This window comes from Streptomyces pyxinae (assembly GCF_024756275.1).
Classification (GTDB): domain Bacteria; phylum Actinomycetota; class Actinomycetes; order Streptomycetales; family Streptomycetaceae; genus Streptomyces; species Streptomyces pyxinae.
This window is the reverse complement of record NZ_JANUGQ010000012.1, coordinates 57,672-115,342: the sequence shown is the minus strand read 5'-3', so window position 1 is coordinate 115,342 and position 57,671 is coordinate 57,672. Positions and strand designations below refer to the sequence as shown.

Below are 57,671 nucleotides of genomic sequence, written 5' to 3'. Positions count from 1 at the left end.
ATCCGGAGCCGCCGCCGTCTCCCCGGCCGGCAGTACCGCGGCCGACGCCGGTACCGGCGCCACGGGCGGCAACGCGGGCCGGACCGACGGCGAGCAGGGCACCGAGCAGAAGCCGGGCGAGGGCCGGAGCCAGGGCGGGGAGAAGGGCCAGGACCGGCCGGGGAACACCCCCGCCGCCCAGCCGTCAGGACCGTCCGGCGGCGCATTGCCCGCCGGGTACACCTCGGTCCAGAACCCCCGCTTCCACTTCTCCATGGCCATGCCCGCCGGCTTCCGGATGACCGGGGTGGCCGGGCAGAACTCCGGCGGGATATTCAGCGCCGACGGCGGATTCCCGCGCGTCCAGGTGGACTTCACCGACGGCCCCAAGGACGACGCCGCCGCGGCCTGGAGCGCGGCGGTCGCCGCCGTCTCGGCCACCAGCAAGGGCTACCGCCACCACGGCATCTCGGCGGTCGACTACAAGGGGTATCCGACCGCCGCCGACTGGCAGTTCGAGCGCGACCAGAGCGGTCAGCGGGTACGGGTGCTCAACCGGGGCTTCAAGGTCGACGCCGGACACGGCTACTCGATCATGGTCTCCTGCCCGGCCGCCGAGTGGGAGGCCGCCGCCTGCAAGACCCTGCGGGAGACGGCGTTCGCGACGTTCAAGCCCCTGGGCTGACCGGCTGCACGTATCGTGAGACCCTGCGGACCGTACGCAGCCGGAAAATGCTCGCGAGGGTATGTGAACCGGCCGCGTACGACCGTACTTTGACGGTTTGACGTCTTGATTCCTTGACGTCTTGATGGCTTGACGGTCTGGCGTTTTGGCGGTTTGGCCGTTTCCGATGATTCCGCCGTGCTGACGCTTCCGACGGCCCGGCGGATCTGAGGAGTTATCCGGGTTCGTGCGACCTGCGGGCCCCTGGGGACAGCGCGCTCGTGGGGAGGCGTCGTGGACGACTACGCGGGAAGGGTGCTCGCCGACCGCTACCGCCTGCCGCTGCCGCCCGCCGACGAGTACGAACTGGTCGAGGCGCGGGCCTTCGACACCTATAGCGGCCAGGAAGTCGTGGTCCGGCAGTTGCCGTTGCCGGAAGTGGTGGACGCCGAGATGGTGGAGCCCGGCGACGCCGCCGGGGCACCCGACCCGTCCCCGTACGGCCGCCCGTCCCCCTACGGTCATCAGTCGCCGTACGGCCGCCCGGTCCCGGGCCGTCCCTCCCGGGGCTTGACCGACCCGGCGGTGCGGCGGGCCGTGGAGGCGGCCCAGGCGGCGGCCCGGATCCCCGACCATCCGCGGCTGGACCAGGTCTTCGACGTCTTCACCGAGGACGGCTCGCTGTGGATAGTGAGCGAACTGGTCGACGCCCGGCCGCTCGCCGCCCTGCTCGTGGAGCGGCCGCTCGACCCCTACCGGGCCGCCGAGATCGGCTCCGACGTGCTCACCGCGCTGCGCGCCCTGCACGTCCACGGCTGGACCCATCGCAACATCACCGCCCGCACGGTGCTGGTCTGCGACGACGGCCGGGTGGTGCTCACCGGTCTCGCGGCGGGCGCCGCCGAGGAGGCCCTCTGCGGCTACGCCCCCGTCCCCGAACCGGACCCGGACTCCGATCCGGACGGCTCGTACGGCCCGGAGGACCCGTATGGCCCCGGCGGGGCCGGTCATACGGGTGACAGCGGTGATGCCGGCGAGGCCGACCACCCGGGTGCCGCCGACGCGTACGACGCCGGTGCGTACGGCCGCCAGGACGGCCATGACGGCCACGACGGCCAGGAGAACGAGTACGGCACCGGCCACCGGGGCGCCCCCGGCACCGGTCTCGGCCCGGTCGCCCGCGCCGGGTACCCCGCCGGGTACGAGCTCGCCGCCGCCCCGGAGCAGCCGCCCGAGCCGCCCGGCGGCCCGGCGGGACCCGTCCGTGCCGCCCCGGCCGGCTACGGCCCGGGCCCGGGCGGATCGGTCGCGCCGTACGGTACGCCCCCGGAGCCGCCGTACGGTACGGCTCCCGGCGCCGGGGCGGTGGCCCCGTACGGCACCCCCGGCTCCCCCGAGACGGGCCATCGCCGGCCGGGCAGCGCCATCGCCGCCTACCGGGCCGGGGCCAGGGCCGCCGCCCGGGCGGACGAGGCGGAGGCGGCCCGGGAGGCCCTGGACGCCGCACGCGGCCGCGCGGACTCGGGCCGGCCTCCGTCGGCCGAACCGCCCTGGTGGGCCGGGACGGTGGAGGACGACTCCACCGCCCCCGACGAGGACGGGCCCCACGAGAACGGGCCCTACGAGAACGGTCCTTACGAGGACGGTCCGTATGAGGACGGGCCGTACACGGACAGGACCTACGCGGACGCGCGGTACGAGGACGGCCCGCACGAGGACAGGCCCTATGCCGACCCGGTGGACCCGGAAGGGCCGTACGGCTCCGGCGGCCCGGGCCGCCCGGGGGGCCGGCCGCACCGGGCCCATCTCGCCGGCAGCTGGCACGACGGCCCGTCCGCCGGAGCGGGCCGGGAGGACGACCGCCCGGTCCCGGCGGGCGGCGGCCCCGTCGTCCCGTACGGCCGCCGCTCCGCCCCGGCGTACGACGACCGCACCCCGGTCCCCGGCCACCCCGCGGCGGACCACCGGGAGCCGGCCGGATACCGGGGCCCGGCCACCCCGCTGGCCGCCGAGCGCGCCCGCCAGGCCCGGATCGCCATGGTCGGCGCCGTCACCGAGCGCTGGGCACCCGAGCAGGCGGGCCCGGTCCACGACACCTGGCAGCTCGCCCCGCCCATCGGGCCCGCCACCGACCTCTGGGCCCTCGGTGCCCTGCTCTACCGCGCCGTACAGGGCCACGCCCCGTACCCGGAGGAGAACTCCGCCGAGCTGGTCCAGCTGGTCTGCGCCGAGCCGCCCGCCTTCGCCGAGGAGTGCGGCCCGCTCCGGCCCGTCGTGGAGTCGCTGCTCCGTCAGGATCCCACCGAGCGCCCGGATGTGGAGGAGCTGCGCGGCTGGCTGCGCTCGCTCGTCCGGTCGGCGCCCGAGCCGGACGCGGGCGTCGCCGTCGTCCCCATGCCGCCCGCCGACGCCGCCCGGCTGCCGGTGGTACGGCGCCGCGGCGAGCTGGTGCGCAGGCGCCGGGCGGCCGCCGCCCCGGACGCGGCCCACGGCCGGCACCGGCAGTCGAGGGCCCGGTCCGCGCGTCCCCCGGAGCGCGACCGGAGCCCCCGCGCCCTCGGCCGCACCCTGCTGGTGGTGATCCTGCTGGTGCTGGCCGCGGCGGTGGCGTACGCGATGCTCTTCCTGCCCGAGTCCGGTCCGGACGCCGGTCCGGACACCGGGCGGCCGGGCGGTGCCGTGCCGTCCCAGGGGCAGCCCGCGCCGACCCCCGGGGACACCACCAGGCCCTCCGGCACCGGGCCGTCCCCCGACTCCCCGGCGCCCTCCGGCCAGACCGGTACCGCCTCCGCCCCGGCCCTCGCCCCCGGTTACGCGCTCCGCGAGGACCCCGAGGGCTTCCGGCTCGGCGTCCCGGAGGACTGGCGGCGCAGCCCGATCAACGACGCGGGCCAGGTCCGGTACACCGGCGGCGACTTCACGCTGATCGTGGTGCCCGGCCGGGACACCGTGGCGGACAACGGCGCCGACCCCATGGAGTACCAGCGGAACAAGGAGCGGGAGCTGACGCCCTGGCGGGACTCCTCCTGGTCCTCCGTCACCGGGCTGCGCCGGACGGACGTCGGCCGGCAGGCCATGGCCGAGGGCCAGTTCACCTGGCAGGACAGCACCGGCCGTGAGGTGTACGTGCGGAATCTGGCGCTGGTCGTCGGCGGTGCGTACCACGTGATCCAGGTGATCGGCCCGGAGGGCGCGCGCGACAAGGTGACCGAGGTCTACGGCCAGGCCATCACCTCCTACCGTCCGACCCGATAACCACCCATCGTCCGATACGACCTGGGCGCTGCCCCGGTCCGGTCGCGGTCCCGCCCGGGGTCTGGTCGTCGTCCCGCCCGGGGCCGGGCGGGGCCCCGCACGGCTCCCGTGCGCCGGTCGGACGGCCGTGTGCGCCGTCTTCCGCGCCCCCGGGTCCGCAACGCGCCGGGGACCGGGCGGTTTCGGCCTACTTCCCGCCGGAAGCCCCGCGCGCCTCCGCTCGTTGTGCAGAAAGGGGCTGAAGAAGCGCCGGTCGCGGTATGAACCGGGGGCAGCCGCTCACGCACACATGCCGTCACACGCCGTGACGCCCGGCCGGCCGTGCCGGGCGGACCAGCACCCGGAAGCCGCCCGGCGCCGGGCCGCGCGACCGCGACCGGCCGGGGAGCCACCCCGGCGCGAGCAGAGGGGATGAGCCGTGGCCGGAGGACCGCAGGAACCTGAGGAGCAACGGCGGATCGCCGGCCGCTACCGGCTCGGCCCCCGGCTCGGGCGCGGCGGCATGGGCACCGTCTGGCGGGCGTACGACGAACTGCTCGGCCGCCCGGTCGCCGTCAAGGAACTGCACGTGGACGCCGGGACCAACACCCATCCGACGCTCCGGGAGGCGCGGGCGGTCGCCCGGGTCCACCATCCGCACGTCGTCTGCGTCCATGACGTGGTGGAGGAGGACGGCGTCCCGTACATCGTGATGGAGCTGGTGGAGGGCGGCTCGCTCGCCGCCCTGGTCGCCGCGCACGGTCCGGTGGACACGCGCCGGGCGGCGGCCGTGGGCCTGGCGCTGCTGGGCGCGCTGCGCGCCGCGCACGCCATCGGGGTGCTGCACCGCGACCTCAAGCCGGCCAATGTGCTCCTCGAAGCGGCCACCGGGCGGGTGGTGCTCACCGACTTCGGGGTGGCGCAGCTCGCCGGGGCCACCACCATCACCGAGGCCGGGACGTTCGTCGGCTCGCCCGAGTACACCGCGCCGGAGCGGATGCGGGGCGCTCAGGCCGGGCCCGAGACCGACCTCTGGTCGCTGGGGGTGCTGCTCTGCGCGCTGCTGACCGGGGAGTCGCCGTTCCACCGGGACTCGCTGGGCGGGGTGTTGCACGCCGTGGTGGAGGGCGAGTTCCGGCCGCCGCCCGAGGCCGGGCCGCTGCTGCCGGTCGTCCGGGGGCTGCTGGAGCGGGACCCCGCCCGCCGGATGGGCGCGGTGGAGGCGGAACGGCTGCTCGCCGCCTATCTGGCCACCGGGATCGCCCCGGCCGATCCGTCACCCGCCCGGCCCAAGGGCCGCCGTACGCCGCTGATGGCCGCCGCGCTGCTCGCCGCCGCGCTCGCCGGGGCCGGGGCGGCGGGTGTGGTGCTGCTGATGCGCGGGAGCGGCGACGGGGACGGCGACCGGCGGGTGCCGCCCTCGGTGACCGCCTCCCCGTCGGTGCCCGCCTCGTCCTCCGCGACGGGCTCCCCCGGGGCGGGACCCGACGGGCCCGGGAGGTCCGGGGCCCCGGGCTCGGGGGCGTCGTCGGGTCCGGCGCGGAACCGGCCCTCGCCGACGGCCGGCCCCGGTTCGGGCCGGGCGCCCCGGCCGCCCTCGGAGCCGGGCGGGGGCTCGGCTCCGGACCCGTACCGGCCGCCCGCTCCCGGCGGTGCCCCGCCGGCCGGCGAGCGGCCCGGTGTGCCGCCGCTGCCGGTGGACCCCGGCGCGCCGCTGCCGGCGGTGCCCGGCGTGACGGCCCTGCCGGGGTGGCCCGGAGTCCCGGTGGGCGGCGCCCCCGGCTTCCCGATCGGCTGACCGGGCGGGGGCCGGGGCTCCCGGGGGCGGACCGCCCGGGGACCGTGGCCCTCGGCCCGGGGCGAACCGCGCGGCGCTGGGCCCGCGCGCCGACGGCCGCGCCGACGCGTGTCGGGATGCGCCCGGGACCCGCGCCCGTCCGGAAGCGGCTCGGCCGCAACCCGCGCTCGTCCGGGGCCCGGCGCAGGGCGAACCGCCCCTCGGGGCCTGGGGCCCGGCTCCGGAGGCCGTCCGGGTCCCGGGCCTGGTCGTGAGCCCGGGCTCGTCCGGGGGCTCGCGCCGACGCGTGTCGGGATGCGCCCGGAGCCCGTGCGCTGACGGGCTGCGGCCCCCGGGCGGCCCGGGGCGTACCGCCCGGGACCCGTGGACCGACGGGCCGCCGCTCGTTGGGGGTCCGCCCGGGGTGCCACCGGGGACCCGGGCGCGTCTCCGGAGGCCGTCCGGGGCGCGCCCGTGCCTTGTCCGGGCCCGTCTCCCCAGCCCATCTGGGACCCGTGGACCGACGGGCCGCCGCTCGTCGGGGGTCCGCCCGGGGCGCCGCCGGGGACCCGGGGCGCGTCTCCGGAGGCCGTCCGGGGCCCGTGCCCATCCCGGGCCCGTGCCTCGGGCCCGTACCCGTCCGGAAGCGGGCTCGTCCGGGGCCCGGGCCCGACCGGGAGCCTTCCGGGCGCCAGTCCTGTCGTGAGCCCGGGCTCGTCCGGGGGCTCGCGCCTGCCCAGGGCCCGAGCCCGTCCGGAAGCGGCTCGGCCGCAACCCGCGCTCGTCCGGGGCCCGGCGCAGGGCGAACCGCCCCTCGGGGCCTGGGGCCGACCGGAAGCCTCCTGGCGCCAGTCCTGTCGTGAGCCCGGGCTCGTCCGGAAGCGGGGGCTCGTCCGGGGCTCGCGTCCGCCTGGAATCAGGGCTTGTCCAGGGCCCGCGCCCCGACGGGCGTCGGAACCCGTGCCCCGACGGGCCGCGGCTCGTCCGGAACCCGCGCCCCGATGCGCGCCGGGATACGCGCCGACGCGTGTCGGGATACGCACCGGGGGCGCGCCCCCGAAACGCTTCCGGTGGGCTTTTCACCCTCCTGAGCCGCTGATCAGGGGTTATGTGCCAGTGAACACTGGCGCGATGCGCGAGGCCGGGGAAAAGCTGTTACCGGCGGGTACCGGACGGCTCCCTTTGGGCTTACTCTCGCCGTCATGACGGACTCGCAGCCCACCGCCGCCCCGGCCGGCCCGCCCGGCCCGCCCCCCGGCACCAACCCCGTCGCCGCCTTCCCGGCCGGTGCGCGTACCGCCGCCGACGTGGTGACCCCCGAGGTGGTCGCACGGCTGGTCCGGGGGGTCGTCGGCTCCGGGCGGACCGCCAACCACACGCCGTTCACCGGCGAGGTGCTGGCCGAGCTGCCCGAGTCCACCCCGGAGGACGTGGCCGCCGCCTTCGACCGGGCCCGTGCCGCCCAGCGGATCTGGGCCGCCGTCCCGGTCCGCGAGCGGGCGGCGGTGCTGCTGCGCTTCCACGATCTGCTGCTGGACCGGCAGGCCGAGATCCTGGACCTGATCCAGCTGGAGACCGGCAAGGCCCGGCTGCACGCGCACGAGGAGGTGCAGGCCGTCGCCCTGGCCGCCCGGCACTACGGCCGCCGGGCCGCCGCCTACCTCGGGCCGAAGCGCCACACCGGGGTGATACCGGTGCTCACCAAGGTCACCGAACTCCGCCAGCCCCGTGGGGTGGTGGGACAGATAGCCCCGTGGAACTACCCGCTGGAGCTCTCGGTGGGCGACGCCCTGCCCGCCCTGGCCGCCGGCAACGCGGTGGTGATGAAACCCGACACCGAGACCGCGCTGACCGCGCTCTGGGCCCGCGACCTGCTGGTGGAGGCCGGCCTGCCGGAGGACGTGCTGCCCATGGTGCTGGGCGACGGGCCGGTGGTCGGGCCCGAGGTGGTCCGGGGCGCCGACTACGTCTCCTTCACCGGCTCCACCCGCACCGGCCGGGAGGTCGCCCGGGGCGCCGCCGACCGGCTGATCGGCGTCTCGCTGGAGCTGGGCGGCAAGAACGCCATGCTGGTGCTGCGGGACGCGGACGTGGAGAAGGCCGCCGCCGGAGCCGTACGCGCCTGCTTCTCCTCCGCCGGGCAGCTCTGCATCTCGGTCGAGCGGCTGTACGTCCACGAGTCGGTGGCCGCCGCGTTCCTGGAGCGGTTCGTCGCCCGCACCCGGGGGATGCGGCTCGGCGGCGCCCTGGCGTACGGCGCCGACATGGGCTCGCTCGCGGGCGAACGGCAGCTCGCGACCGTCGTCCGGCATGTCGACGAGGCCGTCGCCAAGGGCGCCACGGTGCTGGCGGGCGGGGTGGCCCGGCCGGACATCGGCCCGCTGTTCTACGAGCCGACCGTCCTGGAGGGGGTGGAGGCGCCCATGGCGGTCTGCGCCGAGGAGACCTTCGGCCCGGTGGTCTCGGTCTACCGCTTCACCGACGAGGACGAGGTCATCGGGCTCGCCAACGCCACCCCGTACGGGCTCAACGCCAGCGTCTGGACCCGGGACGGCCGCCGGGGCCACGCCGTCGCCGCCCGGCTCCGCACCGGCACCGTCAACATCAACGAGGGCTTCGCCCCCGCCTACGGCAGCGTCCAGGCGCCGATGGGCGGCATGAAGGACTCCGGGCTCGGCCGCCGGCACGGCTCCGAGGGCATCCTCAAGTTCACCGAGGCGCAGACGGTCGCCCACCAGCGGCTGCTGGCGCTCGGCCCGTCCCTCGGCATGGACGACGCCAGATACGCGGCCCTGATGACGACGGGTCTGAAGGCCATGAAGGTCCTGCGCCTGCGCTGACCCCGCCGACCGCCCACCGCGCGGGCCTCCGGGCGCCCGCCGGGCGCGCCTCTTCGCCCCCCGACTCGCCTTCCGGTACGAGGAGATGCCATGCCTCAGCTTCCCCCTGCTCAGGATCCGGGCCCCGAGCCGGCCGTCCCCGGCCCGGCCTCCACCGTCCCCCCCACTGTCCCGGCCCCCGCCCGCCGGGACGACCGCCCCCAGGAGTCCGCCCCGCATGAAAGCGACCGCGAGAAGGACCACGACCGCGAGAACGCCCGCGCCCGCGAGTACGACTACGACGTGATCGTCGTCGGTTCCGGGTTCGGTGGCTCGGTCGCGGCGCTGCGGCTGACCGAGAAGGGCTACCGGGTCGGTGTCCTGGAGGCCGGGCGCCGGTTCACCCCGGCCACCCTGCCGCGCAACTCCTGGGACCTCCGCAACTACCTCTGGGCACCCGCCCTCGGGTGCTACGGGCTCCAGCGCGTGCATCTGCTCGGCAAGGTGATGGTGCTCGCGGGCGCCGGGGTGGGCGGCGGCTCCCTCAACTACGCCAACACGCTCTACGTACCGCCCGCCGCGTTCTTCGAGGACCGGCAGTGGGCCGCCATCACCGACTGGCAGCAGGAGTTGGCGCCCTACTACGACCAGGCCAAGCGGATGCTGGGCGTCCGGCTCAATCCCACGACCACCCCCGCCGACCGGCACCTCAAGGCGACCGCCGAGGCGATGGGCGTCGGCGACACCTTCCATCTGGCACCGGTCGGCGTCTTCTTCGGGGACGGCCGGGACGCCGGGGGCACCGGCCGGGTGCGGCCGGGCGAGGAGGTGCCCGACCCCTACTTCGGCGGTGCGGGACCCGCCCGGCGCGCCTGCAACGAGTGCGGCGAGTGCATGACCGGCTGCCGCCACGGCGCCAAGAACAACCTCACCCAGAACTACCTCCACCTGGCCGAACGGGCCGGGGCGGTGGTCCATCCGATGACCACCGTCACCACGGTCACCGAGGATCCGGCGGGCCCCGGGCACCTGGTCACCACCGTGCCCACCCGGCGGCGCAGGCGGGCCGCCCCGCGCACCCTGCGGGCCCGGTACGTCATCGTCGCCGCCGGCACCTACGGCACCCAGACGCTGCTGCACACCATGAAGGACCGGGGGTTGCTGCCCCGCCTCTCCGACCGGCTCGGGGAGCTGACCCGCAGCAACTCCGAGGCCCTGGTGGGCGCCCAGACCAGCGACCGGCGCTACCGGGCGCGCCACGGCGAACCGCGCGCGGACTTCACCCGGGGCGTGGCCATCACCTCGTCCATCCACCCGGACGCGCACACCCACATCGAACCAGTGCGCTACGGCAAGGGCTCCAACGCCATGGGCTTCCTCACCACCCTCCAGGTGCCGTACGGCACCCGGCGGGTGAGGGGCTGGCTCGGCAATGTGGCCCGGCATCCCCTGATCACGCTGCGCTCGCTCTCCAACCGCCGCTGGTCGGAACGGAGCATCATCGGACTGGTCATGCAGTCGGTGGACAACTCCCTGACCACCTACCGCAAGCGCGGCGGTCCGGGGAAGGGGCTGCTCACCGCCCGCCAGGGCCACGGCGCGCCCAACCCCACCCAGATCGAGGCGGGCACCCGGGCGGCGAGCCTGCTGGCCGAGGAGATCAACGGGTTCGCCGGGTCCAACATCGGTGAGCTGATGGGCACTCCGCTCACCGCGCACTTCCTGGGCGGCTGTGTGATCGGGGCGACGGCGGCGGAGGGGGTCATCGACCCGTACCACCGGGTCCACGGCCATCCGGGCGTCTCGGTGGTGGACGGCGCGGCCGTCTCGGCCAACCTCGGCGTCAACCCGTCGCTGACCATCACCGCCCAGGCGGAACGGGCCATGTCCTTCTGGCCCAACAAGGGTGACCCGGACCCCCGTCCGGCGCAGGGCGCCCGGTATGAACGCCTCGCCCCGGTGGAGCCCAAGGCACCGGCCGTCCCGGCCGACGCGTTCGGCGCGCTGCGGCTGCCGTTCCTGGGTATCCCCGCCGTCCCGCCCAGGGACTGAACGGGGTCCGGGAATTCCGGCGGCGCCGCCAAGGGGCCGTACGCCGACAGCAGGAGCGCTGCGCCCCCCTCCGTGCGCAGCGCCCCTCCCGTCCGGGCACGGGTCCCCGGGCCGACGGGACGGTGGGTGAGGCCGTGGGCCGTGACCACCGCCGTGACCGGGGATCCGCATGTTTGACCCGTGACCGGCGGGAGGGGTTGTACGCGGTGAAGTGAAATTTCATGTGGCCTGGAGCACCCCGCCGTGCCGCCGTCCGTCGCCCCGTCGTCCGGTGTGCTCGGACAGTGCGAGGGCCCGCGACGGCGATGCTGTCGCGGGCCCTCGGTCTCCGGCGCCGGGCGTCAGGGCGGCGCCGGTGCCGGGTGCGGCGCCCTGGGGGGAGGGGAGGCGCCGGGATCGGGAGCTCGGAAGGGGGAGGAGGGAGGAAGGGAGCCGGGAAGGGAATCCCGACGGGACCGAGACCGGGTGAGAGCGGAGAGCGGGCGGAGCTGCGGTGCGGAGTGGTGGGGAGCGGTGCGCCGGGGCCGGTCGGGACGGATCGGACCTGGTGCGGTCGGTCCCGGGCGTCCCCGGAACCGACCGCTTCGGGTGACCGGGCTGCTGTCCCCTGCCGTCCGGTCACGCACGCTGGAGCGAGGTCCCACGACATGCCTGCTCGGCACGCCACACGCTCCAGCGGAGCCACGCGTGGTTTTTCTCGGCCCGCCCCTGGCTGACACGGACACCGGGACAACGAAGCCCGGCCGGATCCGGTCACGCGCCGTACGGGTGAGAGCGCGCCCGAACTCAGATGCGGCCCCGGCCCAGCTCCAGCAGGGCCATCGCCAGCGTGGTGCCCGGCTTGCCCAGCGCGTCCCGGTAGTGGCCGAGCACCTCCATCTCGCGCGCCAGGTTCACCCGCCGGCCGCCCGAGGTGATCCGGGCCTCCTGGATGACGGCGGAGACGGCCGTCCGTTCCTGGATCAGTCCGATGATCCGGTCGTCCAGCGTGTCGATCCGCTCACGGGCGCCGGTGATGACCCGGGCCGCGTCCCCGGTCCGGGCGCCGGTCCATTCGGCGGTCCGGTCCGCGGTCCGGTCCGCGGCGGAGCCCACCGGAGCGCCGGAGGTGGTGGTGACATGGGCGGTGGCGGTGGCGGGCTCGGTCTCGAGTGCGGTCATGGCGGGGGCTCCTTCGATGAGGGGGCCCCGGACGTCTCCGGCGAGTCCCCGGGAACGACCAGACGCCCCGGGCCTTGCCGGGCCCGGGGCGTCTGGGGAAGTCGTTCGTCAGGTGCTCAAGCGGAGCAGCCTTCGGACCCACAGCAGCCGGCCGGGCCGGTGCCATAGGTAAACACGAAGGTCGAGAGCTCACGCACGGAGCCAGTATGGCCCATCCGCCGGCCGCCGCCGCACCGGGCCCGGATGGTGAGACACCGCCCGCGCCCGGCGGAGCCCGTACGGCGGAGGGAGCCCGCCCGGCGGAGCCCGTACGACCGAGAGGCGGGGCCTGGAGCCGTACGCCCGGAGCCCGTACGACCGAGAGGGGCCCCGGAGCCGTACGCCCGGTCGGCGACCACCCGCCCCCGGCCCCGGACCGGCGCCCCCGGGCCCGTCCCGTGCCCCGGCATCCCCGACCCCCGGCGCCCCCGGGACGTGGCCCCCGCGCCTCCGGCCCACCGGCCCGGCGCCCCCCGGGCCCGGGGGGCGCCCCGGCACCCGGCCCCCGGCCCCTGGCCCGGCATCCCCAGCCCCCCGGCGCCCCCGGGCCCGGCCCCCAACCCCGGCCCCCCGCCCCCTGGCCCGGCCCCCGCCTCGGCAGCCCCGGCCCGCCTGACCACCGGCCCTGACCCGGCACCCCAGCCCCCCGGCACTCGGCGCTCCGGCCTGCCCCCGGCACCCCAGCCCCCAGCCCCCGACGCTCCGGCCTGCCCCCGGCACCCCGGGCCCCCGCCCCAGCAGCCCCGGCCCACCTGGCCATCGGCCCCCGGCCACCGGCTGCTGGTCCGGCCTCCCGGCTCGGCATCCCCGGCCCCCCGGGTCTCCGCCCCCCCCGGGGCCCCGGCGCCTCGGGACCGCACCTGATCCCCCGGGCGCATCCGGGATCAGCCGCGATCGACCGGATCACCCGGATCATCCGGTGAGGGCGACCGGGCGGCTTCGGAGGGTGACACAAAGAAGGGCCCTCGGTGCGGCCGGTAGAATCGCCCTACAGACCCCCTCATCCCCGCCGGAAGGCCGCCGTAGTGTCATCAGCGAATCCCGCTGCCGCGCCCGACGCCGTGCTCGTCGTCGATTTCGGCGCGCAGTACGCCCAGCTCATCGCCCGCCGCGTCCGTGAGGCCCGGGTCTACAGCGAGATCGTCCCGTCCACCATGCCGGTGGCCGAGATGCTGGCGAAGAACCCGAAGGCGATCATCCTCTCCGGCGGCCCGTCGTCCGTGTACGAGGAGGGCGCCCCGCGGCTCGACCGCGCGCTCTTCGAGGCCGGTGTCCCCGTCTTCGGCATGTGCTACGGCTTCCAGCTGATGGCCACCGCCCTCGGCGGCACGGTCGACAACACCGGCGCCCGGGAGTACGGCCGCACCCCGCTGCACGTCTCCAAGCCGGGTTCCACCCTCTTCGAGGGCACCCCCACCGAGCAGCCGGTCTGGATGTCGCACGGCGACGCCTGCTCGGCCGCGCCCGAGGGCTTCGCCGTCACCGCGTCCACCGACGTCGTCCCGGTCGCCGCCTTCGAGAACGACGAGAAGAAGCTCTACGGCGTGCAGTACCACCCCGAGGTGATGCACTCCACGCACGGCCAGCAGATCCTGGAGCACTTCCTCTACCGGGGCGCCGGCATCGAGCCCGACTGGACCACGGGCAATGTCATCGAGGAGCAGATCGAGGCGATCCGCGCCCAGGTCGGGGACCGCAGGGCGATCTGCGGCCTCTCCGGCGGAGTGGACTCGGCGGTGGCCGCCGCGCTGGTGCAGAAGGCCATCGGCTCCCAGCTGACCTGCGTCTATGTCGACCACGGCCTGATGCGCAAGGGCGAGACCGAGCAGGTCGAGAAGGACTTCGTCGCCGCCACCGGGGTGCAGCTCAAGGTGGTCGACGCGCAGGACCGCTTCCTCGCCGCGCTCGCCGGGGTCTCCGACCCCGAGGAGAAGCGGAAGATCATCGGCCGGGAGTTCATCCGGGTCTTCGAGCAGGCCCAGGCGGAGATCATCGCCGAGGCGCCGAACGACCAGCCGGTGGAGTTCCTGGTGCAGGGCACCCTCTACCCGGACGTGGTGGAGTCCGGTGGCGGCGCCGGCACCGCCAACATCAAGTCCCACCACAATGTGGGCGGCCTCCCCGAGGACCTCGAGTTCCAGCTGATCGAGCCGCTGCGGAAGCTGTTCAAGGACGAGGTCCGGATGGTCGGCCAGGAGCTGGGCCTGCCGGACGAGATCGTCCAGCGCCAGCCGTTCCCCGGCCCGGGCCTCGGCATCCGGATCGTCGGTGAGGTGACCAAGGAGCGGCTGGACCTGCTCCGGGACGCCGACGCCATCGCCCGCGAGGAACTGACCGCCGCCGGACTCGACCGGGACATCTGGCAGTGCCCGGTGGTCCTGCTGGCCGACGTCCGCTCGGTCGGCGTACAGGGCGACGGCCGTACCTACGGTCACCCGATCGTGCTGCGCCCGGTCTCCTCCGAGGACGCCATGACCGCCGACTGGACCCGGATGCCGTACGACGTGCTGGCCCGGATCTCGACCCGGATCACCAATGAGGTGCGGGACGTCAACCGGGTGGTGCTGGACGTGACCTCCAAGCCCCCGGGCACCATCGAGTGGGAGTGACCCCACCTGTCCGTACACGGCCGGAGCCGCCGCCCACCCGAGGTGGGCGGCGGCTCCGGCCGTTTTCTCTCCGTACGCGTGTCAGCTCCCGCTCTCCAGCAGGGTGAAGTCCTCGTAGGCGAAGCCGGGCGCCACCACGCAGGAGACCAGCACCGGTTCGTCGCCCGCCGGCTCGGCGGACTGCCAGTGGGCGGCCGGGACCAGCAGCTGCGGGCGCTCACCGGTCTCCACCGACGGCCCCAGCATCAGCCGGTCCGGCGCCGGGGAGGGCGTCTCCTCCGTGCCGCCCAGCGAGAGCCGGAGCGGCCCGCCCCGGTGCCAGAGCCACAGCTCGTCGGAGCGCACCCGGTGCCAGGCCGAGGACTCGCCGGGGTGCAGCAGGAAGTGGATGGCGGTGGCGTACGCGCGGGGCCCGGGATAGCCGTCGGGCGTCACCGAGGCGTCGGTGCGCCAGGTCTCCCGGTACCAGCCGCCCTCCACATGGGGCTGGAGGCCCAGGAGTTCGACGAGCGGGGAGCGCGCGGGGCGGGCGGAGGGCGCGGAGCCGGCCAGATCATCGGTCATGCCCCGCATTCTGAACCCGGCCGGGCTCCGGCGCGTACCCCTGGGGAACGGTCTCGCGGACCATCGGCGCGGGACCCGGCACGGAGAGGCGGTACGGCGATGAGACACGGTCACCGGGCGGCGGACGGGCCGGCCTCCGCCGGGGCCCGGTACGCCCTGCTGCCGCTGAGGACCTTCCTCGGAGTCACCTTCTCTACGCGTGCCTGGACAAGCTGACCGACGGCCGCTTCCTCGCCGCCTCGGGGGCCGGTTCGGTCGGCGACACCGTGCGGGTGGTCCGGGACGCCTCGGCCGTGCCCTGGCTGGTCGACGTGGCGCTGCGGGACCCGGGGGCGTTCGGCGCGGCCCTCGCCCGGGGCGGGCCGGCGGTGGGCGCCGGGACCCCGCTGGGGCTGGTCGCCCGGGTCGCCGCGCTCGGCGGGGCGCTGATCTCGCTGAGCCTCTGGCTGACCGTGAGCTGGGCGACCCGGCCGTACTACTACGGCAACGACCTGGTCTATCTGGTGGCCTGGCTGCCGCTGGTGCTCGCCGGGGCGCCGTCGTTCTCCGCCGACGCGCTGCTCGGCGCCCGGCGCCGATGGCGCCGCACCAGATAGCCGGCCACTCCGGCGACGGCGGCCAGGAACAGCCCGAGGAACAGCAGCGGCAGCCCGGCGTACCAGGGGGTGTACCAGGCCCCGGCGGCGTCGCCCAGATACGCCACCGCGACCGCGAGGCCGGTGACCCCGGTGATCAGCCGGCCGGGCCGGAACGGATGCGGGGTCACCGGACACCTCCTGCGAGTTCTGTGAGTTCTGCGCGTTCCGCGATGTCGGTGCGGCCTGCGCCTCCCGCGCCTCCCGCGCGTCCTGCCCGCCCGGCGCGGATACGGATGCGGATACTGCGGACGGAACCGACGGGTGGTTCAGCGGGCCGCACGGACGACCTCCACCTGGCCGATCGCGGCGTTGAGCCGCAGCTCCAGGGTGCCCGCCGGGGCGGCGCCCTTCGGGGGCCGGACGGTCCGGCTGGTGTCCCGGTCGGGGGCCACCTCCACGTCGTCCGCCGGGTCCGAGGGCAGTTGTACGTCTCCGAGCCCGACCTGCGCGCGTACGGTCACGGTCACGTCCTCCGGCACGATCACCCGCAGTTGTCCGGCGCCCACCTCGGCCGCCACCCGGACGGTGCTCCCGGGGGCCACCGCCACCGACGACAGGTCCAGGGTGCCGACCCCGGCGCCCAGCGCGTACCGGGGGCGCAGCTCGGAGACGGCGGCCGGCCGCCATTCCGTACGGGTCCAGTCGGTGCCGATCCGGTGCGGCAGGGCCGAGGCGCCGGCCAGCAGCAGCGCGGTGAGCACGGTCATCACGATGGTGCCAGGCCCGGTCCGGCCGGCGAAGGCGCTGACCAGCAGGGCCAGCGCGAAGACGGCCAGCGCCGAGGCCAGCCCGAACTGGAGGCAGACGCCGAGCGGGTGGTCGCCCCAGGGCACGGCCGTGGCGACCGCCCCGGCGACCAGGGCCAGCAGCAGCGCGGCGCCCCCGATCGAGCGCGGGCGCCGGCCGCCGGGCCGGGGGACCGGTCCGCGCCAGGGATCGGCGGCGGAGCCGTACGGTTCGCCGGGCCCCGTGTCCCGGCCCGGCCCCCCGGGCACGGCGTCGGACGGGCCCCAGAGATAGCCGGTGGCCACCAGACCGGTGGTGCCGTCCTTGACGATCGGGTCCCGCCACCAGGACGGCGAGTCCGGCGGGGGCGGCGCGGTCGGCTCCGGCGGCGCCTCGCCCATCGGCCGCGCCGGGCTCCGGGTGCCCGGGGGAGCCGGAGCCCGGGCGGCCGGGGAGTCCGGGGGGCCCGCCGGGGCGTGCGGGACCGGTGGACCGGCCGGGGCCGCGCCGCCACCGGGGACGGCCGGCTCCGGCGGCCGGGTGCCCGCCGGGGCCGGGGCGGCGGCCGGGTCGGCCGTACCGGGGCGCCGCCGCCGCGACCACACGGCGGCCCCGCTCACGGCGAGGACGAGCAGGACCGAGAAGGAGACCGTGCCGCCGTTGTTGGCGAGCATGGAGAGCGCCAGCCCGCAGCCGACCAGCGCCATCAGCACCGCGATCAGCGAGGCGCCGTCCACCCGGCCGGAGAGCAGCCGGCGGCCCTCGGTCTCCTCCTCGCCGTCGGCCGGCAGCAGCAGCCAGGCGAAGCCGTAGAAGATCAGCCCAAAACCGCCGGCCAGGGCCAGCACCCCGGTCACCACCCGGAAGATCACCGGATCCAGGTCGAAGTGGCGCCCCAGACCGCCGCACACCCCGGCCACCACCTTGCGCCGGACGGTGCGGTGCGGCCGCGCCGGGGGCGGGGCCTCCGGCGCGGACGGCGGGGGAGCGGCCTGGGTGCTGGTCATGGCTCCATGGTGACCGCCGCCCGGCCCCGGCGGCACCGGCGCCGACCCTGGCCCTTCCCTGATATCGGCCCGCCCCCGTACGACCGGGGGCCTGTGGCGGCCCGGTTCTCAGGGTCGGTACGGGGTCGGTACCGGGTGGTCCCTGATGTGGGGCCGGTCGCCGCCGTGTGACGATCGGACCATGCCAGTCGCCGCCCGCGTGCCCGAGACCGAGGAGCCGCCCCCGCGCCGGCTCTACCGCAGCGCCGAGGGGCGGCTGCTCGGCGGGGTGGCCCGGGGGCTCGCCGGCCATCTGGGGCTGCCGGTCGTCTGGGTGCGGCTCGCCTTCCTGGTCCTCTTCGCCGCCGACGGCCTGGGGGTGCTGCTCTACGCGGTCTTCTGGATCGTGGTGCCGCTGGGCGTCGGCGGCCGGACCACCGAGCCGCGCTCCCTCTTCGAGGTCACCGCCGACGGCCGGCGCCGGCTCCGCACCCCCGACCTGGGCCAGATGGTGGCGATGGTGGTGCTGGCGGTCGGGGCCGTCGCCTTCGTCAGCACCGTGGACCTCGGCGGCAGCGCCAACCGGTACATCTGGCCCGCGCTGCTCGTCTGCGTCGGGGTGGTCCTGGTCTGGCGCCAGGCGGACAACGCCCGCCGGGCCCGCTGGAACCAGTCCGGCGGCCGGAAGCGGCTCTTCCAGCTCGCCCGGGCCGTCGCCGGGGTGGCGCTGGTCGGCCTCGGGCTCACCGCCTTCCTGGTGGTGCGCGGCTCGGCCGCCCAGCTCGGCACCGCGCTCACCGCCGCCCTCGCGGTGCTGGCCGGGATCGCCCTGCTCGCCGGTCCCTGGCTGGTCCGGATGTCCCAGGACCTCTCCGAGGAGCGGACCATGCGCATCCGCGCCCAGGAGCGGGCCGAGGTCGCCGCGCATGTCCATGACTCGGTGCTGCACACCCTGACCCTGATCCAGCGCAACGCCACCGACGCCGGTGCGGTCCGGAAGCTGGCCCGCGCCCAGGAACGGGAGCTGCGCGAGTGGCTGTACCGGCCGGAGAGCACCGGCCGGAGTGGGGACGGCAAGCAGGGTGACGAGGCCGCGGAGCCCGAGAACCTGGCCGCGGCGGTGAAGCGGACCGCCGCCGAGGTGGAGGACACCCACGGGGTGCCGCTGGAGGTGGTGGTGGTCGGCGACTGCCCGCTCGACGACCGGCTGGGCGCCCAGCTCCAGGCCGCGCGCGAGGCCATGGTGAACGCCGCCAAGTACGGTGGCGGGGGCGGTGCCGTACAGGTCTACGCGGAGGTGGAGGGCCGTACCGTCTTCGTGTCCGTACGGGACCGGGGGCCGGGCTTCGACCCCGACGCCGTACCGGCCGACCGGATGGGCGTACGAGAATCGATCATCGGCCGGATGCGGCGCAACGGCGGCACCGCGCGGCTGCGGCCGGCGCCGGGCGGCGGCACCGAAGTGGAGCTGGAGATGGAGAGGGCGGACGGATGACCGAGGCGACACCGGGCGGCGGGGAGCGGGGCGGACGGTCTCCCGGCGAGGCGGCGGCCGGACAGATGCCCGGCGAGGCATCGGTCGGGCAGGTGCCCGGCGAGGGAGCCGGGGAGCGCCGGGTGCGGGTGGTGCTGGTGGACGACCACCGGATGTTCCGCACCGGGGTGCGGGCCGAGATCGGCCGTACCGAGCTCACCGGCGTCGAGGTGGTGGGCGAGGCGGCCGACGTGGAAGAGGCGGTCACGGTCATCACCGCCACCCGCCCCGAGGTGGTCCTGCTCGATGTGCATCTGCCGGGCGGCGGGGGCGTCGAGGTACTGCGCCGCTGCGCGAGCCTGCTGAGCTCCCCCGAGCGCCCGGTGCGCTTCCTGGCGCTCTCCGTCTCGGACGCCGCCGAGGACGTCATCGGGGTCATCCGGGGCGGGGCGCGCGGCTACGTCACCAAGACGATCACCGGCTCCGACCTGGTGGACTCGGTCTTCCGGGTGCAGGAGGGCGACGCGGTGTTCTCGCCCCGGCTGGCCGGTTTCGTGCTGGACGCCTTCGCCTCCACCGACGCCCCGCCGGTCGACGAGGACCTGGACCGGCTCACCCAGCGGGAGCGCGAGGTGCTCCGGCTGATCGCCCGGGGGTACGCGTACAAGGAGATCGCCAAGCAGCTCTTCATCTCGGTGAAGACGGTCGAGTCGCATGTCTCGGCGGTGCTCCGCAAGCTCCAGCTCTCCAACCGCCATGAGCTGACCCGCTGGGCCACCGCCCGCCGGCTGGTCTGAGCGCCGGGTTCCCGGTCTGTCGGGGTGCCGGTCCGGCGGCCGTCGGCCGGCCCGGGGTGCTGGTGCCACCGGCCGCCGACCGGGCCCGGACCCGGGTCGGTACGACCATCACATGAGCCATGATGTGACCCAGTCGGTACGGACAATCGGTACGGACGACGCAACCGGTACGACGGCCGCCCCCTCCTAGTAACCGTGATGAGCCTGACGGGTACCCCCTTCCTCGTGACGGCGATCGTGCTGGCCGTGATCGCCGTCCTGCTGCCCCTGGCGCTGTGGAGCCGGCTCCCGGGACCGGCCGTCGTCCGGAACACCGGGCGGCTGGGCATGGTGCTGTTCGCGCAGCTGACGGCGGTCGTCGCGGTCTTCGTACCGGTGAACAACGCCAACAACCTGTACGAGAGCTGGGACGATCTGCTCGGCACCGGCGACCATGTCACCGCCGCGGCCGACCTGGGGCCCGACGGGACCGGCGGCAAGCGGGTGGCCGATCTGCCGAAGGTCCGGCAGAGCTTCGAGCCGGCGGACGACCCGGTGGTCGGTGACGGGGTGCGCCGCACCACCCTGAAGGGCCGGATCTCCGGGGTGGAGGCCGAGGTGTACGTCTGGCTGCCGCCGCAGTACGACGACCCGGCCTACCGCGACAAGAAGTTCCCGGTGGTCGAGGTGCTCAACGGCTTCCCCGGCTCGCCCAAGGCGTGGTTCGGCTCCATGCGGAGCAACCAGCAGCTGGAGCCCCTGATGCGCAACGGCAAGGTGGCGCCGTTCATCCTGGTCGCGCCGCGGACGACGCTGCTGGGGGACACCGACACCGGCTGCGCCAACATCCCGGGCAAGGTCAACGCCGACAGCTGGCTGAGCGTCGATGTGCGCAAGATGGTCGTCGACAACTTCCGGGTCACCGACCGGGCCGACGACTGGGCCGTCGCGGGCTACTCGGCCGGGGCGCACTGCGCCATGAAGCTGGCCGTCGCCCATCCCGACCGCTACCGGTACGCGATCGCGCTCTCCGGCTACACCGACCCGGCGGCCGAGCGCGCCTCGCTCACCGGCAAGGACCCGAAGCTCCGGCACTCCGAGAACCCGCTCAACATGTTCAAGCTCGCCAAGACGCCGCCCCGGATCAGCATGCTCTTCACCGGCGACGGCTTCGACGGCTACAACCAGGGCATCGGCTTCCAGGAGGCCGCCGAGCCGCCGACCCGCATCGACGTCCACCGGGTGGTCGGCGGCCACCGGATGGACACCTGGCGGGAGCAGGTCCCGTCCGTCTTCCGCTGGCTGACCAAGCGGTACGCCGCCGACGCCGCGGCCGAGGGCCGGGATCCCCTGCCGGGCCCGGTCACCGGCGGCGGTACGGAGCGGGTTCCCGGCGTCCCCGGCGGGCGGGACGGCGGTCCCGGTGCCGGCACCGGCCGGCCGCCCGGGCACGCGCCGGGCCACGCCCCGGGGGCCGGCCGGACCGACGGGCGCCCGGGAGTGGCCCCGGCCGTCCGGCTGACCGGGGCGTAGGGCCGGGGCGTAGCGCTTCGGGGCCCGTGGGTGGCCGGCGGGGCGCCGGAGGGTCGTGGTGAAGATAGGTTCACCTGACCGGAGCGGCCCGATATGGCCCCGTTAGGCTCCGCCGCATGGACGTCCTCACCCATGTGCTGGTTGCCCTGCACATCATCGGTATCGCCGCCCTGCTCGGCGGATTCCTGGCCCAGCTGAAGGCGGTGGGCGCCGGCGCGGCGCGGTTCACCCCGGCCATGCTGCACGGCGCGCTCACCATGCTGATCACGGGCGTGGCCCTGGTGGGGGTCCACCAGGCCGAGGGCCACACCCTGAACAACATCAAACTCGGGGTGAAGCTGGCGCTGCTGGTCGTCATCCTCGGCCTGGTCTACGTCAAGCGCGACGAGGAGCGGGTGGACAAGGGCTCCTTCGCCGCGGTGGGCGGGCTGACCGCCGCCAATATCTTCATCGCCACGCTCTGGGTGTGAGCCCCGGGCGCCCGGCACCCGGGCGCCCAGCCTCCGGGTGCCCAGCCCCGGGTGCCCAGCCCCGGGCGCCGAGCCTCCGGGCCGGTCCTCCGGTCCTCGGGGCCGGTCCTGCGGGCCGGGGCCCTGTTCTCCGGGCCGGTCCTCCGGGCCGGAGCTCGGTCCTCCGGCCGGGACGCCGGCGCCTCGGGCCGGGGCCCTGTTCTCCGGGCCGGGACGGGGCCGTAGCCCGGTTCCGGCTCCGGCCCCGTCGGCGGCTCAGGCGGGACGGACCCCGCCGTAGACCGGCAGATGGTGGATCGACTCCTCGCGTACGTTCGTCCCGGGACCGGGCGCGTGGATCATCGTGCCGTCGCCCTGGTAGACGCCGACCCGACCGAGACCGTCGTCGAAGAAGACCAGATCACCGGGGCGGAGGTCCGCCACCGCGACCCGGGCGCCGGCTTTCGCCTGGCTCCAGGCCGCCCGGGGCAGCTCCACCCCGGCCGCCCGCCAGGCCGCCCGCGCCAGCCCGGCCCCGTCGTACGAGCTCGGCCCGGTGGCGCCCCAGACGTACGGCTTGCCGAGCTGGGCGCGGGCGAAGGCGAGCACCTTCCCGGCCCGATCCGCCCTGTCCGCCCGGTCCGCCCTGTTCGTGTGTCCGTCCCCCCGGGCCGGGCGCGGGCCGGCCCCGAGCGGTACGTCCGCCCCGGGCGCGTCGGCCCCGTACCCGGTGGCCCGGCCGGCTCCGGGCGCGGCGGCCGGGGGGAGCTGCCGGTGGCGGGCGTCGGCCGAGTGCCGGGCCAGCAGGATCCGGGCCACGGCCAGCTTGTCCTGGGCGCTCTCCTTGCGTATCCGGAGGGTCTCCCGCCCCGGCTCGTCCGGCTCGTCGTCCGGCCCGCCCGCTTCCGCCGGTCCGTCCTCCGGTCCTTCCGTCTCTTTCGACCCTTCCGGTCCTTCCGTCTCCCCCGCTTCTCCCACGGCCTCCGGTGCCGTGCCCGGCTCCGGCCCGGCGGTCCCGGCCATCCCGGCGGTCCCGGTGGTGAGCGCCCGTACCGGCTCCGGTCCGGGCGGTGCCGCCACGGCGGCCGGCGCGGCGACCGGTTCCGCCACCGGGGCGCTCCCCGGCAGCGGGCGCGGGGCGGCCGGGGGCAGGGCCGGCGCGGGGGCGCCGGCGGTGAGCCGGGCGGTGCCGTACGGGCGGCCGGTGGCGGCGGCGGTACCGGCCTGCCGGTACAGATCGGTGACCTTCTGCCGCACCTCCTCGACCGTCGGCCGGGACGGCGCGGCCGGAGCGGCGGGCGCGGCGGCCGCGCTCTGGGCGGACAACAGGGTGACGGAGGCGATCGCGGCCGTCGTGACCCCGACGGCGGGGGAGTGACCGAGGGGGCGCGCGGTACGGCTGCGCGGCTTGCGATGCGACGCCAAGGCCGGCATCTCCTTCCGTGGGCCGCCTACCGGGTGGACCGGCGGGTCCGGGCGGGCGGAAGACGCCCCGTGGTCGCCGCCGCGCGGCGCCGTCCGGCGTGGGCGGCGGGCGGCGGGACGGCGGGGTCGGTTCCCCCCGGTCCCGCGTGGTCCTGCGTGCGGGTCCTCGGTTCCGGACGGCCCGGAGGCAGCCGGATTCGGCGTGGGCGGCCCGGTTGGCGCTCTTCGCCGATGGTGAACGAGCCGCTTGGGCGAGCACGCTAGCCAAGCTGTGGTGGTGCTGTGAAGGATGATGTTCGATATGCCCGATACTTTTTCGTGACCTTCGGATGCCGGTGGTGCCGCGTACGCGAGGAGTTACGGATACCGGCAGGTCGGGCCGGGGATCCTGCGGTCGGCACGGTGATCCGGACAACGTTCGCGTTCGGTTCCGGTCTCCGGTCCCGGCTGTCGGTGCGGCGGCCTAGACTCGTGAGGCGATGAGCAGCCTCTTTGACGACAGCTTCCTGGCGGACCTGCGGAACCACTCCGGCGACCCCGGCCACGCCGAGCAGCCCCCGCCGCCCGAGCCGGACGAGCACCCCGGCGAGGAGGTCCCGCACGACCTCTTCGACGGCCGGTACGACGCCCCGCCCGCCCGGGACGCGTACTACCGCGACGGCGCCCCGCGCCCGGCGGTGGACGCGGCGGCGCTGCTGGAGGGGCTCAACGAGCAGCAGGGCGCCGCCGTGGTGCACACCGGGTCCCCGCTGCTCATCGTGGCCGGGGCCGGGTCCGGCAAGACCCGGGTGCTCACCCACCGCATCGCCCATCTGCTGGCCACCCGGCACGTCCACCCCGGCCAGATACTGGCGATCACCTTCACCAACAAGGCCGCCGGTGAGATGAAGGAGCGGGTGGAGCAGCTCGTCGGCCCGCGCGCCAACGCCATGTGGGTGATGACCTTCCACAGCGCCTGCGTCCGGATCCTGCGCCGGGAGTCCAAGCGGCTCGGCTTCACCTCGTCGTTCTCGATCTACGACGCGGCCGACTCCAAGCGGCTGATGGCGCTCTGCTGCCGGGACCTGGACCTCGACCCGAAGAAATTCCCGCCGAAGTCCTTCAGCGCCAAGGTCTCCAACCTCAAGAACGAGCTCATCGACGAGGAGACGTTCGCCGATCAGGCAGCCGGGGGCACCTCCCAGACGGAGTCTGGGGGAGGCTTCGAGAAGACGCTGGCCGAGGCGTACCGGATGTACCAGGCGCGGCTGCGCGAGGCCAACGCCCTGGACTTCGACGACATCATCATGACCACCGTCCATCTGCTCCAGGCGTTCCCGGACGTGGCCGAGCACTACCGGCGCCGCTTCCGGCACGTCCTGGTGGACGAGTACCAGGACACCAACCACGCCCAGTACACCCTGGTCCGCGAGCTGGTCGGCACCGGATACGAGGACCAGGGCCCGGCCGAGCTGTGCGTGGTGGGCGACGCCGACCAGTCGATCTACGCCTTCCGGGGTGCCACCATCCGGAACATCCTCCAGTTCGAGGAGGATTACCCGGACGCCACCACGATCCTGCTGGAGCAGAACTACCGCTCCACCCAGACGATCCTCTCCGCCGCCAACGCGGTCATCGAGCGCAACGAGAGCCGCCGTCCCAAGAACCTCTGGACCAACGCCGGGGCCGGGGCGCGGATCACCGGCTATGTGGCCGACACCGAGCACGACGAGGCGCAGTTCGTCGCCGAGGAGATCGACCGGCTGACCGACGCGGGCGACGCCAAGGCCGGGGACGTGGCCGTCTTCTACCGGACCAACGCCCAGTCCCGGGTCTTCGAAGAGGTCTTCATCCGGGTCGGACTGCCGTACAAGGTCGTCGGCGGGGTGCGGTTCTACGAGCGCAAGGAGGTCCGGGACGTCCTGGCCTACCTCCGGGTGCTCGCCAACCCCGAGGACAGCGTGCCGCTGCGCCGGGTCCTCAACGTCCCCAAGCGGGGCATCGGGGACCGCGCCGAGGCGATGATCGACGCGCTGGCGCTGCGCGAGAAGATCAGCTTCCCGCAGGCGCTGCGGCGGGTGGACGAGGCGTACGGCATGGCCGCCCGGTCGGCCAACGCGGTGAAGCGGTTCAACACCCTGATGGAGGAGCTGCGCACCATCGCGGACTCGGGCGCCGGCCCGGCGGTGGTGCTGGAGGCGGTCCTGGAGCGGACCGGCTATCTGGCCGAGCTCCAGTCCTCCACCGACCCGCAGGACGAGACCCGGATCGAGAACCTCCAGGAACTCGCCGCCGTGGCGCTGGAGTTCGAGCAGGACCGGGCGGAGGACGAGGGCGCCGGCACGCTGGCCGAGTTCCTGGAGAAGGTCGCCCTGGTCGCGGACTCGGACCAGATCCCGGACGAGGACGAGGAGGGCGCGGGCGTCATCACCCTGATGACGCTGCACACCGCCAAGGGCCTGGAGTTCCCGGTGGTCTTCCTGACCGGCATGGAGGACGGCGTCTTCCCGCACATGCGGGCGCTCGGCCAGACCAAGGAGCTGGAGGAGGAGCGGCGCCTCGCGTACGTGGGCATCACCCGCGCCCGGGAGCGGCTCTACCTCACCCGCTCGTCCATGCGCAGCGCCTGGGGCCAGCCGCAGTACAACCCGCCGTCCCGGTTCCTGGAGGAGATCCCGGGCGCCCATCTGGAGTGGAAGCGCACCGGACCGATGGCCAAGCCGGCCGGACCGGTCTCGGGGATCGCCTCGTCGCTCTCCTCCTCGCGCTCCCGGTCGAGCGGCCCCTCGGGCTTCGCCACCCGCCGTACCTCGGACAAGCCGGTGATCTCGCTGGCCGCCGGGGACCGGGTCACCCACGACCAGTTCGGTCTGGGCACGGTGGTGACGGTGACGGGCACCGGCTCGGACGCCCAGGCGACGATCGACTTCGGCGACGAGAAGCCCAAGCGGCTGCTGCTGCGGTACGCGCCGGTCGAGAAGCTGTGACGTGACGTGACGTGACGTGACGTGACGTGACCGGCCGGGCCGCTCGGGCCCGGCCGGCCGGTCCGGTCCGGCGTCCGTTATGACGTGGGGTCGAGCCCGTGGCTCCGGAGCCACGGCAGCGGGTCGATGGCCGAGCCGCCGCCCGGGCGCACCTCGAAGTGCAGGTGCGGGCCGGTGGAGTTGCCGGAGTTGCCGGAGTAGGCGATCACCTCGCCCGCCTTGACCTCGCCGGAGCGGAACTTGGTGCTGCTCAGATGGCAGTACCAGGTCTCGGTGCCGTCCTTGGCGGTGACGATGGCCATGTTGCCGTAGGCACTGTTCCACTGCGTCCGTACGGTGCCGTCGGTGGCGGCCATGACCGGGGTGCCGTACTGCACCGGGAAGTCGATACCGGTGTGCAGCGACATCCAGTTGACGCCGGCCTGGCCGTACCGGGCGCTGAGCTGGTGCAGGGCGACCGGGAGGGCGAACTTGGGGCGCAGCGCCTCGCGCCGGGCCGCCTCCTCCTCGCGCTTCTTCTTCTCGGCCGCCTGGCGGGCCTTCAGGTCGATGCGCTCCTGGGTGCGGCTGGCGCGGTCCCCGAAGTCGCGGGCGTCGGCGCTGAGGGCGGCGAGCTGGGTGTCGAGCGCGCTGTTGGCGGCGACCGACTGGACGGCGGCCGGGTCGGCGGCGGTGACCACCTTGTCGTCCGTGGGCTCGGCCGGCGCGCTCTTGGCGAGTCCGCCGACGGAGGCGGCGGCGATCCCGGCGACGCCCATGACACAGGCCGAGGGCACGGCGACGGTCAGCAGCGCGGACCGCTTGGCGGGGGTACGGCGCCGGCCCCGGCCGCCGCCCGCTCCGGAGCGCCGGGCGGTACGGGCGCCGACGGCGGTGGCCGCCGGGACGAAGGCCGCCGACTCGGCGTCGTCGCCGGGCTCCTGTTCGGCGTCCGCACCGGCCCCGGCCTCGAACTCCGGGCCGGCCGGCTGCTCCCCGTCCGGCTCGGTCAGGTCCAGTGCCTCGAAGGTGGCGGTGGTGGTGAGCGCCTCGAAGGCGGCGGTGGACTCGGCCGCCGGCTCGTATCCGTCGTGGCCCCCGGGCGCCTCGTGCGGCGGCTCGTGGTGCGCGTCGTGCCCGGCCTCGGCTCCGGGGGCGTACGGCGCGGAGGCGTACTGCCCGGGGACGGCGTAGCCGCCCGTCCCGGTGTCCGGCGAGGCGTAGTTCCAGGCGGTGGCGTCATAGGCGCCGGTGTCGAAGGCGGCGGTGTTCCACTGCCCGGTCTCCCCGGTCTGCCCGGTGGTCGCGGCCGTCCGCTGCCCCTGACCCGGGGAGGTGTCCTGATCCTGGGCCCGGTCCCGCACCTGCTCCTGAACCGCCTGCCGGGCCTCGGCCCAGGCGCCGGCGTCCCACTGACCGGTGTACTCGGCGTACTCGGTCCTGCCGGTCGCGGACGGGTCCCACGACGAGGCGCCGTTGGCCGAAAGGGACCACTGGCCGGTGTCGTAACCGCCGGTCTGCTCCGGGGCGTAGTCCTGTCCCTGCGGGTGAACCCCGTGGTTTCCGGCCGGTGTTCCCGGGAAGGCGCCGTACAGCGGGTCGTACGCGTAGCCGCCGGCCGGGAAGGTGCCGGTGTCGCCGTCCACGGCGCAGTCGGTGAACCCGGCGAAGGTGCCGTAACCGGTGCCGCCGATGGTGTCCCCGGCGGCGAGGGCGCCGGTGTCGTAGCCGCCGGTGGTCCCGGTGACGTCAGAGGTCCCGGGGCCGGGAGTGGTGCCTGTGCTGCTCGCGCTGCCAGTGCTGCCGGAAAAGGCGGGGAACCCGGGAGATCCGGGGAATCCGGGGAACTCGGAAAAAGGAGTCCCGTCTCCGGCGTACCCGGCGTGGGGGTGCTGGTCGTTCACCAACTTCTCTCTCGCCTCGGCAGCAGGACCAGCTCTGGGCATGACCGGGGGCGGGCACTCCAGAGGGGGAAGCAGTGGGCGCGACTGTACCCGGCGGTATGCGCGAGCGACAATCTTCCGCCGGGTTTGATCCTGTGAGAAACGGGCATTCGGCCGCCTTTCGGCGGAGTGCGGGCACAGCCTTGGCCTTACGTTCGAGCTGTGTTCGATCCCCATTCGGGTGTATCAGGCCACCGACGCGGAATCTCCGGTTCCGGCGGACGGCTGAACGGCCTCCAGTGCCTGGCGCACGGCGACCGCCACCGCCGGATGGACCGGCAGCGCGAGATGGCCCACCCCGCTGACCCGCACGTTCTCCGACATGAGGTCCGGATGGTCGAGCCGGGCCGTCTCCACCGGGACCATCACCCGGTCCAGATCGCTCCAGAAGCAGACGAAGCGCGTACGGCACTCCGGCGCCGGCTCGGCCAGCTCCCGGAGCACGGCCGAGCCCGGGCGCATCTGGCGGACCAGCGGGTGGGCGCCGGCGAACGGGGCGACGGCGGTTCCGGAGTGCGGAGTGCCGAGGGTGACCAGGGTGCGCACCCGCCGGTCGCCGCCGAGCCGCTGGACGTAGTAACGGGCTATCAGCCCGCCGAGGCTGTGCCCGACGATGTCCACCCGCGCCTGGCCGGTGCGGGCGCAGATGTCCTCGACATGCCGCCCCAGCAGGCCGGCGGCGGTGCGCAGATCGGAGGTGAGCGGCGAGTAGTTGAGGGATTCCAGGTGGCGCCATCCGTGCCGGGCGAGCGACCGCCGCAGCAGCACGAAGACCGACCGGTTGTCCACGAAGCCGTGCAGCAGCAGGGTCGGCACCCGGTTGTGTCCGGCGAGCTCCCGGCGGCCCCGGGCGGACCGGCGTTCGGGCGCGATGCCGGTCGGATAGAGGAGCAGATGCCCGGCGAGGATCGCCACCTCCAGGGCGGTGGCCCGTAACAGCGCGGCCGACGGCACCAGGCCACCGGGCAGTGCGAGCGCCGGGAGCGGCGGGGCGAACCGGCTCGGCGGGGCGAACCGGAGCGGCGGGACGAACCGGCTCGGCGGGACGAACCGGACCGACGGGACCGTCGGGAGACGGGGGAGCGCCGGGGAGCGGGAGAGCGGAGAGAAGCGTATGAGAGAGGAGAGGCGGTCGGGACGGGAGAGCGGCCTGAGGTGACCGGGGTGCGGAAACGGCCCGGGACGACCGAGGCGCGTGAGCGGTCCGAGAGTGCCGGGTCGCGTGAGCGGTACGAGGTGGCCGGGGGCGGAGAACGGAAGGAAGGCCATGACGAACCCCTGTGCCTGCCGGGGGCCGTGAACGGAGGGGGATGGGCCGCCGTACCGCCCTGCCGAGCGGCTGTGGGCACGGTGATGCGGCGGCCCCGTCGCGGCTCCCCGGCGGGCGTCCGAAACGACGGTCCCGGAGACCGGCGGGACGGCGGCCGTGCCACCTGTGCGGCGGCGCTGACTGCCGGTGATGATGTCCCTCATGTGATTTCCCCCTCGGTGTCCTCCGTGAAACGGCCGGGTGCGGGATGCTGTGGATAACGTTCGTTCACTTCCCAGGCAACGGTGCCCGGGGGACGCATGTGGAGGCAGTGATGGGTGTGACCGGTCCGATCCGCGTGGTGGTCGCCAAGCCGGGCCTCGACGGGCACGATCGCGGCGCGAAGGTGATCGCGCGTGCGCTGCGGGACGCCGGTATGGAGGTCATCTACACGGGACTCCACCAGACCCCCGAACAGATCGTGGACACCGCCATCCAGGAGGACGCCGACGCCATCGGCCTCTCGATCCTCTCGGGCGCGCACAACACGCTGTTCGCCAAGGTGATCGAGCTGCTGAGGGAGCGGGACGCCGAGGACATCCAGGTCTTCGGCGGCGGCATCATCCCGGAGGCGGACATCGAGCCGCTGAAGAAGCTCGGCGTGGCGGAGATCTTCACCCCGGGCGCCACGACCACCTCCATCGTGGAGTGGGTCAACGCCCATGTCCGCGCCACCTCGGAGACCTGACCCCGCCCCCGCCCGGCTCCCGGCCGGGTCGCCCCGACGCCTCGTCACCCCGGCCTGGGCCGTCGTCGCCTCCTTTCGCTTCCTCCCCGTCCCCCGGCTCAGGGCGCGGCGGGGGACGGGATGAGCTCGGCGAGCATGGCGGCGCGGAGGCGCAGGGTGGCGACCAGGCGCTGGAACGCCTCCGCCCAGTAGTCGCCGGACCCCGGCGAGGCGCCCTCCCGCTCCCCCGGGGCGCCGGCCGGCAGCTCCAGCCGCTCCGCCTCGCCCGGGTCCAGGCACCGCTCGGCCAGGCCCATCACCCCGCTGAAGCTCCAGGGATAGCTGCCCGCCTCCCGGGCCGCGTCCAGGGCGTCCACCACGGCCCGGCCCAGCGGCGGTGACCAGGGCACCGCGCAGACGCCGAGCAGCTGAAAGGCGTCCGACAGGCCGTGCGCGGCGATGAAGTCCGCTACCCAGCGGGCCCGTTCGCCGGCCGGCAGCACGGCCAGCAGTTTCGACCGCTCGGCCAGCGAGGCGGGCGGAGTGGCCGGCGGACCGAGCAGGGCCCGGGCCCAGGCGGGGTCCCGCTGCCGGACGGCCGCCCGGCACCAGGCCCCGTGCAGCTCCTCCTGCCAGCCGTCCGCGACCGGAAGCGCCACGAGCTCCGCCGGCTCCCGGTCACCGAGCCGGCCGGACCAGACGGCGAGCGGGGTCGCCTCCACCAACTGGGCGAGCCACCAGGAGCGTTCACCTCGCCCGGCCGGTGCGGCGGCCACCACCCCGTCCCGCTGCATGGCGGCGTCGCACTCGTGCGGTGCCTCCACCATGACGGTCGCCGGGCCGCTCGTACGGTCCAGGGCCACACAGCCGGCCGCCCGGTCGGCCATCCGGGCCGCGAGCGCCGAGTGCGGCAGTGCCGACAGCAGCTCGGCGGCGGTGGCCCGGACATTGCGGCTGCGGTCGGCCAGCGTCTGCTCCAGGAAGGGTTCGTCCGGGTCGGCGAGCCCGTTGCGCAGCGAGTCCAGGAACATCAGCCGGTCCTCGGCCCGTTCGGCCGACCAGGTGGCGGCGAGCAACTCCCGGGCGGCGGCCGGGTCGTCGGCGCGTACGGCGCCGAGCAGGGCGACCCGTTCGGCGAACAGGCCCTCGTCCCAGAGCCGCCGCACCGCGCCGGTGTCGGCCGGGGAGGGCAGGGCGCCCGCCCCGGAGGCGCCCCGCAGGGCGAACCGCCACTCCGGGTTGAGCCGGGCGAGCCAGAGCGCCCGGGGCCCGGCCAGCGCCAGCGCCCCCGGCCGCAGATCGGTACGCGCCCGGGCGGCGTCCAGCAGGGCGGGCAGCGCGGTCGCCGGGGCGCGGTAGCCGTACTCGTTGGCGGCGGCCAGCCACTGCGGCAGCAGCTCGGTGAGGTCGGGTGCGGTCCCGCGCCGCCCGCCGCTCCCCTGGCCCGCGCCGGCCCGGTCGGCCAGCAGCAGGGTGAGCCGCCGCGCGGCCGCCCCGGGCAGCGCCGGGCGGTCGTCGCGCGGGGCCGGCTCGGGCACGGGTGCGGCGGGCGCGGGCAGCAGCCCGGCCCGGCGCCGCACGGTGTGCAGGGCCGCCGCGTCCAGCAGCACCACCGGCGCGTCCCGCCCTGCCGCCGGGCCGTTCGGGCCCAGCAGATCCGGGGCCGGGGCGCGGCGATCGGTGCCGAGCAGGGCCATGGTGACGAGGTCTTCCCAGGTCGTGGTGGTGGCCGTGGCGGTTTCCGGGACGGTCGTGTCCGGGGTGGTGGTCGTGGTGGTGTCCGGGATGGTCATCGGGCCTCCATGGTCGCTCCGTCGGCGGATTCTCCGGCCGGGGTCCGGCCCCGCCGCCCAGCCGCCGGGCCGGCTGTGCGGCCCCTCTGCCGGGCCGCCGGGCCGCGGTGTCCCGGGCCGCCGGGTGTGGTCCCCGGTGGGCGTCCCGGGGGGTGTGTCCAGGGGTGCGCGGGAGCACGCTCGGACGCGTTCCGAAGGGGTTACGGGCGGACTCGGGACGGCTCAGGTGAGCGGAACCGCCCCGGTGGCCTCCGGTGACCAGGCGGCGAGCGGGGTGAGGCCCCGGTGGCCGCAGAGTCCGAAGACGGTGACCGGCGCCCCGCCGGAGAGCGCGGCCAGCCGCCAGAGCGCGGGCCGGGCGAGCGCGGCCGGCGCCACCGGGAGCGCCGACCCGCCGTCCGCGTCGGCCAGTTGCCAGCCGCCGTCCGGGACAGGCCCGGGTATGACCCCGGTCAGCGTCACCGGCCAGGCGTCCAGCCAGGGGTCGTCGGTCAGCGCCCGCCCATAGGCGGCGAGCGCGTCCGCGACCGGGCCGCCCGGAGGCGGGACGGCACCGGGGACGGGCGGGCCGAACTGCTCGCCCAGATCGGCCCGGAGCTGTCCGGCGCCCGGGTGCGGGGTCAGCTCGGCGTCGATCACCGTCCCGGCCGGCGGCCCCGGCTGCGGGGCCCGGCCCGCCGCCCCGAAGGAGAGCAGCAGCGCCGTACGCCCGCTCGCCGCGCCGTGCAGCCAGGTGCGCCGGGTGGTGAGCCGGCCGTCCCAGGAGTCGTACCGCGCCAGCACCGACCAGCGGTCCCGCACCGGTGGGGCGTCCACCGTCGCGGTGAGGCCGACCCGGGTGCGTACCGTGGCGGCCAGCGGCTCCGGCAGCCGTTCGACCTCCAGCCAGGCCCGGTCGAGCAGATGGGTGAGCGCGCACTCCTCCAGGAGCCGACCCGGCCAGCCGGGGCCCGAGCCCGGTATCGCCCCCAGCTCCCGGACCCGGCCGGCCAGCCCGGGCGCCTGCGCGTCGACCATCCGGGCCGCCGTCTCCTCCCAGGGTCCGTAACCGCCCCGGTCGGCCGAGGCCAGCCCGCCCCGCAGCAGATCCGCGAGCCGCTGCTCCAGCTCCTCCGCCCCGGCGGTGATCCGCGCCGCCCGCTGCTCGGCCCGGCGCCTGGCCGCCGCAGAATCCACCGTCTTCACCGTCCGCCCGCCGGCCTCCCGGGGCCGCTCGGACCGCTCGTGGCGGCCGGCGAGCCACTGCCCGGCCCACTCCGGCACCTCCCCCTCGGGCACCGCCGCCCCGTCGGCCGCCCACAACAGCAGCAGCCCGAGCGCGTGCTTGCACGGGAACTTCCGGCTCGGGCAACTGCACCTGTACGCCGGGCCGGTGGTGTCTATCACCGTCTGATAGGGCCGGCTGCCACTGCCCTTGCACAGCCCCCACACGGCGCCCTCCCCGCCGCTGCCCGTCTCCGACCACGGCCCGGCCGTGCCGAGCCTGCCGCCCGCTCTGCGTGAGGCGTCGTCAGGAGCCAGAGCCAGCACCTGTTCCGCCGTCCAGCGCGCCCCCTGCTGCTGATTCATGGGAACGACCGTACGACCAGCCACTGACAACGGCCCCGGCCTGCGGGTTTCACCCTCCAGCCCCCTTGGTCGCACCGCCGGACTTTGCATGCGCTTTACTGTTCGTCACTGTCGTCCGGCCGATCCCGGCCGGGACCGACTCGTACAGGCTCAGGCCGGCCCGCGCCGGCTCGCGCCGACTCATCAGGGGGTATCCGATGAACCGCATCAGCCGCGCCATGGTCTCGATCTGCGCCGCCGGGGGACTGGCGCTCGGCCTCGGCGCCTGCTCGCAGGTGGCCGACGAGGCGACCAAGCAGGTGGACAAGGCCGTCGACGAGGCGGTCGACACGGAGTACGAGGTCACCTACGAGGTGGGCGGCACCAAGGTCGACTCGATCCAGTACAACGCGGGCGGCGGCACCGCGGCCGACCCCGAGATGGAGACGGTGGAGAACCCCGCGCTGCCGTGGAAGAAGACGGTGAAGCTGCGCGGCATCGAGGCCCCGCTCGTCCTCCCGGTGGCCCTGGACGCCACCGGCTCCGGAAAGGTCACCTGCAAGATCGTCCACCAGGGCAAGGCGCTGGTCGAGAAGTCCGGCGAGGGCGTCCTCTCGGCCGGCGGCTGTGTCGCCGTCTCCCCGGCCGTCGGCTGACCGGGAGCTCCGGGGCGCGTGAGGGCCGCCCGCCCAGAGAGCCGAGCGGACAGCGCCCCGCGCACCGTCCGGGCCGACGGCATTCCCGCTCGCGGGCACGGCCGGTGACCGGCGCCGGGGACGGTGCACTGGAGACGGACGACACGGCGGCGGTCACACCGGTGACGGCGCCGGTCGTCACCGTCGTGGCTCCGGCGGGCCCGGCCCTCGTGGCACGCACTTCGCCGCGGACCCGGCGTCGGGACCATCGCTTCGACGCGGGCCCGGTCGGTGTGGGTATCACCCCGGCGGGGCCCGGTCGGTGTGGGCGTCACCTCGACGGGGCCGGTCGCGGCGGTCGTCGCTCCGGCGCGGTTCCGGTCGCGTCCGTTCGTGCCAAATGTGCTTCCCATCTGCGGAGACGACGGATTGTCAGTGGTGTGGTGCACGGTGATTCCCACACCCGGTCGCACACGATCTGGAGGGGGACACGACCGTGCCCGAAACCACCGAGACCACCCGAGCCGAGGCGCTCCGGCCGCACGCGGAGGAGGCGTTCGCCGATGAGCTGGCGGCGCTCGCGGCGGCCGACGACCGGCCGCGCCCGGCCCGTTGGCGGCTGTCGCCGTGGGCCGTCGCCACCTATCTGCTGGGCGGCACCCTGCCCGACGGTACGGTGATCACACCGAAGTACGTCGGGCCGCGCCGGATCGTGGAAGTCGCCGTCACCACGCTCGCCACCGATCGGGCGCTGCTCCTGCTCGGTGTCCCCGGCACCGCCAAGACCTGGGTCTCCGAGCATCTGGCCGCCGCCGTCAGCGGGGACTCCACCCTGCTGGTGCAGGGCACCGCGGGCACGCCCGAGGAGGCGATCCGGTACGGGTGGAACTACGCTCAGCTGCTCGCCCACGGCCCGAGCCGGGACGCGCTGGTGCCCAGTCCGGTGATGCGCGCCATGGCCGAGGGGATGACCGCCCGGGTCGAGGAGCTGACCCGGATCCCGGCCGATGTGCAGGACACCCTCATCACCGTGCTGTCCGAGAAGACCCTGCCCGTCCCCGAGTTGGGCGAGGAGGTCCAGGCGGTGCGGGGGTTCAACCTGATCGCCACCGCCAATGACCGCGACCGGGGTGTCAACGAGCTCTCCAGCGCGCTGCGCCGCCGGTTCAACACGGTGGTGCTGCCGCTGCCCGCCACCGCCGAGGCCGAGGTGGACATCGTCTCCCGGCGGGTCGACCAGCTGGGCCGGTCGCTGGACCTGCCGGCGGCGCCGGAGGGGCTGGACGAGATCCGGCGGGTCGTCACCGTCTTCCGGGAGCTGCGGGACGGTGTCACCAGCGACGGCCGCACCAAGGTCAAGTCCCCGTCGGGCACCCTCTCCACGGCCGAGGCCATCTCGGTCGTCACCAACGGCCTGGCCCTCGCCGCCCACTTCGGTGACGGGGTGCTCCGCCCCGGTGACGTGGCGGCCGGCATCCTCGGCGCGGTGGTCCGCGACCCGGCCGCCGACCGAGTGGTCTGGCAGGAGTATCTGGAGACCGTGGTCCGGGAGCGGGACGGCTGGAAGGACTTCTACCGCGCCTGCCGCGAGGTGAGCGCATGACCACCGCGGCCCCGACCGCCACCCGGCCCGCCGGCCCGCTGCTCCTCGGTGTCCGGCACCACGGCCCCGGCTCGGCCCGGGCGGTGCGGGCCGCGCTGGACGCCGCCGCCCCGGCCGCCGTGCTGATCGAGGGGCCGCCCGAGGCGGACGCCCTGCTGCCGCTCGCCGCCGACGAGGGCATGCGCCCGCCGGTCGCGCTGCTGGCGCACGCGGTGGACGATCCGGGCCGCGCCGCCTTCTGGCCGCTGGCCGCCTTCTCGCCCGAGTGGGTCGCCCTGCGCTGGGCGCTGGAGCGGGGCGCCGCCGTCCGCTTCATCGATCTGCCGGCCGCCCACTCGCTCGCCCTCGCCGCCGACCCGACCTGGGGCGACGAGGAGGACGAGGCAGTGCCGGACGGGCCCGGCGGACCGGGCGCCGACCCCCGTGCGGTCCGGATCGACCCGCTGGCCGTGCTCGCGGAGACGGCCGGCTACGACGACCCGGAGCGCTGGTGGGAGGACGTCGTCGAACACCGAGCACACCGAGCGCACCGGGCCCCGCCGGTCCCGGGCGGCGGCCCGGGACCGGACGCGGCCGCGCCCAGGCCGGGCCCGGCCGCCGGCGATTCCTCCGGCCCCTCCGCCCCTTCCGGCTCCTCCAGCCCCGCCGACCCCTTCGCGCCGTTCGCCGCGCTCGCCGAGGCGATGGCGGTGCTGCGCGAGACCCACGGGGACGGCGGCCACCGGCGCGATCTCGTCCGCGAGGCGTACATGCGGCTCCAGTTGCGGGCCGCCCGCAAGGAGCACGGGGACGCGGTGGCCGTGGTCTGCGGCGCCTGGCACCTCCCGGCGCTCACCGCGAAGACCACCGTCACCGCCGACCGGGCCCTGCTCAAGGGGCTGCCCAAGGTCAGGGCGGAGCTGACCTGGGTGCCCTGGACCCACCGCAGGCTCTCCCGGCACAGCGGCTACGGCGCCGGCATCGACTCGCCGGGCTGGTACGGCCACCTGTTCGCCGCCCCCGACCGGCCCGTCGAGCGCTGGCTCACCAGGATCGCCGGGCTGCTCCGGGACGAGGACCGGATGGTCTCCTCGGCCCATGTCATCGAGGCCGTACGGCTCGCCACCGCCCTGGCGGCCATGCGCGGGCGCCCGCTCGCCGGGCTGACCGAGACCCTCGACGCCGTCCGGGCGGTCATGTGCGACGGCTCCGACGTGCCGCTGGAGCTGATCCGCGACCGGCTGATCGTCGGGGATGTGCTCGGCGAGGTCCCGGACGACGCCCCGGCGGTGCCGCTCCAGCGCGATCTCACCCGGCTCCAGCGCTCCCTGCGCCTCAAGCCCGAGGCACTGGAGCGCGAACTCGACCTGGACCTGCGGAAGGAGACCGACGCCGGGCGCAGCCGGCTGCTGCACCGGCTCCGGCTGCTCGGCGTCGGCTGGGGCGAGCCGGTGGCCGGGCGGTCCGGTACGGGCACCTTCCGGGAGAGCTGGCGGCTGCGCTGGGAGCCGGAGCTGTCCGTGCGGGTCGCGGAGGCCGGGATGTGGGGCACCACCGTGCTCTCCGCCGCCACCGCCCGGGCCGAGTCGGCCGCCGCCGGGGCGACCGCGCTGGCGGAGATCACCGCCCTCGCGGAACAGTGCCTGCTCGCCGCCCTGCCGGAGGCGCTGCCCGCGGTGCTCCGGGCGCTGGCGGACCGGGCGGCGCTCGACGCGGACGTGGGCCACCTCGCCGGGGCGCTCCCGGCCCTGGCCCGCTCGCTGCGCTACGGGGACGTACGGTCCACCGACACCTCGGCGCTGGCGGAGGTCGCCACCGGGCTGGCCCTGCGGATCTGCGTCGGCCTGCCGCCCGCCTGCGCCGGGCTGGACGCGGACGGCGCCGCCGCGATGCGCCGCCAGGTGGACGCCGTCCACGAGGCGATCCGGCTGCTCCCCGCCGGTGACGCCGCCGTCGGCACTGATGCCGGTGCCGGAGTGGACGGCGAGCCCCGAGCGGCGGCCGGTGCCGGTCCGGAGGCCGGTGCCGGGGTGGCCGGGCGATGGACGGCCGTGCTGCGGACGCTCGCCGGCCGGGAGAGCGTGCCCGGGCTGCTGCGGGGCCGGGCCGCCCGGCTGCTGCTGGACGACGAGCACCTCGGCGGGGAGGAGGCCGCCCGGCTGATGGGGCTCGCCCTCTCCCCGGGCACCCCGCCCGCCGAGGCCGCCGCCTGGATCGAGGGGTTCGCGGGCGAGGGCCCGGGCGGCTCCGGCGGCGGGATGCTGCTGGTCCACGACGAGCGGCTGCTCGGGCTGATCGACACCTGGCTGACCGGGGTGCCGGCGGAGGCGTTCACCGATGTGCTGCCGCTGCTGCGGCGCACCTTCGCGGCGTACGAGCCCGGCGTTCGCCGCACCCTGGGCGAGCGGGTGCGGCGCGGCCCGGCCGCCCGGGCCCCGTCCGGCGGCGCCGAGCCCGGCGCGCCCGGCTTCGGGCCCGGTCTGGACCCGGCCCGGGCGGCGGCCGTGGAGCCGCTGGTCCGCCGGCTGCTGGGCCTCCCGGCCGCCGGGGAGCGGGACGGCGGGGCGCGGAGCACCCCGGAGGACGAGGACGAGGACGACGGACGAGCGGCGGACGACGGACGAGCGGCGGACGACGGGCGGATGGGGGACGACGGGCGGATGGGGGAGGAAGAGCGCGTGGGGCAAGAAGGGCGAGCGGAGGCCGGGGGACGGCCGGCGGACGAGGGACGAGTGGGGGCGGGACGATGACGGGGCCCGAGGGGGCCGGCGGGACCGGGGCCGGGGCCGGGGACGAGCGGCTGCGCCGCTGGCGGATGGTGCTGGGCGGTGGGCCCGCCGACGGCACCGGTCGGGTGCTCGGTGGCCGGGACGCGGCGATGGACGCCACCCTGGCCGCGCTCTACGGCTCCGGATCCGGCTCCGGGGACGAGGGCGGCGCGGCGGGCCGGGGCGGCTCCGGTGGCCGGCGGTCGGCCGGGCTCGGCGGCTCGGCGCCGTCCGTCGCCCGCTGGCTGGGCGACATCCGTACGTACTTCCCGACCTCCGTCGTCCAGGTCATGCAGCGGGACGCCATCGACCGGCTGGGTCTCTCGGCGCTGCTCCTGGAGCCCGAGATGCTGGAGGCGGTGGAGGCCGACGTGCATCTCGTCGGCACCCTGCTCTCGCTCAACAAGGCCATGCCGGAGACCACCAAGGAGACCGCCCGGGCCGTCGTCCGCACGGTGGTGGACGACCTGGAGCAGCGGCTCGCCACTCGAACCCGGGCCACCCTCACCGGGGCGCTCGACCGCAGCGCCCGGGTGGCCCGGCCCCGGCACCGGGACATCGACTGGGACCGCACCATCCGGGCCAACCTCAAGAACTACCTCCCCGAGCACCGCACCGTCGTCCCCGAGCGGCTCATCGGCTACGGGCGCGCCGCGCAGGCGGTGAAGAAGGACGTGGTGCTCTGCATCGACCAGTCCGGTTCGATGGCCGCCTCGGTCGTCTACGCCTCGGTCTTCGGCGCGGTGCTGGCCTCCATGCGGTCCATCGCCACCCGTCTGGTGGTCTTCGACACCGCCGTGGTCGATCTCACCGACCAGCTGGACGACCCGGTCGACGTCCTCTTCGGCACCCAGCTCGGCGGCGGCACCGACATCAACCGCGCGCTCGCCTACTGCCAGTCGCAGATCACCCGGCCCGCCGACACCGTCGTCGTCCTGATCAGCGATCTCTACGAGGGCGGCATCCGCGACGAGATGCTGAAGCGGGTGGCGGCGATGAAGGCGTCGGGCGTGCAGTTCGTCGCGCTGCTCGCCCTCTCCGACGAGGGCGCGCCCGCCTACGACCGGGAGCACGCGGCGGCGCTGGCCGCGCTCGGGGCACCCGCCTTCGCCTGCACCCCCGACCTCTTCCCCGAGGTGATGGCGGCGGCGATCGAGAAGCGGCCGCTGCCGATACCCGACCCCGCCGCCCCGCGCTGACCGGCCCGGCCGTGCCGCGCCGACCGACCCCGCCGCCCCGCGTCGACCCCGGCCGCCCTGCGGTGACGGGCGGCGGGCCGGGCGGTGGGGCCGGTGGGACGGCGGTGGCGGCGCCCGCCGGGCGCCGGGGGCCGGGCCCGGCGGGCGTCGATGGCTGTGACAGTTATCACCGCGCGGGTGTGAGCTGCGATTTAGGGAGCCCGGGGTCACGGCGATAACCTGCGAGACGGACATGCCGCGTCCACGGACACCGTGTACGCCTCCCCTGTGACAGCGCAGTCACGTTGCCCTTCGCGGCACGCCCACGCAGACAACGAACCGCGATCTTCAGAAAAGGGACGGACGCGCGTGGACCTGTTCGAGTACCAGGCGAGGGACCTCTTCGCCAAGCACGGTGTACCGGTGCTGGCCGGTGAAGTCATCGACACGCCTGAGGCGGCGCGCGAGGTGACCGAGCGTCTCGGCGGCCGGTCGGTCGTCAAGGCCCAGGTCAAGGTGGGCGGCCGGGGCAAGGCCGGCGGTGTCAAGCTCGCCTCCTCCCCGGACGACGCGGTCGAGAAGGCCGGTCAGATCCTCGGCATGGACATCAAGGGCCACACGGTCCACAAGGTGATGCTGGCCGAGACCGCGCCGGAGATCGCCGAGGAGTACTACGTCTCGTACCTCCTCGACCGCACCAACCGCACCTTCCTGGCCATGGCCTCCGTCGAGGGCGGCATGGACATCGAGGAGGTCGCGGCTACCAAGCCCGAGGCCCTGGCCAAGGTCCCGGTCGACGCCCACGAGGGTGTCACCGAGGAGAAGGCGGCCGAGATCGTCGCCGCCGCCAAGTTCCCGGCCGAGGTCGCGGACCAGGTCGCGGACATCCTGGTCACCCTCTGGGAGACCTTCGTCAAGGAGGACGCCCTCCTGGTCGAGGTCAACCCGCTGGCCAAGGTCGCCGACGGCCGGGTCATCGCCCTGGACGGCAAGGTGTCCCTGGACGCCAACGCCGACTTCCGCCAGCCGGAGCACGAGGCCCTGGAGGACAAGGCCGCGGCCAACCCGCTGGAGGCCGCCGCCAAGGCCAAGAACCTCAACTACGTCAAGCTCGACGGCGAGGTCGGCATCATCGGCAACGGCGCCGGCCTGGTCATGTCGACCCTGGACGTCGTCGCGTACGCCGGTGAGGCCCACGGCGGCGTGAAGCCGGCCAACTTCCTGGACATCGGCGGCGGCGCCTCCGCCGAGGTCATGGCGAACGGCCTGGAGATCATCCTCGGGGACCCGGACGTCAAGTCCGTCTTCGTCAACGTCTTCGGTGGCATCACCGCCTGTGACGAGGTCGCCAACGGCATCGTCCAGGCCCTGGAGCTGCTCAAGTCCAAGGGTGAGGACGTCAACAAGCCGCTGGTCGTGCGCCTCGACGGCAACAACGCGGAGCTGGGTCGCAAGATCCTGTCGGACGCCAACCACCCGCTGGTGCAGCGCGTGGACACCATGGACGGCGCGGCCGACAAGGCCGCCGAGCTCGCGGCTGCGAAGTAAGGGACGAGGTCAGAAACACATGGCTATCTTCCTGACCAAGGAAAGCAAGGTCATCGTCCAGGGCATGACCGGTGCCACGGGCATGAAGCACACCAAGCTCATGCTGGGTGACGGCACCAACATCGTCGGTGGTGTCAACCCGCGCAAGGCCGGCACCAGCGTCGACTTCGACGGCACCTCGGTGCCCGTCTTCGGCTCGGTCGCCGAGGCGATGGAGAAGACCGGCGCGGACGTCTCCGTGCTCTTCGTGCCGCCGGCCTTCGCCAAGGCCGCCGTGGTCGAGGCCATCGACGCCGAGATCCCGCTGGCCGTCGTCATCACCGAGGGCATCGCGGTCCACGACTCCGCCGCCTTCTGGGCGTACGCCAAGGCCAAGGGCAACAAGACCCGGATCATCGGCCCGAACTGCCCCGGCCTGATCACCCCCGGCCAGTCCAACGCCGGCATCATCCCGGGCGACATCACCAAGCCGGGCCGTATCGGTCTGGTGTCGAAGTCCGGCACGCTGACCTACCAGATGATGTACGAGCTCCGCGACATCGGCTTCTCGTCCGCCGTCGGCATCGGTGGCGACCCGGTCATCGGCACCACCCACATCGACGCGCTGGCGGCCTTCGAGGCCGACCCCGAGACCGAGCTGATCGTGATGATCGGTGAGATCGGCGGCGACGCGGAGGAGCGGGCGGCCGACTTCATCAAGGCCAATGTGACCAAGCCGGTCGTCGGCTACGTCGCGGGCTTCACCGCTCCCGAGGGCAAGACGATGGGCCACGCGGGTGCCATCGTCTCCGGTTCCTCCGGTACCGCGCAGGCGAAGAAGGAGGCCCTGGAGGCCGCCGGTGTGAAGGTCGGCAAGACCCCGACCGAGACCGCCAAGCTCGCGCGCGCCATCCTCGAGGGCTGATCCGGGCCACGCCTGGCATCACCCGAGCACGACGGACGGGCCCGCCCCCGGGAACTCCCGGGGGCGGGCCCGTCCGTGTCTCCGTGTCTCCGTCTCCGTGCGGGTGCGCGGGGGAGCCGGTCCCGGACGGCCTCAGCGGGTGTCCGGGATCAGACGGGAGGGACCGGCCGGCTCCCCGGCCAGCCGTTTCCGGAGCGCCTCGTCCCGGGGGGTCAGCTTCTGCGGGCCGCTCAGCACCGGGGCCCCGCTCACCGGTTCGCCGGGGGCCAGTGGCGGCCGGTAGTGGTCGGGGGCGGTGACCAGGGTGAGCGCGGTCGCCCCCACGATCACCGTGGTCAGCCCGATGGCCGCCCTGGTCCAGCGCCGCACCCGCTGTTCGCTGCCGCCCCGCACCACCGCCGGCGGGGCCAGCGACAGGGTGGGGCCGGAGGTGAGCAGGATCTCAAGCCGGTGGCAGAGCAGGTCCGCGTCGGTCAGCTCGGGCACCCGCTTGGCCACGGCCGCCCGGGCGTTCAGCACCCGGTGACCGGTGGCCGGGGTGCTCGCCTCGGTCTCGGCGGCCGTGTCCGGCAGCCGCAGCCGCAGCCCGTCGTAGAGGAGCAGGGCGCGGCGGTGGGCCGGGGGCAGCTCCAGCAGCGCGGCCCGCAGCACATCGGCGGCCTTCTCCTCGACCGGCAGGTCGCAGTGCCGGTGCGCCCGGCGCAGCCGGTGCCAGGGGGAGAGCGCGTGGTCGTGGACGGCCGCCCGCACCCAGCCGACCGGGTCCCGGTCCACGGCGACCTTCGGCCACTGCTCCCAGGCCCGGTGGAACGCGTACTCGACCGACTCGCTGGACAGCGCCAGCCGCCCGGTGAGCAGATATGCCTGCTGGGCCAGGCCGGGGGCGGCGAAGCCGTAGAGGGAGTCGAACGCCTCGGCGGGGGAGAGCCGGGGCGCCTGCCCCCACCGACCACCCGGCCTGCCCGGGGCGGGGCGCGAGCCGTCGCCGTCGGCCGGGTGCGAGCCCTTGCCGCCGGCGGGGTGCGATCCCTTGCCGACGGCGGGGTGTGGACCCCCGCCGTCGGCCGGGCGCGCGTTCCCGGCCGGGGGCGGGGCCTTCTCCGTCGCAGAACGGGAGTGGGGCGCCGGCGGGGTGGTGCGGCCGGCGGGCGCCCCGCCGGTCCCGGCTCCGGGATCGGCGCCGGTGCCGGCCCTGGACCCCCGCCCGGTCCTGGTCCCGGTCCCTGTCCCCATCCCAGTCCCGCTCCCGCTCCCCGTGCCGGTCCCGATCCTGGTCTCCGTCCCGGTCTTCGTTTTCGTACCTGTTCCGGTCCGGCCCTCTGCCTCTGTCCCGGTCCTGTCCTTTGTCGCGGTCTTCGCCGGGGCCTTCGCTCCGGTCCTGGTCTTCGCCCGGGCCTTGGCCTGTGCCCCGGTCCTGGTCTTCGGGCCCGGTCGGGTCCGGTCCCGCTCCGCCGTGCCCGGCCCGGGCTTCGTGGTCTTCGCGAGGTTCGCGTTCTTCGTGGTCTTTCCGGTCTGCGCGGATGTGACCGGCTTCGGTGCGGTCCCGACCGCTTGGCCGGTCTTCTCCTCGGGCTTGTCCCGGTCCTCGCCGTGACCGGTGGCCGGCGCTCCGGCGGTGCCCGGTGCCGGTGCCAATGCCGGTTCAGGGGGCGGGGCCGGGGCGGGGGCCGGGTGCGTCGCCGGGGCCGGTGCGGAGCCGGTGCCCGCGCCGGTCTTTCCGCCGGGCTTCAGGTGTCGCCGCACCCGGGCCCACGTGCCGCCGGTCGTGGGTTCCTCCGCCGGGCCGGGCGGGCGGGTGGCTGCCCCGGCCGGCCCGTCCGGCGCCCGGCCCGGCTCCCCGGCGGGCTCCGGGCGGGGGCCGGAGGCGACCGCTCCCGGCCCTGGCCCCGGTTCCGGGGCGGGCGCGGGGGGCTGGAGCAGCGCCAGGTAGGCCTCCAGCTTTCGGCCGCGCGGGGCGGTGCGTCCGGCCTCCCAGGAGCGGATCGTCGCGGTGGTGACATCGAGCGCCCGGGCCAGCTGACCCTCGCTCAGCGAACGTGCCCGACGCAGCCCGCGCCGTTCCTCGGGCGGCGGCAGGACCGCCGGGGGGCGGGTCGTGGCCCGGGTCATGACCGGCCTCCCGCCGCGTCACCGCACTCATGCGCACCGCGCCGGAACGCACCGCTCTCTGGAAAAAATGACATAAACGTATATTGAGCGACACAACGGTCGATCGCCTGTTACATGGATACAGAGCGTGTCGTTGGCAGCATGACCGCGTGACGCAGACGCAGACCGCCGAACAGCGGTCACCCGCCTCGCTCCTGACGGCGTCGCCGGTCCCGGCCACCCGGGCCGGCCGCGCCGCCGCCCTGGTCACCGCCTGTCTGCGCGGGGTGATCGCCGCCGGCCTCGGGCTCGGCTCGCTGGCCGTGCTGGTGACCGTGCTGTGGATCAGCTCCCCGTATCCGGAGAGCGGACCGGACGGCGCCCTTCAGGTGACCGCCGGGCTCTGGCTCCTCGCGCACGGCGTCGAGCTGGTGCGGCCCGCCTCCGGCGGCCCGGCGCCGGTCGGAGTCGCCCCGCTGCTGCTCGCCACGCTGCCGCTCTGGCTGGTGTACCGGACCGCCAGGGGCGCGGTGGACGCCGAACGGCTGATCGCGGCCGGTCGGCCGGTGCCCTCCGGGCCGGGGGCGGTGGCCACGATCGGGGTGGGCTATCTGGTGGTCGCGGTGCCGGCGGTGGCCTATGCCTCGGGCGGCCCGCTCGCCGCCGATCCGCTGAGCGCCGTGCTCCATGTTCCCCCGGTCGTGGTGCTGGCGTCGGTCGCCGGGGTGTGGGCGGGACACGGCCGGCGCCCGGCCGACGCCGTGGCCGCCCTCGCCGGCCGCCGGGTTCCGGCCCGGTGGCGTACGGCGCGGGTCCGCGCCCGTACCGCCGTCGCCGTACGGGCGGCCGGGGCCGGGCTCGCGGTCCTGCTGGCCGGCGGCGCGCTGCTGGTGGCGGTGTCACTGGTGGCGCACGCGGGCGCGGCCAGGGGCGCCTTCCTGGGGCTCGCGGGGGAGTGGTCGGGCCGGGTCGCGCTGGTGCTGCTGCTCCTGGCGCTGCTCCCGAACGCGGCGGTGTGGGGGGCCGCGTACGGCCTCGGCCCCGGTTTCGCGGTCGGGACCGGGGCCCTGGCGACCCCGCTCGCGGTCACCGGGACGCCCGCGCTGCCGGTCCTGCCGCTGCTCGCCGCCGTACCGGACCCGGGCCGGGGGAGCTGGCCGCACTGGGCCGCGGCCGTGGTGCCGGTGGCGGCGGGCGCGGCCGTCGCCCGCCGCTCGGCCCGTACCGCCACGGGGTGGACCGCCCGGGGGACGGCGCTGGTCGCCGGGCTGGCGGCCGTACTGTGCGGGTGCGTCGTCGCGGTGCTGGCGGCCGTGGCGGGCGGCCCGCTCGGCACCGGCCGGCTCGCCGAGTTCGGGCCCGTCTGGTGGCGCGTGGGCGCGGCCGGCCTGGTGTGGACGGCGGTGCTCGGGGTGCCGGGCGCGCTGCTGGTACGGGCCTGGCGGCGGCGGGGCGCCCGGACCCGTACCCGCCCCGATCTGCCCCTGCCGGCCCCGCCGCCCTCGCCGCTCCCGGCGGTTCCTGCTGTCGTCGGGCGGCCGGGTGCCGAGGCGGTACCGGTCCCGGAGGCGGACGTGGTGCCGGACCCGGGGACGGGCCCGGACGTGCAGGTGGCCGTAGATGTGGATGTGGATGTGGATACGGACATGAGCCCGGGTGCGGGCCCGGACGTGGACGCGGCCCGGACCGGGGGACCGGACCCGGAACGGGACCTGGGGTCGGTGACGTACGCGGGGTCGGTGACGTACGAGTGGCGGCCGGCCGGCTGGGAGGAACCGGGTGCCCGGGCGGCGCGCTGGGCGGCGTTCAAGGAGGCCTCGGGCGAGCCGCCGGCCGCGCTTCCCGCCCCGGCGGACGCCTCCCGGGAGGACCACCCCTGGGACGGACCCCGGGAGGACGGATCCCGGGAGGACGACCCCCGGGAAGGCGACGCTCGGAAGGACGCGTCCCCGGCGGACGGGCCCTCGAAGGACTGCGGCCCGGACGGCTCGGAGGGCCCGGACGCTCCGGACGGCGCGGACGGCGCGAATGCCGCGGCCGGCCCCGATGGCGCGGAGGACCCGGCGGGGCGGGGCGGCCGGCACGACGTGGGCGGCGGCCCGGATGACGTGGACGGTACGGACGGTGGTCCGGACGAGCCGGCGGGCGACGGGTCCCTGGGGCCGGAGCCCGTCCGCCCCGCCGGGCACTCGGAGGACGAGGCTCACGGGGCCGGGCGGCGGGCGCTGTCCCCGGCGGACTGACCGGCCCGCCGGGGAGGGCGCTCCGGCCTCCCGCCCCCGCCTGCCACTCCCGCCTACTCCTGCTACTCCCGCTACTCCTGAACGCCGAAGACGTCCCGCAGCGGGGCCGGCAGCTCCTTGTTGCAGGCCAGCTGGCCGGTGCGGGTCAGGGCGTCGTCCACGCAGGTGTAGTAGTCCCGGTAGACCAGCTGCACCGTGAAGGTGGCGGCCACGATGACCAGCGCCAGCGCCGCCGTCACCAGTCCGCTCACCGCGGCCGTCCGCTGCGACCGGCCGGGGCTCGGGGTCCCGTAGCCGGGCGCCGTCCCGTAGCCGGGTGCCGGGGCGGCCGTACCGTTCGCACCGGACGCCGTACCGCCGGGTGCCGTACCGGGGGAGCCGGCCGGCGTACCGGGGGAACCGGCCGCCGTCCGTTCCGTACCGCCCGGCCGGGCGCGCAGGGAGCTGATGCCCCAGTAGAGGCCGAGGGCGCCGAGGAGCAGGGCCACCTCGGAGAAGTCGAAGATCGAGAAGAAGAACGCCCACATGCCCGAGAGCAGGGCGTACCGGGCGCGGCGCTGCGCGGGGTCGGTGGGGTCCCAGCGCGGCTTCGCCGGTCCGCCGCCCTGGCCGTTCCCCGGGCGCTGCTCGCCGCCCGGCCGGCCCCAGCCCTCCTGCTGGTCACCGCCCGGCCGGCCGCCGAAGCCACCGGAGGAGCGCCCCGGCTGGCGCGGGCTCCACTGGCTCCCCCAGCCGGACTGGCCCGGCTGCCCATCCTGTTCGCCGCCGGTGCCGGCGCCGGTGCCGGGGGAATCCGGGGAGCCGGCGGGATCCGAGGAGCCGGAGCCGGACGCGCCGGAGGAGTCCGACGAGCCGTGCGGGCCGTGGGCCGGACGGCGGGGCTGCCACGGCTGGTCGGGCCGGCCCTCGGGCGGAGGGGCGAACGGGTTGTCCTCGTCCGTCTGACGGCGGTCCCGCGGCAGGAGGTGGTCGGCCGTTCGGCGGCGTCGGTCCGGCATGTGGTGAACGTCTTCCCCTCAGACCCAGAACAAACAGGGGTCTTCTGTCGTCGTGCCCGTCCGGCTGGGGACGGCTCCGTTCCCAGACGCTACCCCCCGGTTCCGCCCCCGTCCCGTGGGGGCGGTCCGGTGTGCCGGTATCGTTGCTGACGGTCGGCGGCTTCGTAGAGTTCCCCTACTGAGGGACGCGTTTCGTTCGTACGACCGTACAAATACGTAGTCAAGCAGCCCACGAGCAGTCCACCGGGCGGTCCCGAGGTGTGCCCCGGACCGGCGGCGGACGGGCCCGCGCGGCGCCCGCAACGCGAAAAGAGTCCCCCGTGGCCGCCCCCGCCCGCCTCGTCGTCCTGGTCTCCGGATCGGGGACCAACCTCCAGGCCCTGCTCGACGCGATCGCCGCCGATCCCGACGGCTACGGCGCCCGGATCGTCGCGGTCGGCGCGGACCGGGACGCGATCGCCGGTCTCGACCGGGCCGAGCGGGCCGGGCTGCCCACCTTCGTCCGCCGCGTCAAGGACTACCCGACCCGGGACGACTGGGACCGGGCGCTGGCCGAGGCGACCGCCGCGTACCGCCCCGACCTGGTGATCTCGGCCGGGTTCATGAAGATCGTCGGCCAGGAGTTCCTGGCCCGGTTCGGCGGCCGGACGGTGAACACCCACCCGGCGCTGCTGCCCAGTTTTCCCGGTGCCCACGGGGTGCGGGACGCCCTCGCGTACGGCGCGAAGGTCACCGGGTGCACCGTCCACTTCGTCGACGACGGCGTCGACACCGGCCCGATCATCGCCCAGGGCGTGGTCGAGGTGCGGAACGAGGACGACGAGAGCGCTCTGCACGAGCGCGTCAAGGAAGTCGAGCGCTCGCTGCTCGTCGAGGTCGTGGGGCGTCTCGCCCGGCACGGCTACCGCATCGAGGGACGAAAGGTTCGTGTTGGTGACGTCGGTTAATTCGGTGGGTTCGATGGGTCCGGTGAAGTCGGAGGAGTCCGGGGAGTCCGTGAAGTCGGGAGAGCTGGTGGACCCGGTGGCCTCGGGGGAGTCGGTGAACAAGCCCATTCGTCGCGCGCTGATCAGCGTCTATGACAAGGCCGGCCTGGAGGAGCTCGCGCGCGGGCTGCACGAGGCGGGCGTGGAGCTGGTGTCCACCGGGTCCACCGCCGGGCGGATCGCCGCCGCCGGGGTGCCGGTCACCAGGGTGGAGGAGCTGACCGGCTTCCCCGAGTGCCTGGACGGCCGGGTCAAGACCCTGCACCCCCGGGTGCACGCGGGCATCCTCGCCGACCTCCGGCTGGACGCCCACCGCGAGCAGCTGGCCGAGCTGGGCGTGGCTCCGTTCGAGCTGGTCGTGGTGAACCTGTACCCGTTCCGGGAGACGGTCGCCTCGGGCGCCACCCCGGACGAGTGCGTGGAGCAGATCGACATCGGCGGCCCCTCCATGGTGCGCGCCGCCGCCAAGAACCACCCGTCGGTCGCGGTCGTCACCTCGCCCGAGCGGTACGCCGATGTGCTCGCCGCCGTCCGCACCGGCGGCTTCGACCTGGCGGCCCGCAAGCGGCTGGCCGCCGAGGCGTTCCGGCACACCGCCGCCTACGACGTGGCCGTGGCCTCCTGGTTCGCTTCCTCGTACGCCCCCGCCGACGAGAGCGGGCTGCCCGACTTCATCGGCTCCGCCTACGAGCGGGAGAACGTCCTGCGGTATGGCGAGAACCCGCACCAGGACGCGGCGCTCTACGTCTCCGGCGAGGGCGGCGGACTGGCCGGTGCCGAGCAGCTGCACGGCAAGGAGATGTCGTACAACAACTACACCGACACCGACGCCGCGCGCCGGGCCGCGTACGACCACGCCGAGCCCTGTGTGGCGATCATCAAGCACGCCAACCCTTGCGGCATCGCGGTCGGCGCCGATGTGGCCGAGGCGCACCGCAAGGCGCACGCCTGCGACCCGCTCTCCGCGTTCGGCGGGGTGATCGCGGTCAACCGGCCGGTGTCGGTGGCGATGGCCGAGCAGGTGGCCGAGATCTTCACCGAGGTCGTGGTCGCCCCCGGCTACGAGGACGGCGCCGTCGAGGTGCTGGCCCGCAAGAAGAACATCCGGGTGCTCCGCGCCCCCGGCGCCCCCGCCGGCGCGGTCGAGGTCAAGCCCATCGACGGCGGGGTGCTGGTGCAGGCGGCCGACCGGCTCCAGGCCGAGGGCGACGACCCGGCCAATTGGACGCTCGCCGCCGGTGAGCCGCTCTCCGCCGACGAACTGGCCGAGCTGGCGTTCGCCTGGCGGGCCTGCCGGGCCGTCAAGTCCAACGCCATCCTGCTCGCCAAGGACGGCGCCAGCGTGGGTGTGGGCATGGGCCAGGTGAACCGGGTGGACTCCGCCAAGCTGGCCGTCGAACGGGCCGGCGCCGAGCGGGGCCGGGGGTCGTACGCCGCCTCCGACGCCTTCTTCCCGTTCCCAGACGGGCTGGAGATCCTCACCTCGGCTGGTGTCAGGGCCGTGGTGCAGCCGGGCGGTTCGGTCCGTGACGAGCAGGTGGTGGAGGCGGCGCGGGCGGCCGGCGTGACGATGTACTTCACCGGCACCCGCCACTTCTTCCACTGACTCCCGATCACGGGAACGGGAACGGGAACGGGAACGGGCACGGGCACGGAACGGGGCCGCGCCGCACCGCCGGACGGCGGGTGGCGCGGCCCCCGGGCCGAGAGGTCGTGCCGGGCGGTCCGCCCGGCACGACCTCTCGGCGTGCCCGTTGTGCGGGGTCGCCTGTCGCTCAGCCCTTGTTGACCTTGATGACGACGGTGCTGCACACCTTGTCGGCGAAGGTCTGGTTCTTGTCGTCCCAGAGCGGCCACAGCCAGCCGAGGTAGCAGGCGATGCTGTCCAGGAAGTGGGCCAGCTTGCGCACGAAGGCGAAGCCGAAACCGAGGGTGCGGCCGTCCGCCTCGCGCAGCAGGCTGATGCCGAGGACCTTCTTGCCGATGCTCTGGCCGGTGCTGCCTTCCTTGATCAGCTGGAAGATCGCCATGCCGATCATGTAGACGAAGCCGAGCAGGCCCAGGATCGTGGCGAACGCGGAGTTCTCGCCCGCCGCGGCGCCGATGCCCGAGAGCAGGTACATCGGGCCCATGATGATCAGCATGTCGAGCAGATAGGCGCCGACGCGCTGCCCCCAGTGGGCCAGCGGCGGCAGCCCGCCGCCCATGCCCATCGGCGGTATCGGGGCCTGCGGGTACGCGCCGTACGGCTGGCCCGGCTGCTGGGGGTAGCCGTAGCCGGGCTGACCGCCCTGCGGGGGCACGCCACCGGGCGCCTGCTGCGGGTAGCCGTAGCCCGGCTGACCGGCCGGCGGCTGCGGCTGCCCATAGGGCTGCGGGGGCTGGCCGTACGGCTGCTGGGGCTGCTGGGGCTGCTGAGGCTGCTGCGAGTAAGGATTGTTCGGATCGCCGAAGCTCATGGCGAAATCCCTCCGTTGTGAATCGGGGACGAAGCGGTTCGAGGCGGAGGAACTTCACAATTTGAGCGGTTTGCTCCCCCCTGCGCACCCGCGTATTGCGCCGATCATCGTTGTATTAACGCCGACTTTTTGTCCAGTCGGAGGCGAGTCGGGGCCGCACCATGCCGTTCAGCACCGCCCACTGCCGCTCACCACCGCTCGGTGTCACTCAGCGCCGCGCCCCGGTGCGCGGACGTGATCGGCGGTGATCGGCTGGTGCTGGGCCGGTGATCGGCGCTGGACGACCCGGGGGGGATTCCGGTGCCGAGGCGAATTGGAACCGGGCACCGTCATCCGCGAGGATGGGCCGTATGACCGCCCAGATTCTCGATGGCAAGGCCGCCGCGGCCGCGATCAAGTCCGAACTGGCCGCCCGTGTGGCGGCCCTCAAGGCCCGAGGGGTGACGCCCGGCCTCGGCACGATCCTGGTCGGGGACGATCCGGGCAGCCAGAAGTACGTCGCGGGCAAGCACCGCGACTGCGCGGAGGTCGGTATCGCCTCCATCCAGCGCGAACTTCCCGCCACCGCCACCCAGGAGGACATCGAGGCGGTCGTCCGGGAGCTCAACGACGACCCGGAGTGCACCGGTTACATCGTCCAGCTCCCGCTGCCCAAGGGCATCGACGAGAACCGGATCCTGGAGCTGATGGACCCGGCGAAGGACGCCGACGGGCTGCACCCGACCAACCTGGGCCGTCTGGTGCTCAACGAGCCCGCCCCGCTGCCCTGCACGCCCAACGGCATCATCCGGCTGCTGCGGGCGCACGGGGTGGAGCTCAACGGCGCCGAGGTCGTCGTGGTCGGACGCGGCACCACCATCGGCCGCCCGATGCCGCTGCTGCTGACCCGCAAGTCCGAGAACGCCACGGTCACCCAGTGCCACACCGGCACCCGCGACCTCGCCGCGCATCTGCGCCGGGCCGACATCATCGTGGCCGCCGCCGGGGTGCCGCACCTGATCAAGCCCGAGCACGTCAAGCCGGGCGCGGCCATCCTGGACGTGGGCGTCAGCCGGGACGAGAACGGCAAGATCGTCGGGGATGTGCACCCGGGGGTCAACGAGGTCGCCGGGTGGCGCGCCCCCAACCCGGGCGGTGTCGGCCCGATGACCCGCGCGCTGCTGCTGGTCAATGTCGTCGAGGCGGCCGAGCGCGCCGTGTCCGCCGCCGCGAACTGAGCCTGGAGGGCGGACCCATGGGCGTACGGGCGAACGACGGGCCGCCGCCCGCCGCGCCGGACGGCGGCGTGCCTCAGCGCACCGCGCCGGATCGCGACCGGGCGACCGGCGCTCCGGCGGGCGCCTCCGGCACGGAGGTCGCGGGCACGGAGACCACCGGCACAGAGGTCGCGGGCCGGGACCTGCCCGGCCGGGACCTGTCCGGTGCGGGTGGCTCCGGTGAGGGCGTTTCCGGTACGGCTCCGATCCCGGACGATCCTTCATCGGGCGGTCCGGCCCCGAAGGGTTCCGCGCCGGACGGCCCGGTGCCGGACGATCGCGCGTCGGTCGGCCCGGTGTCGGTCGGCCCCGCGTCGGACCGACCGGCCTCGGACGATCCCGCGTCGGACCGACCGGTGTCGGAGGCGACCGCTTCGCCGGACGGACTGGTGTCGGACGATCCCGCGTCGGGCCGACCGGCCTCGGACGATCGCGCGTCGGACCGACCGGTGTCGGAGGCGACCGCTTCGCCGGACGGTCCGGTGCCGTTCGATCCCGCGTCGGACCGTCCGCTGTCGGAGGGGTCCGCGCCGGGCGGCTCCGCGCCGGATGCTCCTGGGCCGGAAGGCCCCGTGTCGGACGGCCTCGCCCCGGGCGGCGGCCCTTCGGACGGCGGCTCCTCGGAGGACTCGGGCGCCGGGGCCGGGCGGACGCGCCGTCCGCCGACGCTGACCCGGGACACCGCCCGGCCCGAGGGCGGTGGCCGGGCCGCGGCCGGTGACGCCCCGGCGCCCGCCCGTCAGTGGCCGCTGCTCACGGTGCTCGGCATGACCGGGCTCGGCCTGTTGGTGGTCGGCTGGGACCCGTTCGCCGAAGCGTCCCGGATCGGCGCCATCCTGATCGGGGTCGCCCTGCTCACCGGTGCCGTACTGCGCCGGACCGTGGCGTCGGTGGGGATGCTGGCCGTCCGGTCCCGCTTCACCGACATGGCCACCTACGGGGTGCTCGGCGGCGGCATCGTGCTGCTCTCGCTGATGACGCAGCCCCATCCCTGGCTGGAGGTCCCGTTCCTGGAGGAGGCCGTCCACTTCGCGGTCCGCTGAGGGGCCGTCCGCCTCCGCCGAAGGACCGGGAGCGCGGCTGAACCGACGACGACCGTCCCCACCCCCGAGGAAGGACGGGCGCCGCCGGAGTGTCTTCTCAGCGTCATGCACGTGCCAAGAAGGATCAAGGCGCCGGGGAGCGCTGTGGCACGGAGGTGACCATTCCGGTACGTCGCGGTCGCCGTTCGGCGGATGCGAAACTGGGCGGCACGCCCGGAACATGAGCAAGTGCAGGGGGAACCGGTGTCGCGTTGGAAGCCGTTGCCGGAGAAGTTGGACCCGCGAATCGCGGAGTTCGCCGGACAGCTCCGGGGAGTGGTCGACCGGGGTGGTCCCGGTCTGGCGGCCGTCGCCCGGCGTACCGGCTACAGCCGTACGTCCTGGGAACGCTATCTGAACGGCCGGCTGCACCCGCCGCAGGGCGCCGTGCTCGCGCTGGCCGAGGCGACCGGTGCCGAGGCGGCGCACCTGACCACCCTGTGGGAGCGGGCCGGCCGGGCGTGGAGCGACGCCGGGGCGCCCCCGGACACCACGGCCGAGGCGCTCCGGGCGGCCGAGGCGCGTGCCGCCCTGGAGGCCGCTGCCCCGGGGGCCGCCGCCGCTCCGGCCGCCGCCGGCAAGCGCCGGGGTCCGCGCCTGGCGGCGCTCTCCGCCCTGCTGCCAGGGAAGCGCGGCACCGGACGCCCGGCCGCCGGACCGACGACCGCCGCCCCGGGCACGGGCGCGGGCACGAGTGGGCGTACGAACCCGGGTACGGCAACGGCCCCGGCGGCGGGCCCCGGTACGGCCTCCGCCACCCCGCCGACGTCCGGCCGGGCCGCCGCCCAGTCGCTCAGCAAGGGCGGCTCCGCCAAGGGCGCCCCCGCCAGGAGCGGGTCCGCCGCGACCGCCTCCGCCAAGGGCACCTCCGCCTCCGGCGCCGAGGGGGCGCCGTCCTCCGGCAAGGTGGCGTGGCCGACCGCCACCCCCGGGCCGGACCTGGCCGTGTGGTCGGCTCTCACCAAGTCCGGTGCCCCCCAGTCCGGTGCCCCCCAGCCCGGCGCCGCCAAGTCCGGTGCCGCCGCCGGGGAGGCCCGGCCCGCCGGGAGCGCGATATCCAAGGGTGCCGGGAACCCGTCCGCCGCCCCGGCGCCCACCTCCGCCGCCCCCGCCGACGGTGCCCCCGCCCAGCCGGGAGCCGCCTCCGCCGGGTCCGCGCCGACCGGCACCCCGGCCCCGGCCGCCGACAAGGCCGCCGCCACCCCGCCGGCCACCGCCACCACCGCCGGCTCGGCCTCCGCCCCCGCCGCGCCCCGGGCCACCGGCTGGCGGGCGGTCCTGCCGACCGTGCTCTCCGGGGCGCTCGGCGCGCTGCTGGTGATCGTCGCGACCGTGCTGCTGACCGGCTCCTGGGGCGGCTTCGGGTTCGGCGGGGACGACCGGGGACAGGGCGCCGCCCCCTCCGCGCCCGCGCCCGGGCGGTCGGCCGCCTCCCTGCCGCCCGGGGTGCGCTGCTCCGGGGCCGGGTGCACCGGCAAGGACCCGGAGGCCATGGGGTGCGGCGGCGCCCACGCCACCACGGTGGCCGCCCGGGCGGTCGGGGCCGGGGCGGTCGAGATCCGGTACAGCAAGGTGTGCGGCGCCGCCTGGGCCCGGCTCACCCGGGCCGACGCCGGTGACCGGGTGACCCTCACCGTGAACGGCACCACCCGGGAGGGTGAGGCGGCCGGGACCTCCGACGCCTACACCCCGATGGTGGCGGTGCCCGGCAAGGCGCGCCCGACCGCCTGCGCCGTGCGGCCCGACGGCTCCCGGAACTGCGCCACCCCCCTGACCGGCGGCTGACCGGCAGGGCGACCGACCGGCACCTGACCGGCAGGGCGACCGACCGGCACCTGACCGGCACGGCGACCGACCGGCACCTGACCGGCACCCGGAATCGCGCCACCTCCCCCCACCCCGCGCACGGCACAGCTGCCCGAGCGGTGCGGAGCGGAGTCGTACCCTCGTTCGTTCCCCCGTCCCGGCCCGCACCCGAAGGGGTGAGACGGGACACAAGGGGGCAGGGGTTCGGGCACGCCGGGGTCGGATAGCCTGACCGCTGGATATCTCTTCACGTCGAGACACCGATCGATCATGGGGATGTCCAGCACCAGGGGCAGGGACCCCCACCGCCAGCTGTCTTACGGAGATCGCCATGACCCGCACTCCCGTGAATGTCACCGTGACCGGCGCGGCCGGCCAGATCGGTTACGCACTGCTCTTCCGCATCGCCTCCGGCCACCTGCTCGGCGCGGACGTGCCGGTCAAGCTGCGCCTCCTGGAGATCCCGCAGGGCCTCAAGGCCGCCGAGGGCACGGCGATGGAGCTCGACGACTGCGCCTTCCCGCTGCTGCGCGGCATCGAGATCACCGACGACCCGAACGTCGCCTTCGCCGGCGCCAACGTCGCGCTGCTGGTCGGCGCCCGCCCGCGCACCAAGGGCATGGAGCGCGGCGACCTGCTGGAGGCCAACGGCGGCATCTTCAAGCCGCAGGGCAAGGCCATCAACGACCACGCCGCCGACGACATCAAGGTCCTGGTCGTGGGCAACCCGGCCAACACCAACGCGCTCATCGCGCAGGCCGCCGCCCCGGACGTGCCGGCCGAGCGCTTCACCGCGATGACCCGGCTGGACCACAACCGCGCCATCTCGCAGCTGGCCGCGAAGACCGGCGCCGCCGTCTCCGACATCAAGAAGCTGACGATCTGGGGCAACCACTCGGCCACCCAGTACCCGGACATCTTCCACGCGGAGATCGCCGGCAAGAACGCCGCCGAGACCGTCGACGACGAGGCGTGGCTGGCCGACACCTTCATCCCGACCGTCGCCAAGCGCGGCGCCGCGATCATCGAGGCCCGGGGCGCCTCCTCGGCCGCCTCCGCCGCCAACGCCGCCATCGACCACGTGCACACCTGGGTCAACGGCACCGCCGCCGGCGACTGGACCTCCATGGGCATCCCCTCGGACGGCTCCTACGGCGTCCCGGAGGGCCTGATCTCCTCCTTCCCGGTCACCTGCAAGGACGGCAAGTACGAGATCGTCCAGGGCCTGGAGATCAACGAGTTCTCCCGCACCCGCATCGACGCCTCGGTGCAGGAGCTGGCGGAGGAGCGCGACGCCGTGCGCGGTCTCGGCCTGCTCTGACGCCCCGGCCCGGCCCGCCGGGACCGCCCGCCCGGCCCCCGGTCGCCACGTCCCGGGTGCTACGGCTCGGGCCACGTCCCGGGTGCTACGGCCCCGGTGCTACGGCTCCACCACCTCACCGCGCCCCCGGTGGCTCTCCAGCCGCCGGGGGCGCGGTGTCTCCGCCGACGGGGTGACGGCCCCCGTCCCGATCGCTGTCCCCGGCTCCGGCCCCGGTCCCGTCCCAGTCGCTGTCGCCGTCCCGGTCGTCGTTGCTGTCGTCGTCGCTGCCGCCGGGGGCCGGGGCGCCGTCGCCGGGCCGGTGTACGGGCGCCGCAGCCGCAGGAACGGCAGTTCCACCGCGTGGTACGTGACGAACGACAGCGCCAGCGTGACCGGCAGCGCCACCAGCAGGGCGGCGGCGAACGCGCCCCACACCGGCGGCAGTCCGGCCGGCCACCAGTCCGGCCGGTCCCGGGGGACGTACGCGCACAGCGCGGTGAGCACCATGAAGTGCGTCAGATACACCGAGAAGCTGACCTCGCCCACCCGGGCCACCGCGCGCGAAACCGCCCCGTGCGCCGGGCCGTTGGCGACGTACCCCGCCACCACCAGCGCCCAGACGGCCCCTTCCGTACCGCTCCAGAGCAACTTCAGCGGGCTGTCGGAGACATACCCGTGCAGTTGGTTGAAGGCCCACAGGGTGGCCACCGCCAGCGTCAGGGCGCCCGGCACCAGCCAGCGGGAGCGCAGCCGTTCGCGGTGGTGCAGAAAGGCCCAGGCGGCCAGCATCCCCAGCAGGAACTGGTCGATCCGCCCGGCCAGTCCCAGATAGAGCGCGGCCGTGTCCGGCACGGGGCCCGGGGCGCTCAGCCAGACCAGTGCCCGCAGCAGCGCGACCGCGCCCAGCAGCCGGAGCAGGGCGCCGGGCCCGCGCTCGGTGAGCAGCCGGTTGAGCAGCGGGAAGACCAGATAGAACTGCATCTCCACACAGAGCGTCCAGAACACCCCGCCGTACGGCTGGACGGGGGTGGCGAGAGTGGCGATGCGCAGCAGCTCCCCGGCGTCCGGCAGCGCCACCCGGGTGGCCGTCCCGAGCACGGCGACGACCAGATAGAGCGGGTAGATCCGCAGCAGCCGGTTGGCGAGGAAGCGGCCGGCCCGCACCGGCCGGCCGTGCGCACCCACGGTGAAGACGAAGCCCGACAGCACCATGAACAGGGCCACCGCGGTGTGCCCCTCGAAGACCAGCGCGGCCAGCGGATTGGCGGAGTAGAGCCAGTCGGTGCCGGGTGAGAAGGCGCGGTGCTCCAGCCGGGCGCCGATCAGCTGGCAGCCGTGGTACAGCACGACCAGCACGGCGGCCCCGGCGCGCAGATGGTCGACGGGGGCGAGATAGACGCGATCGTCGCTGCTGCGCATGGACCGCACCCTAGGCACGCCCGGCCGCCCGGACGGGGGAGTGGAGCCGGTCCCGTCATGATCCTCATCCGAACGGATCATTGCGTAAGTGCGATCAAATGTAGTACTTCTTATACATGAGCGAGCAGGTACACAACAGGCTGGCGGTGATCCGGGCGGAGCGGAAGGTGTCACGCCAGGCGCTGGCCGAGGCCGTCGGTGTCCACTACCAGACCGTCGGCTACATCGAGCGGGGCCAGTACAACCCCAGCCTCGATTTGGCACTGCGGCTCGCCGCGCACTTCGAGCTGCCGGTGGAGGCGCTGT

38 protein-coding genes and 3 pseudogenes (2 of these 41 cut by a window edge) are annotated in these 57,671 nt (G+C 75.3%); 27 read left to right on the top strand and 14 right to left on the bottom strand.

Annotated elements, in window-relative coordinates; translation table 11 throughout:
• From NX801_RS15895 to NX801_RS15875, 5 genes are all read left to right on the top strand, one after another.
• Positions 1 to 664, top strand: partial view of a serine/threonine-protein kinase gene (locus NX801_RS15895; RefSeq protein ID WP_258788371.1) — the 3' end only. 1,706 nt of this gene lie to the left of the window's left edge; the window shows 664 of its 2,370 coding nt (coding positions 1,707-2,370); the start codon falls outside the window, past its left edge; its stop codon occupies positions 662 to 664.
• A gap of 273 nt (positions 665 to 937) precedes the next feature.
• Positions 938 to 3,898, top strand: coding sequence for a protein kinase (locus NX801_RS15890; protein ID WP_258788370.1), 2,961 nt, complete (start codon positions 938 to 940; stop codon positions 3,896 to 3,898).
• Between the two features lie 502 nt (positions 3,899 to 4,400).
• Positions 4,401 to 5,675: a serine/threonine-protein kinase gene (locus NX801_RS15885; protein WP_258788472.1), complete on the top strand. Its 1,275-nt coding sequence runs from the start codon at positions 4,401 to 4,403 to the stop codon at positions 5,673 to 5,675.
• Between the two features lie 1,181 nt (positions 5,676 to 6,856).
• Positions 6,857 to 8,494 (top strand): succinic semialdehyde dehydrogenase, encoded by a 1,638-nt coding sequence (locus tag NX801_RS15880; RefSeq protein ID WP_258788369.1) that lies wholly within the window; start codon positions 6,857 to 6,859, stop codon positions 8,492 to 8,494.
• 90 nt (positions 8,495 to 8,584) lie between these two features.
• A complete protein-coding gene (locus tag NX801_RS15875) occupies positions 8,585 to 10,525 on the top strand; it encodes a GMC oxidoreductase (protein ID WP_258788368.1) in 1,941 nt (646 codons plus the stop codon).
• A gap of 786 nt (positions 10,526 to 11,311) precedes the next feature.
• Here NX801_RS15875 and NX801_RS15870 read toward each other — a convergent pair.
• Entirely contained in the window at positions 11,312 to 11,686 is a 375-nt protein-coding gene (locus NX801_RS15870) for a chorismate mutase (protein ID WP_258788367.1), read from the bottom strand.
• Between the two features lie 1,064 nt (positions 11,687 to 12,750).
• Between NX801_RS15870 and guaA the strand changes: the two genes are divergently transcribed.
• The gene (guaA, locus tag NX801_RS15865) at positions 12,751 to 14,334 is read left to right on the top strand and encodes a glutamine-hydrolyzing GMP synthase (protein WP_258788366.1); all 1,584 of its coding nucleotides are present in this window, start codon (positions 12,751 to 12,753) and stop codon (positions 14,332 to 14,334) included.
• An 81-nt stretch (positions 14,335 to 14,415) separates the two neighbouring features.
• On the opposite strand, the gene NX801_RS15860 is transcribed toward guaA, so the two are convergent.
• The gene (locus NX801_RS15860) at positions 14,416 to 14,898 is read right to left on the bottom strand and encodes a cupin domain-containing protein (protein WP_258788365.1); all 483 of its coding nucleotides are present in this window, start codon (positions 14,896 to 14,898) and stop codon (positions 14,416 to 14,418) included.
• 99 nt (positions 14,899 to 14,997) lie between these two features.
• Between NX801_RS15860 and NX801_RS15855 the strand changes: the two are divergent.
• Positions 14,998 to 15,494, top strand: a pseudogene (locus NX801_RS15855) (hypothetical protein).
• Here NX801_RS15855 and NX801_RS15850 read toward each other — a convergent pair.
• Both NX801_RS15850 and NX801_RS15845 read right to left on the bottom strand, forming a co-directional pair.
• Positions 15,395 to 15,664, bottom strand: a complete 270-nt coding sequence (locus NX801_RS15850) for a hypothetical protein (RefSeq protein ID WP_258788364.1) — start codon at positions 15,662 to 15,664, stop codon at positions 15,395 to 15,397. The pseudogene NX801_RS15855 and the gene NX801_RS15850 sit on opposite strands and share 100 nt — an antisense overlap.
• A gap of 138 nt (positions 15,665 to 15,802) precedes the next feature.
• Positions 15,803 to 17,269, bottom strand: a complete 1,467-nt coding sequence (locus tag NX801_RS15845; RefSeq protein WP_258788363.1) for a PspC domain-containing protein — start codon at positions 17,267 to 17,269, stop codon at positions 15,803 to 15,805.
• A gap of 181 nt (positions 17,270 to 17,450) precedes the next feature.
• Between NX801_RS15845 and NX801_RS15840 the strand changes: the two genes are divergently transcribed.
• The 4 genes from NX801_RS15840 (at position 17,451) to NX801_RS15825 (ending at position 21,501) form a co-directional block, all read left to right on the top strand.
• The gene (locus NX801_RS15840) at positions 17,451 to 18,743 is read left to right on the top strand and encodes an ATP-binding protein (protein WP_258788362.1); all 1,293 of its coding nucleotides are present in this window, start codon (positions 17,451 to 17,453) and stop codon (positions 18,741 to 18,743) included.
• On the top strand, positions 18,740 to 19,519 hold the full coding sequence (locus NX801_RS15835) for a LuxR C-terminal-related transcriptional regulator (protein WP_428986156.1): 780 nt from the start codon (positions 18,740 to 18,742) through the stop codon (positions 19,517 to 19,519). The genes NX801_RS15840 and NX801_RS15835 overlap by 4 nt, the downstream gene beginning before the upstream one ends.
• Before the next feature lie 198 nt (positions 19,520 to 19,717).
• Positions 19,718 to 21,031: an alpha/beta hydrolase gene (locus tag NX801_RS15830; RefSeq protein ID WP_258788361.1), complete on the top strand. Its 1,314-nt coding sequence runs from the start codon at positions 19,718 to 19,720 to the stop codon at positions 21,029 to 21,031.
• A gap of 116 nt (positions 21,032 to 21,147) precedes the next feature.
• A complete protein-coding gene (locus NX801_RS15825) occupies positions 21,148 to 21,501 on the top strand; it encodes a hypothetical protein (protein ID WP_258788360.1) in 354 nt (117 codons plus the stop codon).
• A gap of 255 nt (positions 21,502 to 21,756) precedes the next feature.
• Here NX801_RS15825 and NX801_RS15820 read toward each other — a convergent pair whose 3' ends face one another.
• Positions 21,757 to 22,914 (bottom strand): C40 family peptidase, encoded by a 1,158-nt coding sequence (locus NX801_RS15820; protein WP_258788359.1) that lies wholly within the window; start codon positions 22,912 to 22,914, stop codon positions 21,757 to 21,759.
• Between the two features lie 470 nt (positions 22,915 to 23,384).
• Here NX801_RS15820 and pcrA point away from each other — a divergent pair, with 470 nt between their 5' ends.
• Positions 23,385 to 25,871: a DNA helicase PcrA gene (gene pcrA, locus NX801_RS15815; RefSeq protein WP_258788358.1), complete on the top strand. Its 2,487-nt coding sequence runs from the start codon at positions 23,385 to 23,387 to the stop codon at positions 25,869 to 25,871.
• Between the two features lie 77 nt (positions 25,872 to 25,948).
• On the opposite strand, the gene NX801_RS15810 is transcribed toward pcrA, so the two are convergent.
• The gene (locus NX801_RS15810; protein ID WP_428986155.1) at positions 25,949 to 27,754 is read right to left on the bottom strand and encodes a M23 family metallopeptidase; all 1,806 of its coding nucleotides are present in this window, start codon (positions 27,752 to 27,754) and stop codon (positions 25,949 to 25,951) included.
• A 225-nt stretch (positions 27,755 to 27,979) separates the two neighbouring features.
• On the bottom strand, positions 27,980 to 28,750 hold the full coding sequence (locus NX801_RS15805; protein WP_487403419.1) for an esterase/lipase family protein: 771 nt from the start codon (positions 28,748 to 28,750) through the stop codon (positions 27,980 to 27,982).
• Positions 28,751 to 29,376: 626 nt separating this feature from the next.
• Between NX801_RS15805 and icmB the strand changes: the two genes are divergently transcribed.
• Positions 29,377 to 29,790 carry a coenzyme B12-dependent isobutyryl CoA mutase small subunit gene (gene icmB / locus NX801_RS15800; protein ID WP_258788356.1) on the top strand — a complete coding sequence of 138 codons (414 nt, stop codon included), beginning with the start codon at positions 29,377 to 29,379 and terminating at the stop codon, positions 29,788 to 29,790.
• 98 nt (positions 29,791 to 29,888) lie between these two features.
• On the opposite strand, the gene NX801_RS15795 is transcribed toward icmB, so the two are convergent.
• Entirely contained in the window at positions 29,889 to 31,562 is a 1,674-nt protein-coding gene (locus NX801_RS15795; RefSeq protein WP_428986154.1) for a DUF5691 domain-containing protein, read from the bottom strand.
• 222 nt (positions 31,563 to 31,784) lie between these two features.
• Positions 31,785 to 33,131, bottom strand: coding sequence for an SWIM zinc finger family protein (locus NX801_RS15790; RefSeq protein WP_258788355.1), 1,347 nt, complete (start codon positions 33,129 to 33,131; stop codon positions 31,785 to 31,787).
• A gap of 197 nt (positions 33,132 to 33,328) precedes the next feature.
• On the opposite strand from NX801_RS15790, the gene NX801_RS15785 reads away from it, so the two are divergent.
• The 6 genes from NX801_RS15785 to sucD all read left to right on the top strand — a co-directional run bounded on the left by NX801_RS15785 (position 33,329) and on the right by sucD (position 41,725).
• Entirely contained in the window at positions 33,329 to 33,766 is a 438-nt protein-coding gene (locus NX801_RS15785) for a hypothetical protein (RefSeq protein WP_258788354.1), read from the top strand.
• A 475-nt stretch (positions 33,767 to 34,241) separates the two neighbouring features.
• A complete protein-coding gene (locus tag NX801_RS15780) occupies positions 34,242 to 35,348 on the top strand; it encodes an ATP-binding protein (RefSeq protein WP_258788353.1) in 1,107 nt (368 codons plus the stop codon).
• Positions 35,345 to 38,077: a DUF5682 family protein gene (locus NX801_RS15775; protein ID WP_258788352.1), complete on the top strand. Its 2,733-nt coding sequence runs from the start codon at positions 35,345 to 35,347 to the stop codon at positions 38,075 to 38,077. Before NX801_RS15780 ends, NX801_RS15775 begins: the two co-directional genes overlap by 4 nt.
• A complete protein-coding gene (locus NX801_RS15770; RefSeq protein ID WP_258788351.1) occupies positions 38,074 to 39,294 on the top strand; it encodes a VWA domain-containing protein in 1,221 nt (406 codons plus the stop codon). Before NX801_RS15775 ends, NX801_RS15770 begins: the two co-directional genes overlap by 4 nt.
• Positions 39,295 to 39,642: 348 nt before the next feature.
• A complete protein-coding gene (gene sucC, locus NX801_RS15765; RefSeq protein WP_258788350.1) occupies positions 39,643 to 40,821 on the top strand; it encodes an ADP-forming succinate--CoA ligase subunit beta in 1,179 nt (392 codons plus the stop codon).
• Between the two features lie 19 nt (positions 40,822 to 40,840).
• Positions 40,841 to 41,725, top strand: coding sequence for a succinate--CoA ligase subunit alpha (gene sucD, locus NX801_RS15760; RefSeq protein ID WP_258788349.1), 885 nt, complete (start codon positions 40,841 to 40,843; stop codon positions 41,723 to 41,725).
• Between the two features lie 132 nt (positions 41,726 to 41,857).
• Here the strand turns inward: sucD and NX801_RS15755 are convergent, their stop codons facing one another.
• Together NX801_RS15755 and NX801_RS15750 are read right to left on the bottom strand one after the other, a co-directional pair.
• Complete coding sequence (locus tag NX801_RS15755; protein WP_258788468.1) at positions 41,858 to 42,958, bottom strand: sigma-70 family RNA polymerase sigma factor; 1,101 nt, start codon at positions 42,956 to 42,958, stop codon at positions 41,858 to 41,860.
• A gap of 693 nt (positions 42,959 to 43,651) precedes the next feature.
• Positions 43,652 to 43,834: pseudogene (locus tag NX801_RS15750) on the bottom strand (helix-turn-helix domain-containing protein); the annotation flags it as partial.
• Between the two features lie 149 nt (positions 43,835 to 43,983).
• On the opposite strand from NX801_RS15750, the gene NX801_RS15745 reads away from it, so the two are divergent.
• Positions 43,984 to 46,056 (top strand): cell division protein PerM, encoded by a 2,073-nt coding sequence (locus tag NX801_RS15745; RefSeq protein ID WP_258788348.1) that lies wholly within the window; start codon positions 43,984 to 43,986, stop codon positions 46,054 to 46,056.
• 71 nt (positions 46,057 to 46,127) lie between these two features.
• Here the strand turns inward: NX801_RS15745 and NX801_RS15740 are convergent, their stop codons facing one another.
• The gene (locus tag NX801_RS15740) at positions 46,128 to 47,054 is read right to left on the bottom strand and encodes a hypothetical protein (protein ID WP_258788347.1); all 927 of its coding nucleotides are present in this window, start codon (positions 47,052 to 47,054) and stop codon (positions 46,128 to 46,130) included.
• Positions 47,055 to 47,374: 320 nt separating this feature from the next.
• Here NX801_RS15740 and purN point away from each other — a divergent pair, with 320 nt between their 5' ends.
• Entirely contained in the window at positions 47,375 to 48,001 is a 627-nt protein-coding gene (purN, locus tag NX801_RS15735; protein WP_258788346.1) for a phosphoribosylglycinamide formyltransferase, read from the top strand.
• A 13-nt stretch (positions 48,002 to 48,014) separates the two neighbouring features.
• Positions 48,015 to 49,646, top strand: a complete 1,632-nt coding sequence (purH, locus tag NX801_RS15730) for a bifunctional phosphoribosylaminoimidazolecarboxamide formyltransferase/IMP cyclohydrolase (RefSeq protein WP_258788345.1) — start codon at positions 48,015 to 48,017, stop codon at positions 49,644 to 49,646.
• A gap of 169 nt (positions 49,647 to 49,815) precedes the next feature.
• Here the strand turns inward: purH and NX801_RS15725 are convergent, their stop codons facing one another.
• The gene (locus NX801_RS15725) at positions 49,816 to 50,499 is read right to left on the bottom strand and encodes an RDD family protein (protein ID WP_258788344.1); all 684 of its coding nucleotides are present in this window, start codon (positions 50,497 to 50,499) and stop codon (positions 49,816 to 49,818) included.
• 350 nt (positions 50,500 to 50,849) lie between these two features.
• Here NX801_RS15725 and NX801_RS15720 point away from each other — a divergent pair, with 350 nt between their 5' ends.
• The 4 genes from NX801_RS15720 (at position 50,850) to NX801_RS15700 (ending at position 55,964) form a co-directional block, all read left to right on the top strand.
• Positions 50,850 to 51,716 (top strand): bifunctional methylenetetrahydrofolate dehydrogenase/methenyltetrahydrofolate cyclohydrolase, encoded by an 867-nt coding sequence (locus NX801_RS15720; RefSeq protein ID WP_258788343.1) that lies wholly within the window; start codon positions 50,850 to 50,852, stop codon positions 51,714 to 51,716.
• A gap of 425 nt (positions 51,717 to 52,141) precedes the next feature.
• Complete coding sequence (locus NX801_RS15715) at positions 52,142 to 52,798, top strand: DUF3017 domain-containing protein (RefSeq protein ID WP_428986161.1); 657 nt, start codon at positions 52,142 to 52,144, stop codon at positions 52,796 to 52,798.
• 243 nt (positions 52,799 to 53,041) lie between these two features.
• Positions 53,042 to 54,622 carry a helix-turn-helix domain-containing protein gene (locus NX801_RS30775; protein WP_309505847.1) on the top strand — a complete coding sequence of 527 codons (1,581 nt, stop codon included), beginning with the start codon at positions 53,042 to 53,044 and terminating at the stop codon, positions 54,620 to 54,622.
• A 352-nt stretch (positions 54,623 to 54,974) separates the two neighbouring features.
• Positions 54,975 to 55,964 (top strand): malate dehydrogenase, encoded by a 990-nt coding sequence (locus NX801_RS15700; RefSeq protein ID WP_258788341.1) that lies wholly within the window; start codon positions 54,975 to 54,977, stop codon positions 55,962 to 55,964.
• Between the two features lie 99 nt (positions 55,965 to 56,063).
• Here NX801_RS15700 and NX801_RS15695 read toward each other — a convergent pair whose 3' ends face one another.
• Positions 56,064 to 57,365, bottom strand: a complete 1,302-nt coding sequence (locus tag NX801_RS15695; RefSeq protein WP_258788340.1) for an acyltransferase family protein — start codon at positions 57,363 to 57,365, stop codon at positions 56,064 to 56,066.
• Positions 57,366 to 57,481: 116 nt separating this feature from the next.
• On the opposite strand from NX801_RS15695, the pseudogene NX801_RS15690 reads away from it, so the two are divergent.
• A pseudogene (locus tag NX801_RS15690) lies at positions 57,482 to 57,671 on the top strand (helix-turn-helix transcriptional regulator); its annotated part runs 44 nt beyond the window's last position; the annotation flags it as partial.

Excerpts from the sequence above, each read along its gene's own strand:
- NX801_RS15885 (WP_258788472.1), top strand. The coding sequence starts at position 4,401 with ATGGGCACCGTCTGGCGGGCGTACGACGAACTGCTCGGCCGCCCGGTC.
- NX801_RS15880 (WP_258788369.1), top strand. The coding sequence starts at position 6,857 with ATGACGGACTCGCAGCCCACCGCCGCCCCGGCCGGCCCGCCCGGCCCG.
- NX801_RS15875 (WP_258788368.1), top strand. The coding sequence starts at position 8,585 with ATGCCTCAGCTTCCCCCTGCTCAGGATCCGGGCCCCGAGCCGGCCGTC.
- NX801_RS15870 (WP_258788367.1), bottom strand. The coding sequence starts at position 11,686 with ATGACCGCACTCGAGACCGAGCCCGCCACCGCCACCGCCCATGTCACC.
- NX801_RS15860 (WP_258788365.1), bottom strand. The coding sequence starts at position 14,898 with ATGACCGATGATCTGGCCGGCTCCGCGCCCTCCGCCCGCCCCGCGCGC.
- NX801_RS15845 (WP_258788363.1), bottom strand. The coding sequence starts at position 17,269 with ATGACCAGCACCCAGGCCGCTCCCCCGCCGTCCGCGCCGGAGGCCCCG.
- NX801_RS15840 (WP_258788362.1), top strand. The coding sequence starts at position 17,451 with ATGCCAGTCGCCGCCCGCGTGCCCGAGACCGAGGAGCCGCCCCCGCGC.
- NX801_RS15835 (WP_428986156.1), top strand. The coding sequence starts at position 18,740 with ATGACCGAGGCGACACCGGGCGGCGGGGAGCGGGGCGGACGGTCTCCC.
- NX801_RS15830 (WP_258788361.1), top strand. The coding sequence starts at position 19,718 with ATGAGCCTGACGGGTACCCCCTTCCTCGTGACGGCGATCGTGCTGGCC.
- NX801_RS15825 (WP_258788360.1), top strand. The coding sequence starts at position 21,148 with ATGGACGTCCTCACCCATGTGCTGGTTGCCCTGCACATCATCGGTATC.
- NX801_RS15820 (WP_258788359.1), bottom strand. The coding sequence starts at position 22,914 with ATGCCGGCCTTGGCGTCGCATCGCAAGCCGCGCAGCCGTACCGCGCGC.
- pcrA (WP_258788358.1), top strand. The coding sequence starts at position 23,385 with ATGAGCAGCCTCTTTGACGACAGCTTCCTGGCGGACCTGCGGAACCAC.
- icmB (WP_258788356.1), top strand. The coding sequence starts at position 29,377 with ATGGGTGTGACCGGTCCGATCCGCGTGGTGGTCGCCAAGCCGGGCCTC.
- NX801_RS15795 (WP_428986154.1), bottom strand. The coding sequence starts at position 31,562 with ATGACCATCCCGGACACCACCACGACCACCACCCCGGACACGACCGTC.
- NX801_RS15790 (WP_258788355.1), bottom strand. The coding sequence starts at position 33,131 with ATGAATCAGCAGCAGGGGGCGCGCTGGACGGCGGAACAGGTGCTGGCT.
- NX801_RS15785 (WP_258788354.1), top strand. The coding sequence starts at position 33,329 with ATGAACCGCATCAGCCGCGCCATGGTCTCGATCTGCGCCGCCGGGGGA.
- NX801_RS15775 (WP_258788352.1), top strand. The coding sequence starts at position 35,345 with ATGACCACCGCGGCCCCGACCGCCACCCGGCCCGCCGGCCCGCTGCTC.
- NX801_RS15770 (WP_258788351.1), top strand. The coding sequence starts at position 38,074 with ATGACGGGGCCCGAGGGGGCCGGCGGGACCGGGGCCGGGGCCGGGGAC.
- sucD (WP_258788349.1), top strand. The coding sequence starts at position 40,841 with ATGGCTATCTTCCTGACCAAGGAAAGCAAGGTCATCGTCCAGGGCATG.
- NX801_RS15755 (WP_258788468.1), bottom strand. The coding sequence starts at position 42,958 with ATGGGGACAGGGACCGGGACCAGGACCGGGCGGGGGTCCAGGGCCGGC.
- NX801_RS15740 (WP_258788347.1), bottom strand. The coding sequence starts at position 47,054 with ATGCCGGACCGACGCCGCCGAACGGCCGACCACCTCCTGCCGCGGGAC.
- purH (WP_258788345.1), top strand. The coding sequence starts at position 48,015 with ATGGGTCCGGTGAAGTCGGAGGAGTCCGGGGAGTCCGTGAAGTCGGGA.
- NX801_RS15725 (WP_258788344.1), bottom strand. The coding sequence starts at position 50,499 with ATGAGCTTCGGCGATCCGAACAATCCTTACTCGCAGCAGCCTCAGCAG.
- NX801_RS15720 (WP_258788343.1), top strand. The coding sequence starts at position 50,850 with ATGACCGCCCAGATTCTCGATGGCAAGGCCGCCGCGGCCGCGATCAAG.
- NX801_RS15700 (WP_258788341.1), top strand. The coding sequence starts at position 54,975 with ATGACCCGCACTCCCGTGAATGTCACCGTGACCGGCGCGGCCGGCCAG.
- NX801_RS15695 (WP_258788340.1), bottom strand. The coding sequence starts at position 57,365 with ATGCGCAGCAGCGACGATCGCGTCTATCTCGCCCCCGTCGACCATCTG.